Source organism: Paenibacillus hemerocallicola (genome assembly GCF_006265175.1).
GTDB lineage: Bacteria > Bacillota > Bacilli > Paenibacillales > NBRC-103111 > Paenibacillus_AB > Paenibacillus_AB hemerocallicola.
Genome location: NZ_VDCQ01000075.1, coordinates 1 through 47359, shown reverse-complemented (window position 1 = coordinate 47359; position 47359 = coordinate 1). Strand labels below are relative to the sequence as shown.

35 protein-coding genes are annotated in these 47359 nt (G+C 50.0%); 26 read left to right on the top strand and 9 right to left on the bottom strand.

Annotated features, from left to right (window positions below; translation table 11 throughout):
- Nucleotides 1–54: 54 nt before the first annotated feature.
- Together ilvB and FE784_RS34540 are read left to right on the top strand one after the other, a co-directional pair.
- A complete protein-coding gene (gene ilvB / locus FE784_RS34545; protein WP_139606807.1) occupies nt 55–1785 on the top strand; it encodes a biosynthetic-type acetolactate synthase large subunit in 1731 nt (576 codons plus the stop codon).
- 162 nt (nt 1786–1947) lie between these two features.
- Nucleotides 1948–2337: a VOC family protein gene (locus FE784_RS34540; protein ID WP_139606806.1), complete on the top strand. Its 390-nt coding sequence runs from the start codon at nt 1948–1950 to the stop codon at nt 2335–2337.
- Here the strand turns inward: FE784_RS34540 and FE784_RS34535 are convergent.
- Nucleotides 2334–3158, bottom strand: a complete 825-nt coding sequence (locus FE784_RS34535) for a helix-turn-helix domain-containing protein (RefSeq protein WP_139606805.1) — start codon at nt 3156–3158, stop codon at nt 2334–2336. The genes FE784_RS34540 and FE784_RS34535 overlap by 4 nt on opposite strands.
- Nucleotides 3159–3236: 78 nt before the next feature.
- On the opposite strand from FE784_RS34535, the gene FE784_RS34530 reads away from it, so the two are divergent.
- The 5 genes from FE784_RS34530 to FE784_RS34510 all read left to right on the top strand — a co-directional run bounded on the left by FE784_RS34530 (nt 3237) and on the right by FE784_RS34510 (nt 7670).
- Complete coding sequence (locus tag FE784_RS34530; RefSeq protein ID WP_139606804.1) at nt 3237–3659, top strand: hypothetical protein; 423 nt, start codon at nt 3237–3239, stop codon at nt 3657–3659.
- A gap of 225 nt (nt 3660–3884) precedes the next feature.
- A complete protein-coding gene (locus tag FE784_RS34525; protein WP_139606803.1) occupies nt 3885–5195 on the top strand; it encodes an ABC transporter substrate-binding protein in 1311 nt (436 codons plus the stop codon).
- Nucleotides 5196–5553: 358 nt separating this feature from the next.
- Nucleotides 5554–6600 (top strand): ComEC/Rec2 family competence protein, encoded by a 1047-nt coding sequence (locus FE784_RS34520; RefSeq protein ID WP_139606802.1) that lies wholly within the window; start codon nt 5554–5556, stop codon nt 6598–6600.
- A gap of 22 nt (nt 6601–6622) precedes the next feature.
- Nucleotides 6623–6835, top strand: coding sequence for a DUF3006 domain-containing protein (locus FE784_RS34515; protein ID WP_139606809.1), 213 nt, complete (start codon nt 6623–6625; stop codon nt 6833–6835).
- A 223-nt stretch (nt 6836–7058) separates the two neighbouring features.
- Entirely contained in the window at nt 7059–7670 is a 612-nt protein-coding gene (locus FE784_RS34510) for a ribonuclease FAU-1 family protein (protein ID WP_139606801.1), read from the top strand.
- Between the two features lie 240 nt (nt 7671–7910).
- On the opposite strand, the gene FE784_RS42520 is transcribed toward FE784_RS34510, so the two are convergent.
- The 3 genes from FE784_RS42520 to FE784_RS34495 form a co-directional block, all read right to left on the bottom strand.
- Nucleotides 7911–8045 (bottom strand): SRPBCC family protein, encoded by a 135-nt coding sequence (locus tag FE784_RS42520; RefSeq protein WP_281287204.1) that lies wholly within the window; start codon nt 8043–8045, stop codon nt 7911–7913.
- 48 nt (nt 8046–8093) lie between these two features.
- Nucleotides 8094–9539, bottom strand: a complete 1446-nt coding sequence (locus FE784_RS34500; RefSeq protein WP_139606800.1) for a hypothetical protein — start codon at nt 9537–9539, stop codon at nt 8094–8096.
- Between the two features lie 161 nt (nt 9540–9700).
- Nucleotides 9701–10153: a helix-turn-helix domain-containing protein gene (locus FE784_RS34495; RefSeq protein WP_139606799.1), complete on the bottom strand. Its 453-nt coding sequence runs from the start codon at nt 10151–10153 to the stop codon at nt 9701–9703.
- 376 nt (nt 10154–10529) lie between these two features.
- Here FE784_RS34495 and FE784_RS34490 point away from each other — a divergent pair, with 376 nt between their 5' ends.
- Nucleotides 10530–11747, top strand: a complete 1218-nt coding sequence (locus FE784_RS34490) for a Ger(x)C family spore germination protein (protein ID WP_281287205.1) — start codon at nt 10530–10532, stop codon at nt 11745–11747.
- A gap of 142 nt (nt 11748–11889) precedes the next feature.
- Here FE784_RS34490 and FE784_RS34485 read toward each other — a convergent pair whose 3' ends face one another.
- Nucleotides 11890–12672: an SDR family NAD(P)-dependent oxidoreductase gene (locus tag FE784_RS34485; RefSeq protein ID WP_246132319.1), complete on the bottom strand. Its 783-nt coding sequence runs from the start codon at nt 12670–12672 to the stop codon at nt 11890–11892.
- Nucleotides 12673–12896: 224 nt separating this feature from the next.
- On the opposite strand from FE784_RS34485, the gene FE784_RS34480 reads away from it, so the two are divergent.
- Nucleotides 12897–13478 (top strand): TetR family transcriptional regulator, encoded by a 582-nt coding sequence (locus FE784_RS34480; protein ID WP_139606796.1) that lies wholly within the window; start codon nt 12897–12899, stop codon nt 13476–13478.
- A 136-nt stretch (nt 13479–13614) separates the two neighbouring features.
- Here FE784_RS34480 and FE784_RS34475 read toward each other — a convergent pair whose 3' ends face one another.
- Complete coding sequence (locus FE784_RS34475; RefSeq protein WP_176706724.1) at nt 13615–14409, bottom strand: AraC family transcriptional regulator; 795 nt, start codon at nt 14407–14409, stop codon at nt 13615–13617.
- Between the two features lie 148 nt (nt 14410–14557).
- On the opposite strand from FE784_RS34475, the gene FE784_RS34470 reads away from it, so the two are divergent.
- The 7 genes from FE784_RS34470 (at nt 14558) to FE784_RS34435 (ending at nt 25771) form a co-directional block, all read left to right on the top strand.
- Nucleotides 14558–15871 (top strand): ABC transporter substrate-binding protein, encoded by a 1314-nt coding sequence (locus tag FE784_RS34470; protein WP_139606794.1) that lies wholly within the window; start codon nt 14558–14560, stop codon nt 15869–15871.
- Nucleotides 15872–16047: 176 nt separating this feature from the next.
- Nucleotides 16048–17730 (top strand): hypothetical protein, encoded by a 1683-nt coding sequence (locus FE784_RS34465; protein WP_139606793.1) that lies wholly within the window; start codon nt 16048–16050, stop codon nt 17728–17730.
- A 635-nt stretch (nt 17731–18365) separates the two neighbouring features.
- Entirely contained in the window at nt 18366–19049 is a 684-nt protein-coding gene (locus tag FE784_RS34455) for a response regulator transcription factor (RefSeq protein ID WP_139606791.1), read from the top strand.
- A 328-nt stretch (nt 19050–19377) separates the two neighbouring features.
- A complete protein-coding gene (locus tag FE784_RS34450; protein ID WP_176706722.1) occupies nt 19378–20394 on the top strand; it encodes a sensor histidine kinase in 1017 nt (338 codons plus the stop codon).
- A gap of 202 nt (nt 20395–20596) precedes the next feature.
- A complete protein-coding gene (locus FE784_RS34445) occupies nt 20597–22087 on the top strand; it encodes a carboxylesterase/lipase family protein (RefSeq protein WP_139606789.1) in 1491 nt (496 codons plus the stop codon).
- Between the two features lie 110 nt (nt 22088–22197).
- Nucleotides 22198–24030, top strand: a complete 1833-nt coding sequence (locus FE784_RS34440) for an ABC transporter ATP-binding protein (protein WP_139606788.1) — start codon at nt 22198–22200, stop codon at nt 24028–24030.
- The gene (locus tag FE784_RS34435; RefSeq protein WP_139606808.1) at nt 23999–25771 is read left to right on the top strand and encodes an ABC transporter ATP-binding protein; all 1773 of its coding nucleotides are present in this window, start codon (nt 23999–24001) and stop codon (nt 25769–25771) included. The genes FE784_RS34440 and FE784_RS34435 overlap by 32 nt, the downstream gene beginning before the upstream one ends.
- Before the next feature lie 745 nt (nt 25772–26516).
- Here the strand turns inward: FE784_RS34435 and FE784_RS34430 are convergent.
- Nucleotides 26517–27149: a CGNR zinc finger domain-containing protein gene (locus tag FE784_RS34430; RefSeq protein WP_176706721.1), complete on the bottom strand. Its 633-nt coding sequence runs from the start codon at nt 27147–27149 to the stop codon at nt 26517–26519.
- Nucleotides 27150–27243: 94 nt separating this feature from the next.
- On the opposite strand from FE784_RS34430, the gene FE784_RS34425 reads away from it, so the two are divergent.
- The 4 genes from FE784_RS34425 (at nt 27244) to FE784_RS43015 (ending at nt 31660) form a co-directional block, all read left to right on the top strand.
- Nucleotides 27244–28833 carry an MFS transporter gene (locus tag FE784_RS34425; RefSeq protein ID WP_139606786.1) on the top strand — a complete coding sequence of 530 codons (1590 nt, stop codon included), beginning with the start codon at nt 27244–27246 and terminating at the stop codon, nt 28831–28833.
- Nucleotides 28834–28995: 162 nt separating this feature from the next.
- A complete protein-coding gene (locus FE784_RS34420; RefSeq protein ID WP_139606785.1) occupies nt 28996–30543 on the top strand; it encodes a serine hydrolase domain-containing protein in 1548 nt (515 codons plus the stop codon).
- Between the two features lie 29 nt (nt 30544–30572).
- Nucleotides 30573–31160 (top strand): VOC family protein, encoded by a 588-nt coding sequence (locus FE784_RS34415; protein WP_139606784.1) that lies wholly within the window; start codon nt 30573–30575, stop codon nt 31158–31160.
- A 128-nt stretch (nt 31161–31288) separates the two neighbouring features.
- The gene (locus FE784_RS43015; protein ID WP_139606783.1) at nt 31289–31660 is read left to right on the top strand and encodes a phosphatase domain-containing protein; all 372 of its coding nucleotides are present in this window, start codon (nt 31289–31291) and stop codon (nt 31658–31660) included.
- 204 nt (nt 31661–31864) lie between these two features.
- On the opposite strand, the gene FE784_RS34405 is transcribed toward FE784_RS43015, so the two are convergent.
- A complete protein-coding gene (locus FE784_RS34405; protein WP_139606782.1) occupies nt 31865–32830 on the bottom strand; it encodes a GNAT family N-acetyltransferase in 966 nt (321 codons plus the stop codon).
- 393 nt (nt 32831–33223) lie between these two features.
- On the opposite strand from FE784_RS34405, the gene serC reads away from it, so the two are divergent.
- The 5 genes from serC (at nt 33224) to FE784_RS34380 (ending at nt 43897) form a co-directional block, all read left to right on the top strand.
- On the top strand, nt 33224–34306 hold the full coding sequence (serC, locus tag FE784_RS34400; protein WP_139606781.1) for a 3-phosphoserine/phosphohydroxythreonine transaminase: 1083 nt from the start codon (nt 33224–33226) through the stop codon (nt 34304–34306).
- Between the two features lie 191 nt (nt 34307–34497).
- Nucleotides 34498–35304: a methyltransferase domain-containing protein gene (locus FE784_RS34395; RefSeq protein ID WP_139606780.1), complete on the top strand. Its 807-nt coding sequence runs from the start codon at nt 34498–34500 to the stop codon at nt 35302–35304.
- Between the two features lie 154 nt (nt 35305–35458).
- Nucleotides 35459–36844 (top strand): MATE family efflux transporter, encoded by a 1386-nt coding sequence (locus FE784_RS34390; RefSeq protein WP_139606779.1) that lies wholly within the window; start codon nt 35459–35461, stop codon nt 36842–36844.
- A gap of 725 nt (nt 36845–37569) precedes the next feature.
- Entirely contained in the window at nt 37570–38355 is a 786-nt protein-coding gene (locus FE784_RS34385; RefSeq protein WP_139606778.1) for an alpha/beta hydrolase, read from the top strand.
- A gap of 835 nt (nt 38356–39190) precedes the next feature.
- Entirely contained in the window at nt 39191–43897 is a 4707-nt protein-coding gene (locus tag FE784_RS34380) for a carbohydrate-binding protein (protein ID WP_139606777.1), read from the top strand.
- Between the two features lie 182 nt (nt 43898–44079).
- Here the strand turns inward: FE784_RS34380 and FE784_RS34375 are convergent, their stop codons facing one another.
- Entirely contained in the window at nt 44080–45405 is a 1326-nt protein-coding gene (locus FE784_RS34375; protein WP_139606776.1) for an ABC transporter substrate-binding protein, read from the bottom strand.
- Between the two features lie 372 nt (nt 45406–45777).
- Here FE784_RS34375 and FE784_RS34370 point away from each other — a divergent pair, with 372 nt between their 5' ends.
- A complete protein-coding gene (locus tag FE784_RS34370; protein WP_139606775.1) occupies nt 45778–46833 on the top strand; it encodes a LacI family DNA-binding transcriptional regulator in 1056 nt (351 codons plus the stop codon).
- Nucleotides 46834–47359 lie beyond the last annotated feature (526 nt).

The following is a 47359-nucleotide window of genomic DNA, read 5'->3' as shown; positions in this document are numbered from 1 at the left end:
GTTTTCTGCCGCCTGAGGATGAGAGGGGTTATTTATATTTAAGGAGGCAGACAAATGGAAAAAGGATCGATGTCCACGGGCCGCTCGCATCAACATTCTCAGGATTGGATAACGGGTTCGGAGGCTCTTTTGCGAGGCTTGCTATTGGAAGGGGTCGAATGTGTGTTCGGGTATCCGGGAGGCAATGTCCTTTACATCTATGATGCAATGGTCGGTAATCCGGATTTTAAACACATTCTGACCCGACATGAGCAAGGGGCTATCCATGCGGCGGACGGTTATGCTCGATCGACAGGAAAAGTTGGAGTGTGTATCGCCACCTCCGGTCCGGGAGCGACCAATTTAGTGACCGGAATAGCGACGGCCTATGCCGATTCCGTACCGCTTGTGATTATTACCGGGAATGTTCCGACAACAGTCATGGGCACGGATGCATTTCAGGAAGCGGATATCATTAGTATTACAATGTCGATAACGAAACACAGCTACTTGGTTCGTGACGTACGCGACCTTCCGCGTATCATCCATGAAGCATTTCATATTGCCGGAACCGGAAGAAAAGGTCCGGTGTTGATCGATATCCCCAAGGACGTGTCCAATCAAAACATGCTGTTTCATCCATCCGACAATATCAATTTACGCGGTTACCAGGCGGATCCGAGCCCTAACCGAACAGAGATAGATAGGTTGATTCAGGCAATTGCGGAATCCGAAAGACCGGTCATTATAGCTGGAGGCGGGGTGGTTTATTCCAATGCATCAAATGAGCTGCTCGAGTTTGTGGATAAAACAAACATACCGGTGACTACGACATTGCTCGGTTTGGGCGGCTTCCCGAGTGCCCATAGCCTCTGGCTGGGAATGCCGGGCCACCATGGTACGTATGCGGCGAATACGGCTATCCAAAACGCCGATCTGATTATTTCCATCGGTTCGCGGTTCGATGACCGGGTCACGATGAAATCGGATGGTTTTGCTCCACATGCCAAAAGGATCGCCCATATCGATATCGATCCGGCTGAAATTGGCAAGAACATCGATACGGATATTGCATGTATCGGCGATATAAAGGCTGTACTGGAATATGCGAATACGAAAGCGGTGCCCTCCCGTTCCAGTAGCTGGATCCATACCGTACAGGAAAATAAAGTAAAGCATCCATTGCGGTACAAAGATTCCGATACGGAGCTGAAACCGCAATATGTTCTTGAGATGATCCATGAGACAACCCAAGGAGATGCGATTATTACCACTGACGTAGGTCAGCACCAGATGTGGGTTGCCCAATTTTATAAATTTAAACACCCCCGCTCGCTCATCACTTCCGGAGGTCTCGGAACAATGGGATTCGGGTTCCCGTCTGCCATAGGCGCTCAGACCGGAAATCCGGACCGTCTAGTGATTTCGGTAAATGGTGACGGGGGCATGCAGATGTGTGCGCAAGAGATGGCTATTTGTGCCATTCATAATATTCCTGTCAAAATTGTCGTCATTAACAATCAAGTGTTGGGCATGGTGAAACAACAGCAGGAACTCATTTACGGGAACCGCTACAGCCACATCGACCTTGCGGGAAGCCCCGATTTCGTAAAGCTGGCTGGAGCTTACGGAATTAAGGGATTAAGAGCAAGCACAAAAGCAGAGGCTGCCCTTATTTGGCAGGAGGCTATGAACACACCCGGACCTGTACTTGTCGAGTTTGTTGTGCCGAAAGAGGAGAATGTATATCCCATGGTTCTCGCTGGAACAACATTAGATCAAATGATAATGGGGGATTTCGAATGAGTTTGGATGACTTATCAAGAATTGTTCCATTAAGATGACTTGTACGCCAAGTTTATCGCGTTTTTACAATACCGTATTTCATGACTTTGATAAATTGGGCATAGGAAACCTTTGTACTAACGGGTTCGCCACAATTTGAACGGAAAGGTAGTGAGTGGGACAATGCGACTGTCGCAAATCAGATTGCTGGTGAAAGATTTTCAAAAAAGTGTAGCGTTCTACAGGGACGTGATGGAGATTCCAATGGGATTTGTTGCAGAGGAGATGCAGTTCGCATCGTTTAATACCGGTGAAACCAAAATCGAAATATTTTCTCGCAATAGTATGGCTGAAGTGATCGATGAAAACTATTTTCCGGCCGGCGCAGAAACACAATCGAAATTCTTACTCACATTTGCAGCGGATGAAGTCGATGAGGTTTGCGCCCGTTTGAAAGATAAAGGGGTGGTGCTCCTTAACGAACCTCATGATCGGCAAGCTTGGAACGCAAGGGTTGCTCATTTGCGCGATCCCGACGGCAATGTGATCGAACTGTATAAACACCCGCTTTAAAGGCCTTTGTCCGGCTTAAGCTCAAATAATAATTTGGTGTAGATATCCGGGGATTTTCCTACGATAGATTTGAAATCTTTAATGAAATGAGCTTGATCGTAATAGCCGAGATCCAAAGCAAGTCTCGACCAGTCGTGAATATCGCCGTCGGCCATTTTTTCTACCGCTTCGTGAAGTCGGTAGCGTTGAATGATCCATTTGGGGCTAATCCCCACATACTGGCGGAATAATGTTTGAAACTGCCTCTTCTGAATAGGAAAGCGGAGCACAATATCATCCACTTTAACGATACTTCTATCGGAGATAATACTTTGTACGATTGTATTAATGAAATCGACATTGGCGTCTGGCTCAGGAAGCCGTTCCCGGATAAAAGATTCTGCAAGAGGAATCATCTGTTCTGCGGTTTCCTGGGCAAAAAGCCGTTGTTCCAACGCTTGACTGCTCATTCCGAAGGCTTCGTGGAAAGGCACGATGCGGTCCGTTATGGATGAAACGGAATTTTTCAGAAAAGGATAATAGGCTCCAGGCCGGAATTTGACGCCGAAAACTGCTCCTTGTTCCTGGAGAAGCACAGAAAATCTCCCTTTGACAACTCCCACAATTCGCGAGTTGTCTCTTTCAAACACTAGATGAACGGAAGGATGAGGCAAAGTTTCTTGAAGGTGAGGCTCCTGCCCCCGAAGATCCCAACGGACAACCCAGTAATGCTCAATCAAATGGATGAGATCGGCGGAGGGCGAGTACCGGGAAACTGTAAACTTGGGATTTTCCTTATTTACATTTAACAGTCCAACAGGTTTGCCTGGTTTCGATTGCATTGAAGGTCACTCCAGTATGGAACAGTTTAGAAGTATGGTTACGGATATTATAACATAGCTGCAGTAAGGAGAACGCGCATGGAGATTCAAATCAAGCTTGCTTCTTACGAAGAAAAGTCAATACTGCGCAATTTGATGGAGCTGGAGCAATGCGATTACAGTGAATACGACGGCTATGATGTCGATGAGCATGGCCTATACGGATACAAGTTTTTGGACCATTACTGGACGGAGCCGGACCGTTATCCGTTTCTGGTTCGTGCTTCCGGCAAGCTTGCCGGCTTCGCTCTGGTCCGGGTGTACGACAAGCGACCCGACAACAGCAATGTATACTCGATCTTTCCGGACATCGGTCGCGGCGCCGTATGCGAACAGCGGCTTCAAGCCGCATGGCGAAAAAGAAAATATGTTGGAGCTGGAATTGGAAGTTACGCGATGTTCGGCAAGGCAGCAAGGCGCTCCCGGCTTAGGGGGGCGTATTACGCCTCCACAAAAATGTAAGCGTTTTAAAAAAAGTGCAAAACATTGGACCGAAATGGTAAAGCTTGCAGCAAACATGTTGGTTTATGATGAATTTATGATTTCCAAAAAAGGTTGAAATGGGGGGGCGGAAATAGTGCGGCAGAAGCTTTACTCCTAACGCATTTGGACTGGACGGGTTTTCTTTCAAACGGAAACAACACCGTTTTTAAGTTCATAAATTATGAATAAGAAGGAGTGGCTTGCATGAATGGGAGTCGAAAGGTTGCATTAGCGGCTTTGGCCCTGCAAATGGCGCTCGCGGTCGGCTGTTCAGGGGGACAAACGGCGGGAACGAGCGAGCAGCCGGACAAGTCGAATGAGCCCGCATCCAAAGCGAATTCTCCGGACCCTGTCAAACTGAAGCTGCAGCCGGTCGGAGCCGGCTATTTGTACGAAGAAGATTTTCAAATGCTGATCGCTGAACCGTTGAAGAAAAAGTATCCACACATTACGGTCGAGTACGTCGTTCCCGGCAAAGGGACGATGATCGATGATCTGGTTGCGGCGAAGACGGTGCCGGACTTGCTTCTATACGGGATCGGCAACTATACGCAATATCGCGATCTCGGCATTCTGACCGATATTACGCCGCTATTGAAGAAGCAGAAAATAGACTTGAGCCGATTCAAGCCGTGGGTGCTTGAAAACATCAAAGTGGACGGCAAGCTGTACAGTTTGCCGTACGCGATGAATACGAACGCGATTTATTATAATCTCGACCTGTTCGACAAGTTCGGCGTTCCGTATCCGAAGAGCGGCATGTCTTGGGACGATATCATCGAGGTGACGAAACGGTTAAGTCGATCCGACAATGGCGTCCAGTATAAAGGGTTCATGTACTTGAACACCTATTGGCTCGGCTATCAATTGTCGTTGCCGTTTACGGATCCGACGAAAAAGAAGGCGGCGATCACTACAGACGCTTGGAGCCGTGTCTTCCAAATGATGAAAGCGATCGACACCCTTCCCGGCAACGAGCGCGGCAGCCCGGTTGCCGACTTTTACGACAAGCGCATCTTGGCGATGGTCGGAGCCTACAACCTCGTACCGACGCTCAAGCAAGAAAAGTACCAGACGCTGCGTTGGGACGTCGCCGGGTACCCGAGCTTCAAGGAAAAGCCGAATACGGCCCCGCCGGTGGATTTGCACCAGATCACGATTTCTAACAGCACGAAACATCCGGACGAAGCGATGCTCGTCATGGATATGTTGACGTCGGAAGAAATGCAGCTGATCAGCGCTCGCCGCACCGGACGCGCGTCACCGTTGTTGAGCAAGCGGGTCGAGCAGGAGCTGGGCGCCGAAATGGAGCTCATTAAAGGGAAAAACGTAACCGCATTTTTCGAAACGCAGCCGGCGCCGAACGTGATGTTTGCTAACGAGGACATTGCGGTTCAGAAAAGCATCGACAAGTTCTATAAGGATTACAGCAGCGGTTCGATTGATGTAAACGTGCTTATGCAAAAAATTGGGGAAGATGCGAACCAGGCGATCAGCGCTTTGCAAAACAAATAATCGCGGAGGAAAAAGGCTGCGCTCCCAAACTGAGAGCAAGACCTTATAGAAAGACCAAACACTTTGCAGAATGTCCCTTCTGTAAAGTATTCAAGGATTATTATTTGCCTGGAAACGTCCGCTCGGCGATTTTCAATGAAAAATAAGAAAACCAAGTCCGTGTAAAAACGGACTTAAAACTGAACACCTATCATTGGTGTTTTATTTTTTTCTAAACGAAGAAGATGGATACAGTTAAATAGCCGGTGACCCTTAATCTGTTTATTTATAAATAGAACTAGAACTTTACTAACAAAACCTGTTGTCGACTGGTGCGAATTCCCCTATAATTTTTTTATTGACAACCAGGAGGATACATATGGAAGATTTGATGGAGTCCGAAATCGCGACCGCCCTTATTAGTGCCGTGATTGCAGGCGTGGTAGGGCTTTTGATCGGGAAATTGAAGTCGTCTAAGGAGAAAAGGGGACGTTCGCCGATTTGGTTGAGTGCAGTGTTGTTCGTGGTCGTTTTGATCGGGATGCTCTATGTTGGTGCGCAGCCGGACGAAACAGATTACATGGACGGGGGCAACAAACAGGTTGCGGCGACGACGATGAGTACCCCGTATGTACGTGCTGAAGGGGAAATGGTAGTGCACTACATCAACGTCGGGCAGGGAGCATCACAGCTTCTAGTTGGTCCGACGGGGAAAACGATGTTGGTCGACGCGGGCAACAACGATAAAGAAGACATGATGGTCGCCTACTTGCAGCGGGCAGGCATCGAAAAGATTGACATTTTGGTTGGCACCCACCCGGATGCGGATCATATCGGTGGCTTGGATGCGGTCATCAATCAATTTGACGTTGGGCAATTTTATATGCCGCAGGTGCAGTCCAATACGAAGACGTTCGAGGACGTCTTGCTTGCAGCGAAGAAAAAAGGAATCAAAGTCAACACCGCCAAGGCGGAGGTTACCTTAAAGTGGGATCAGGGCACGACCGTCCAAATGGTTGCTCCGATCGGCGACTATAAAGACACGAACGAGATGAGCGCGGTGATTCGTGTGGCGTATGGGGAAACGTCGTTTTTGTTGACAGGGGACGCTGAAACGAAGAGTGAAGCAGATCTCGTGACTAGCAGCACGATGCTAAAAGCAGATGTACTGCTCATTGGGCACCATGGCTCCAATTCTTCGACGAGCGATCCTTTCCTGGAGCGTGTCAACCCAAGGTATGCGGTCATCCAATCCGGTAAAAATAAATACGGACACCCGACGCCGGAAATTCTTGCGAAGCTGGCGAACAAGAACATTACGCTGTTTCGCAACGATATGGTAGGCAACATCGTGTTTGTATCGAACGGCAAGACGTTGGACGTCAAACTCGATCCGTGGGAATATGCGAAGGGAAGAACGAAATAGGACCGATAGAGGTGAAGCAATGATGAGAGGAATCGTAGAAGGATTCGAAGGCAACTATGTGATTATCGAAATCGATGGCGAGACGAGGGATGTGGATCGTAGTGCGGTTAAGTTCGATGTGGAAGTCGGCGACTGTGTAATTTTTCAGGAAGGGACATGGGTGGTAGATAGCAAGGCAACGGAGGAGCGAGCACGGCATATGAAGAAGCTAATGGAAGATGTTTGGAACGATTGAGGAATCCACGAACACGGTGGGAGGCTTGCCTGAACGTCATGCTTCATGTCGAGGCTTGGGACGTCCGCGCTTTTTAAGAACGACCTTCTGCGGCAGGAGCGTCACAACGAGTTGATGAAACCGGGGAAAATGACCATTCCGAAAGGCTTGGGCGGCTTGTTCGGCATCGGCTAGGCTGATTGAATTATTGTTCACTTGTTATTGAATTGGAGGGGAGTAAGATATGTACAATGATCGATTTGAGCCAGGACATGAAATTGTTCTCAGGCGAATCTGGAATGGAAAAATATACAGGGTAACTACTGCAATTGTAGTACAGGATACTGCCGATTTAGTCGCAATTTATTGGGGAACTGGATATCCGCTTAAGGTAGCAAAGACCCCGCTCCTCTTAGCGAATGAGACTAACCAAGAACTTAAAGACGCGCAATGGGGCGGCGGTTATGGTGAAGTTATTATGTTAGCGACTCCAGGGGCAGCACATGTAGTATGCGGCTTTAGGAGTGAGGAGCATAAATTGCTAGAATGGTACATCAATCTTCAAGAGCCTCTGAAAAGGACAGCAGATGGATTTGATACGACGGACTACTTATTGGATATTTCGGTGAATCCGGAACGGACAAAATGGAGATGGCAGGATGAAGAGGAATTTGATCAAGCCATTCGGTTGGGAAATATCACAAGAGAACAAGCCGATTTTTATCGAACAGAGGGAGAAAATGCGATACGAAAAATACTGACTGGATCGAATATATTTTATTCATATTGGGAGAATTGGATTCCTCCAACAGAGTGGAAGATACCTAAGTTGCCATTGAATTGGGATAAAATATGAACCTTCCTCCTTCATTTTATTCTCGAGTCCCCGTCCGGAAGCCGGTACAAATCCAGTGCTTTCGTCGATGCTCTTCTACATATGGATTTCGCCGTACGCAGGCATCCAAGCAACGAAGGGGCCAGGCCCCTTCCGCGACCGGACTTCGCCGGCTAGAAGATACGTGCTTCGCTGGTCTGGGTGAGCTGCAAATGAAAACACCGGTCTTTCGGTTGACTGAGATCCGCGGAATCGGGGTTCTCAGTCGGACATCTTCTGCAAGTGCGCTTCGAGCCGGTCAAGAATTTGCTCGTTGGCTTGAAATGCGATTTTCTTGATGGCGTTGAAATCTCTTCTGGCGGTTGTTGCAGCCAATTCCTGCAAGCGGAATAACAATCACTTTACCATCCGAGCCTGGCTGGAATGTATGTTCGACCTAATTACCTAAGGGGTTTGGGGTATACGCTTTGAGGTTACAAACAACAACGCAATGGCGATCAACGAAAAGAGCACATTGCCTAGCCAAGCTAGTGAGTCATCCGGCCATAACAAGCTTGTCATTGCAAAGCCTCCCCATGCATACGTAAGTAAAGCTCCGGCGACCAATGCGAACTGATGCCTCAAGCACCACTCCTGCTGCCGTGACCAATGGGCAACGAGCGGCGACACGATACACAAGACGAGTATGCCAATAATTACGCCAGCCCAACTTTCAGGCTTCATAAAAAATAGGCTTGCCACTACAAACGTACCCACACCAAGAGGCCATGGCTTCGGCACCGGGCGGGCTGAAGGAGCAGCAAGATCTTTTTTCTTTTTAATAGCAAAGGCGATAGCAGTCAGCGTGAGCGCCACAGCGAAAGCGCCTATTAGCTGCGCTGGCGAAGCCAAAAATTTTTCATCGGCGTATATAAAGTTAAAAACGATGGCACAGCCAACAAGGTACAAACCACCAGTTATGGACAGACCGACCTTACCTAGCCAGGGTGCCGTCATTCTGGCAGGCGTCAGCTTCTCGACAATTGCAATAGGGACACTGATACTCCAAATGACATGCCCCATCACAAAAGCCAGGGTGTTGTAGGCGCTGATACCCAACACGGGAATAGGTGCAACTTTCTGGGATTCAAGACCCATGAAGGCCGGGTTAAAGAGTGATTGGTCTATGAGCCCCGCCTCAATAACGCCATATGCCGCCGCCAAAAGGAACAGGGTAGGCCAACCGCGGCCGGTACGACGAGTTAGCTCTCGAATGAATAAGGCGCCTCCACCATACAGTGGCAGAAGTAGTGGAAACCCGAGAATGTTCCTGAGCGGACTGACTCCCAGTAGAAATTCACCCACCCATGGCGCAAGAAAAAGCAAGCCCAGCGCTGGAGCAAGGTGCCGGAGCGGTGCTGAAGATGAGGATGAACCCCTGATTGGATTCTTTGTTCCTCTCTCTCGAATCCGGCAAACAGCGCTGGCGATTATGCCAAAAACTATTCCAATTACGAAGTGAGTCGCAAGCATCCTTATAAATATCACGAAGCGAATGACTATCTCTTCCAGTACCGGGCCGAAAAAGTCATTCAATTTCACCTTGAACTTGGGTATTTCCATAGTAATCTGATGGGTTGTAGCCACGAACAGGCCAAACAGCATACCCAAAACGGTATAGTCATACAACGGCCGCTTGTTCTTCCGTAACAAAGCAACGGCAAGATATATTAGAAATGGGCTTATTGAAAGCACCTTATAAAGTGGCGACTCCAACGAAAGAAGCTGCAAGTTTTCTACGACCACACGAGGAATCGCAATTGCAGCCATTACCACCAGAAGTACCGGCGGCATATCTGTACGGATACTTAATCTCCCTCGTTTCTTTAACCTGTCTATTAGCTTTCTCATCTGAATGAATCGATCCCTCTTTCCTTGATATTTAAATATCAAGCGGTTTCGGCTAAACCCGTGAAATACAAATGTTTGTTCGGTATAATTGATTGGGTCTGAACAAGGCTATCGCGATGACTGAGGCTGACTCAAGCCGAACGGAACGCCAACTTAGTTGGTTAGTCTTTTTTATATTTCCCTTTGAGGATACTGGAACCAACTCCTGCACCAGCCATTAGAAATAGAGATCCAAAATTCCATAAAAACTTTCCTCCGAACAATGTAATGTCCAATGGAGTTAATTTGTTCAAAAGGAGGACACCCAGTTTTATCGCAAGCAGAACAATGCCGGCTAAAAACAAAACATCGAATAGTAACTTTAGTCTCGGATAGGCCAATTTCTTACTATCTCTGATCACTTTCTTGGTCAACTCCTCATCGCTTCGTAATAATTCATCAATCGTTAAACCAAAGAGATCGCTTACGTTAATGATGACTTCAATGCTCGGATAGTTCTGGCCATTCTCCCATTTCGAAACAGACTGTCGACTAACAAAAAGCTTAGCCGCTAATTCCTCTTGAGACCATCCCAACCTTTTTCTTTCCGTCTTTAACTTTTCTCCAAAAATCATATTTCACAACCTCTCAGTTATATACGTCATTATTTGCTGACCTCATGCGAAAAGTAAAGACCGCTGTAGTTGCAGAGTCCCGCAACCCCCGGTTGCCATCAATATCCCCTTGAGTAATCTAGGTGCATAGTAATGAATGCGGGGATTCAGTCGTTGGAGAAGTCGGTCTTAATCGCGTTGCTATTCCCCGTATTACTACCGCGCGTTCTCCAGCGTCATGGTGATCGAGGAACTTTCCCTCCTATTGGGCTCGGTCATTGTTCGTCCGATCGGTCAATCCAACCATCGTGAGTCACGGCGTAAATATGGGACATAATAACATATGACCAATTCCAGAAAGCAGAGGCACGATTACGGATGAGTAGGTGAGGTAACGATCAGAAATAGAACTATTCCAATAGCTGTACTTATCTGCATGATGTTACTCCTGACAGGATGCTGGGATAGGCTGGAGATCGAGGAACGAGCCATTATTCTGGGAGTAGCTATCGATAAAGCACCGGCAAGCGAGATCGAAAAACCAAGAAATGTTACGTTTGTCGGGGAGAATGTTCCAGAGACGAAGGCCCCGGCGTTGCGAATCACAATCCAATTAGCCGTTCCCGGTCGCATTCCACTCGGACCTAGTGAAGGGGGAGGGGGTTCGAAGGGGGGAGAGAAGCCCGTATGGGTCGTGAGCGGTGTCGGATATACGATCGACGATGCATTCAACATTCTCCAGCAAGAAGTTGCACACCGATTGTTCTGGGGACATTTGCGAGTAATCGTGATTTCCGATGAAGTTGCCAAACTGGGACTTACGAACATAAACGAATATTTGCGACGTAACCCGGAAGTCCGCCGTACGAACTGGATTGCTGTTTCCGAAGGGGAAGCAGCAGAATTTATGAGGGTGGTGCCTCAATTAGAACGTGTTCCGATTCTTTATCTTCTAGGCACGATGAATGATGCCGTCCAGATGGGCAAGATGCCCAATGCATTCGCGGGAACATATTGGTCAGCTTCCTCTTCTAAGGGGTCCGATCCCTACTTACCGTATGTTCGAATGGTTCGAAGTGGTAGTTTTGAAATTGCAGGACTTGCTTTTTTCAAGTCAGATCGAATGGTCGGAAAAACCGATCCGTTGGAAATCGGAGCTTATATGGGGATCAAAAATATGCAGGCGGGAGGATATGCCGTTCTTGTACAAATCCCGGGAACCGATACATCCGTCATGTACCAGGTCACGCATCGGAAGTCGCGTATCGATGTCGCAATCCGCAATGGCAAACCGGTTTTCAATGTAAAAATCCATAACGAGGGCAACTTGGTCGAAAAATCAAACGAGCTTGTCCAGCTTTCAGAAGAAGTTATCGCCAAAATCGAGAGATCCTTGACTGAGAATGGACCGGTCAGCTACCGAAATCTTATACGCAAAACCCAACAAAAGGGTTCCGACATTTTTGGCTTCGGTGAATACGTACGGGCTAAAGAGCCTGCCTATTGGAACAGGGAGATACGTACGAAGAAGAAATGGGAAGAAATGTACAAAGAAATCGACGTTAACCTACAAGTCACAAGTAGCATCAGAAGAGTCGGGAGCAAGACAAATTGAGCGAGGTGAATCAAGGGTTCTACACATTATGCATGACTAATATGTGGAACCCTTTCTGATTAACTATCGTTCTCCATTAGCTGCGCAATCCTGGATTACTGGAATCGATGGCGGCGTATCCATCATCGACTCCTGCCGGATGTTAAAGAATATGCTTGGTCAACTGATATAATTTTAGTGCGTCCTTCTTGCTAAGCGTCGGGAGATCGGGATCAACTGGCTTGGTCCGGTCCCAAGCGATGAGGAGCTGGGATGGAGGATTATCCATCAGTTTAATGATCGGTTGAATACTCCTCTCCACCGGCTGTGCGAAGAGCTTGCCCATTACCCGCAATATTCCCTTGAAAGGCTGGGCCAAATGATTCGTGCCGCTATGGGTATATCCGGGATGGTTAAGAATGAAACGTGTCTTCCCGGTCTTGTGGTTCTCGGCATACGCAACCCCCAGCAGATCATTCGCCCGTCCTCCCTGCAGAGTCGCCTTCAGCAGACCATACCCCTGTTGAAGTGTAAGGTCATCGTAGTGAACGACTCCCTTCGTCATTCCAGTGCCTCCGATACTTACAATAACCGGCCGGGTCCCCCTCTCCAACAATTCCGTCAAACCATAACTCAGAATAAATCGGCTGACATAATAGAGCGCAAACGTGCTTTCAAAACCATCCGGAGTCAATTTCCGCTTAGGAAATTGTTGCATCGCTGTGAGCACCAGTCCGTCAAGCGACGCATGGCGTTGTTGAACCTCTTGAATGACGCGGCGATTTTCAGACAATGATAATAGATCAGCTTGAATAAAGGATGCCCGGTCCGCGGCGCCGAGACGTGCAGCCTCATCAAGAAATTCCTTACCCCGGAGACGGTTGCTTCCGGTCACAGTCACCCTGCTGCCCTGGCGTAAATAGTGAACGGCCAGCCCTCTGCCCATCCCGGAAGTACCTCCTGCTATGAATAAGTCCTTCATCCTTCACACTCTCCTACATATGAATTGAACTATAAATGTTGACTAGACAACAGTTGTCAATTAGTATGTTAATAGCAATATCCAATGCTAATCAATAAGCAAAAGAGCCGATCCGTTGTGTAGACAACAATCGATCGAAATTGTATTTTTCCCGGCAGCGGGATCGCGGGACAAGGAGATGGTGTGTGATGGGTTTAGTGAACCCGAATGACCCTCGCGCGAAGCGAACGAGGAAATATATTCAGAAAGCATTTACGGATTTGCTTGCAGAAATGGACTTCGAAGATCTCTCGATTCAGGATATTATGGATCGGGCTGAACTGAACCGGGCAACCTTTTATAACCATTTTCAAGATAAATATCAATTGCTTGAGTTGACCATGAGCGATGCATTTACGGAGATTCTATCCACACGGATTCCTCTCGGTACGCGAATGCAGGGCACGGAGTTGTTGCGTCATCTAATGCTGGCGGTCTGTGAGTGGCAGATTGAAATGACGAAGCAGTTGAATGCACGACGGACCCTGTCGCAGGCGATGGAGGACAATGCCAAGCAACAACTTTGCAATGTCATCATCTCGTGCATGACGCATGTAAAAGACCACTCTGTGGAAGAGAGACGGAGAATGGAATGGGTCGCAACCATGATCAGTTGGTCGATTTATGGGGTGGTTGTGAAGTGGAGTCAGTCGCAGGAAGAACCGGTGGAACCATTCATCGAGCATGTGCTGCCCTTCCTACTATCGAACTTGCGTATGCTTGATCTGTGATGCCTTTGTGACGTTCCAGTGCTTTGATTTTGCGTTTTAACGTTTCGATGAGTATATCCTTATTCGCATCATTCATCTCACGCTTTATTTGCTTTGGTTTGCCGATGGTTTTTGCAATCCACGCATTTCGTAAAGATTATACGCGGTACATGTCGCGATATTTGGACGGACTAATTCCGTACTTTTTCGTAAATACTCGAGAAAGATAAAATCCGTTCTGATATCCGCATTCGTTGGAGATATGGTCGATCGAAAGATTGGTTTCAAGCAGCATTGACTCCGCTTTTCTTAACCGAATGTCGGAGAGGTATTGCATAGGCGAAAGTCCGACAGCCGCCTGAAAGCGGCGGCAAAATTGGGCCTGGCTTAGAGAGGCGCGATCGGCAACGCTTTTTAACGAAATCGATTCCTTAGCGTGTTCATCGAGAAAGCGTACCGCATCGATAATGGTCTGGTCTTTCGTTTTCTTTTTTTGATAATATTGCTTCTCCAGCAGGCAAGTAAAGAGCAGATCGTCAAGCAGATGTGTGTAATAAGACTTCAGCACTTGAAATGTAGTCGACCCTGGAACCATTTCTTTATAATTTTTCAATGTGGATATATATCGGGGACGATCTCTAATCGTAATATTTCCGAAAATAGGATAAATGGGATCCGAATAACCCGAATGCTCCAGATCGTATTGCCATTCAAATGAGATGGAGAGAAACTCAAGCGGTTCGGGCGAATGACGATACAGCGTAAATCCGGGCGGACAAATAATTAGATCGCCGACTTTAGAATAGCCCTCGGAATCTCCGATCTTGTACCAGAATTGTTTCGTTCCAGCAGCCAATATATACCAATGCGGACGCGTGCTATGAGAATGAGCGAAGTTCGCCGCGCTGTTCCTGTAAAAGCAGTGCATGATTTTTGTGCGGAAAACGTTCAACAAAGATCCCCCCGCCGCAAAATAGTATATCCTCATGATAATGCAGTGCATGGCAATTGTACACAGCTATCATTTAATATGATGATAACAAATTCAGCTTGCTAGCGGCTTGAGTCTGTTAAAAAAACATAATGTAGGGGACAAGTGTATGCGGATTCAAAAAGCGATTTGTACGACGACAGCATTTAGTATTTTAATTGCAAGCGGCTGCTCGAGTCAATCAACGTCGACCGAAATTCCCGTCAAAGAGGCTCCTGTGGCACTGGCTCCGGCGGAACTGAACATTTATTCGACAAGTGGATGGACAGAAGAGGCGTTTAACGATCGCTTCGGAAACGCTATCCGTAAGCAGTTTCCGCAGCATAAAATTAACTATATTCAGAGAAAAGCAGGGGCGCAGTATGATGACTTAATCGCTTCGAATACGCCGATCGATATGGTTTGGGATTCAATCGCTAATTTTTCGACAGGACCGATGAACTATAACATGCAATACGATATGACCGAATTAATCAAAAAGCATGATGTGAACACATCGGCGATTGAGCCGACCTTGCTGCAAAGCGTTCGCGAGCTGTCAGAAGGGAAGCTGTACGCACTCCCCGTAGTCAATAATACGTTGGTCATGTTTTACAATAAATCGATTTTCGATAAGTTCGGCGTACCTTACTTAAAAGACGGTATGACTTGTGACGAGATTACGGAGGTAAGCCAAAAGCTTACGAGATCAGACAGTGGGGTTCAATATGTCGGTCTCGGAATGCCATACTCGACGTTCGTACGCTTGAATCAGTTCTCAGTGCCGTATGTCGATGCCCAGACGGAAACGCCAACGATCAATACAAATGAAAAATGGAAAAATGTATTTGACATCCTCTTGAAACAAGCGGCGATTCCGGGTTACAGCGACATCGTTCGCAGTGAAAAGAAGATTCCCGATGTCAACTCATTCATTAAAGGATATGTGGGCATGCTCGCAACCCTATCGAATCAATATTTAACGCAAGGCGTCTCCGATTTGAACTGGGATACCGTATCATTGCCATCCTATAAGGAAGCACCTGGCGTAGGGCCGCAGCATTACCCGACTCTGTTCGGAGTCTCGGCGATTTCCAAGCATAAAGATCAAGCGATGGAAATCATCAAGTATTTAGTTTCTGACGAGTATCAGCTTGGTGTCTCCAAGAGCGGTGCGCTTCCCGTGGTGACGAAGAAAGAAATCGTCGATGCGTACGGGCAAGACACACCTTATAAAGATAAAAATTTGAAAGCGGCATTTTATAACAAGTACGCCGCTACTCCACCGGTAACCAAATATGACACTAATGTGCAGTCGGTCTATTTTAACACTGAAAAAGGAATGCAGCTCATTCTGGGAGAAACGGATATGAACACGATGCTGCGCACGATGGAAGAAGAGGCGATCAAAGCGATTGCCGAGGCCAAGGCTAAAGCGAAGTAACTTTTTCTATATCGACACATGTTGGATGATGGGTCTCCATGATCCAACGTGTGTGTTAGAGCTATGCGGGATTGATAGGAGATGAGAGCTTGGATTTCAAAGCGTATATGGCTAGTGTCGAATTGCAGGCCGGGTTCGTTCCATCCGGTATTACTAAAAATTTTTATTTGGATATTATGGAAAAAACGATCGATAGTTATGGCTTGGATTATTTTACACGGTTACTTGACGGCGATATTCCTTTTCAAAACTGTATCGGTCTTCGCGCATGCGGGGCGCTGGCGCTGCTGATCGCTCAGGGAAGAAAACGAGAATGGCTCGACATATGGATCCGATTGATGGATCGAAGCTGCGACGAGATGATGAACGGGCGAAATGGGGAGAATGATCTAGCGGTCAAGGATATGATGCTTGCCTTTAAGCTTATGCATAATCGAGTAGAACCAGCGATTTCCGCAAGTTGGCGCCGCAAGCTCCAGTCGATCGAACCGTATGAAACGTATGCGAGCATATACAGCAAGGAGCACCACTATACAAGAGTAAATAATATGACGGTGTACAATATGGCAGGAGAATATTTGCGGGAGACGGAAGGAATGACCGACACTACCGATTATTTCGATGTTCACTGGCCGATCATACTCGATCGTTTTGATGAACAAGGCATGTACAGAGACCCGGACCTCGCGATGCTGTATGATCTGTCCACTCGTGTCCAGGCTTCTCAGATGCTTTGGTTCGGGTATAAGGGGAAATATGCCGGATTATTGGATACCAACTTGGTTAAAGGCGGCTTGATGACATTATTTATGCAATCATCAGCTTTTTTATTGCCTTATGGGGGACGCAGCAACCATTTTTTGTTTAATGAAGCGTTAGTGGCGGCTTGCTGCGAGTATGAGGCGGCTCGCTATATGAAAATGGGCGATCCGAAAACAGCAGGCATGTTCAAACGATGCGCTCATCTGAGCGCACAAGCGGTTAATCGTTGGCTCGATCAGGACGGGTCTAACTACCATATTAAAAATCACTTTCCAAATGATAGCGGTCATGGAACCGAAGTATATGCTACGTTTCACAGATATATGATTCCACTTGCCAACTTTATCGGTCATGCTTTTATATTCGCTGACGAGTCGATTGATGAGTTTCCGTGTCCGGCCGAGCTTGGCGGGTATGTGCTGACTACGTCTGACAGTTTTCACAAAGTATTCGCCAATTGCCGAAGTCATTCCATTGAGATTGATACGATGGCAGACGGTTCCTACGATTCGACGGGTATGGGCCGATATCACCGTACGGACGTTCCGATAGAGCTGGGACTTTCGATGCCGTTCACAGCAACGCCCAGATACAAGCTTGCGGAAGGCTTGCAAAGCAAAAATTTGTCGCTCGGGGCGGGCTGGGAAGCCGCGAACGGCCATATCATGCATGTGAGCGATTTGAGCGGCGAGACTGGCGTCAGCTTCAGGATCATCGAACAAACACGGGACACAGTCAGTTTTTCGGTTGAATATTCGAAGGTGAAGGAAACATACACGTTAGACAAGGATGGTGTGAACGTGGAGCTTGAGCTGGTCGAGGCGGACAAAAATAAAATTTATTATACTGTCCCGCTGCTTGAATCGAACGGCAAGGATACCACGCTCATTACACGCGGAGACGGGCTGGTCACTGTCAACATGGGCGCGTTCTGTTATACCGTCCGCAGCGATGGCCAAATCGAAGTCGCGCAGAGCAGTTTCAGCAACAAAAATGGGATTTACAAAGTTGCGATGCTGAGCAAAGACGATACTCGTCTTTCAATCAGACTCAACTTGGCGAAAGACGGTCTGAAGACAGGTGTACCCCAGTGCTGAGAGAGCTGCGCATCGCTCCATGGTATAAAGGTGATGGAAATATAACGTAAACCGATACCTATATGCTAGTTTAACAAAGAGTATAAGCAACGTAGATAACTTCTATCATGCGCATAAAAATAGCAGCCTTATCTGGCTGCTTTTTTTGCGCGCGAATGGGGGCTCAATCAGGAGATTTCTTTCAAGGATAAGCCATTATTAAAATGTATGTTCTAGTTTGTTAGCGCAACGTGCAGAGACACTAAGCTTCAAAAAGTTGTGGTATCAGGCTCAAACCCGTTCCAGATGACCGTCCGCTCCACTGGGAAACGGGATATAGCTCGGGCGGGGAACAGCCTTCTTGAACTAGTTCAGTTTTCGATTATGATTTTAGGTATGTTGTTCAAAGAAATATTAATTAGCCGGTTTGTGCGTTCCCATTATATTTCATGTTATATTTTCCCTATATTTGTTTGAGTGAGGAAATGCATGAGCTGGACGGAGCGGAGCATCCGCAGTGCGAGCAACCGCATCGCATCATCAAAGAAGTCGTCCGGGTTCTTAAGCCCGGAGGCAAATTTGTTGCCGTTCCTCGGTCCGATGGCATTCCCGCGGTAATGCTATAATTGGGCTGAATTAGCAAGGAGGCGTAAGCAATGACAAGTGTTCTTGTAGTAGAAGATGATGCGCATATGCTGGAAATGATTTTAATTGTTTTAAGCTGCGAAGGATATCGTGTCCGGGGAGCGGTCAACGGCAAAGAGGCGCTTGTGGAAATGGAACGCTCGCCTGCGGATCTGGTCGTGCTCGATGTCATGATGCCAATCATGGACGGGTGGGATTTGTGCCACGAACTGCGGCTTTTGAACCCCGAACTGCCGATTATCATGATTACGGCCAAGCACGAGACGAGTCAGAAGGTGAAGGGATTCGGTTTAGGCGCCGATGATTACCTGGTCAAGCCTTTTGACCCGCAGGAGCTGGTGGTCCGAATGAAAGCGGTGCTGCGACGGTACCGGATTGCGGCCGATAAGATGGTTAAATTGGGCAGTTTTAAGCTGGATCGGCTTCGGGGGACCGTTTCGGACGGAAACGTGAATTGGAATTTGCCGCTTAAAGAATTCGAGCTGTTATATCAGCTTGCAAGCTATCCCGGCCAAATCTTTATGCGAGATCAGTTAATCGAAGCGGTATGGGGATTCGACCACGAAGGGGACGAGAGAACGGTCGATGTTCATATCAAGCGGCTGCGGGAGCGGTTTGCCGCCTTTACCCATCTTTTTCGCATTGTAACGGTTCGCGGTCTCGGATACCGGTTAGAGACGGAAAGCCATGATTAAGAGCTTATATTTAAAAATTGTATTGCTCTTTTTCGTTGCAGTGGCGATAGGTCTCGGAAGCGCCATTCCGATAACCGTTTATTTGTTTAAAGATCAAATCACGCAATCCATCCAATACGATTATGCGGTGCGAAACTGGTTGATATCGGATGTTTTTTCCCGATTGGCGCCAACCGAACGCGGTCTCTTTCTGAAACAGCTGTCCGAAAAACAGAAAGTATCCCTATGGGTATACGATCGGAACGGGCTGCGCTACGCTTATGGTTCGACAAGCAAGCACTATCTTACGGGCGAGGATATCCGCCGCATTCAGAACGGTGCCGAAGTCGTGAGGCGCACATCCGTTCTGCCCCTACCGACGAGCCTGCACATGGGTTTCCCTTTACAAACAGCGGACGAACAGTTGGCACTCGTAATCCATCCGGAAGGTACTAATAGTTCTCTGCTGTTTATGATTTTGGGTGTTGTAATTTTGATTGCGATTGCGATCGCCAACACCAAGTTCATCCTCTTTACAAGCGTAGTGGTGAAGCCCTTAAAAGCATTGACGGCCGCAACCAGAAAAATTGCCAAAGGAGACTATAACATCGATCTTCAGCCGAAGAGCAAAGATGAATTGGGCGTCTTGTCGGAGCAATTTCAACATATGGCCCACGAGATGAGCCAAGTCGAAAAGATGCGCCAGGAGTTCGTTTCCAACGTGTCCCACGAACTTCAAACACCGCTGGCGTCCATTTCGGGTTTTGTCTCCATCTTGCAAACAAACGGTCTCGACGAAGCCGAGCAACGGCGCTGTCTGAACATAATCCGGCACGAAAGCATGCGGCTGTCCCGGCTCAGCGAGAACATGCTCCGACTGGCCACGATTGATTCGAATCATCATCCTTTCCATCTGTCGCTTGTTCGGCTTGACAGGCAGCTGCGCAGTATGGTCGTAGCCGCGGAGCCGCAATGGGCGGCCAAATGCTTAAATATTCACCTGGAGCTTCCAAAAACGGCGATTCATGCGGACGAAGACCTGCTGAGTCAGGTATGGCTAAATATTTTCAGCAACAGCATCAAATTTACGCCTGAGGACGGCGACATCTCTATCGAGCTTCAGTCCGGAAATGGCGAAATCGGAGTCGTCTTTCGGGATACGGGAATTGGCATTGCCGAAGAAGACCGCAAGCGCATTTTCGAACGCTTCTTTAAGGCTGATAAATCACACAATCGCGAAGCGGGGGGGAGCGGGCTTGGACTCGCGATCGTAAAGCGCGTTGTCGAATTGCACGGCGGCCGGGTCGAGATAGACAGCGCTGCAGGAAAAGGAACAGCCGTTACCGTTTTTCTGCCAGCCATGTAACCCGAATCAGAATACAATCGAAAACCCGAACGAACAAAAAGGTGAACGATCCGTTCATCTTTTTTAACATTTTATCCCATTTAATTCATGTTACGTTCATATAGGGTGCGTAGTATCTGTTGCGAAAGGAGACTTCAATCCACGAGAACTTACTGGAATCGCCGGAACGTCTATATCATTTTAAGTAAAGGAGTTACCTTTTATGAGAAACGATTCATGTATCGTACAAACTTCTCTTGGCTCACTTCAAGGGATTCGAAGAAATGATGTCATTCAGTTTCGTGGTGTTCCATATGCCGACGCACCCGAGGGGGAGTTTCGCTTTTCTCCGACACGCCCTGTTTCTGCTTGGACCGGAATTCGAGATGCAAGTATTCATGGCTGTATTGCACCACAACCGCCTTCTCCATTGCGTCAAGCCATCGGAGAATCTTCTGAACCGCCTCAAGGGGAAGATTGTTTATCGCTCACCATCTCAACCCCTGCCATAGATCGGGAAAAACGCCCTGTTGTCGTTTGGTTGCATGGTGGACATTATATGACCGGAGCCGGGTCGCTGGACTGGTACGATGGAGCGGAGCTTTCCATGGACGGAAATCTAGTTACCGTAGGCGTCAATTACCGGCTTGGCGCTTTTGGATTCTTGCATTATCCGGGGGTTAGCGATGGTAAAATGGGGATTTTCGATATCCTCGCAGCACTAAAATGGGTTCAAGATCATATAGCGCATTTTGGCGGCGATCCTGATCAGGTCACAGTCATGGGGCAATCCGCCGGAGCCCATGCCGCTATGTGCCTATTGACCATGAGAGAGTCGCGAGGTCTTTTCCAGAGAGCTATTCTACAGAGTGTGCCCGCAAGTCTTGCTCCATTATCAGAAGCAAAAGCATTGGAGCATGGAAACAGGCTGCTGGATATCTTGAATGTGAATAAGAGGGATCCACAAGAAATTACCGCTCAATTGAATACCATGTCACCTGTCCGGATCATCCAAGCAACGGAAAAATTGGCTCAGGAAATTGCACGTTTTGGTCAAATTACTCTCCCTTTTATGCCTGTTTTTGATTCTCTTTCTACGACGGATCGTTTTATTGAGATGGCTGCAAAAGGTGCTGGTGAAGCAGGTATTGATCTCATTACGGGTACCAATCGAGAGGAAGCAAATGTTCTTTTGGGGAACATAAAAGCCCTCGATCCAGCTTTGGTTAACGAGCGTTTTGTTGCTTTGACCGGAAAAGAAGAAGCAATCGAGCGATACCGCTGGCGGCGACCCGGTAGTACGACTATCGCTCTAGTATCCGACTTGATTACTGACTATACGTTCCTGCTCCCCTCTCTGAGGTTAGCAGAAGCAGTTCATAAAGCCGGTTCACATACTTGGGTATACCAGTTGGATTGGGCACCGCTCGGATCTCCTTTTAAAGCCTGCCATGGCTTAGAACTGCCGTTTATATTCGGAAATTTCGAAGCATACAAGGATGTACCGATATTGCAAGGGGCTAATCCAGAGGATGTTGCTGATTTAACAACTGCTATTCGAAGTGCATGGATTGGATTTATTCGAACTGGCAATCCCGGCGTTTCCATCCCATGGCCATCTTATGAGCCGGATCGGAGACAAACCATGCGATATGATTCTATTATTGGTGCTGTAGGTGACTTGGCTGAAATAAATCGCTTCCTTACACGTTAGAGATCTGTCAAACATGTCGCTCGATTACATGAATCGAGTGACATGTTAATTTTCACCACACGATTTCATCAAAGTTGTTCAAAAGAACAGTCTAAAAGGGAGGGAGAGCAATGACAAATAATACAGGGGTGGCCCGACTATTGGAAATCGCCGGAGAGAAGCGCGGACTGATGATGCTCTCCGGCCTGTTATCTTCCCTTAGCGCCGTTTGCATGCTGGTGCCTTACGTTTCCGTCTATTTCATTTTGAAAGAGTTGTTGGAGCATGCAGCGTCCCCGGCTTTGGCAGACGGAGCGAAAATGATCCGCTTTGGCGTTATCGCTTTAATCGGCTTAGCAGCCGGCTTGGTCACGATGTACGCGGGAGGAATGGTTTCTCATATCGCCGCTTTTCGTATTCTTTACGGTCTCAGGGTCAAGCTTTCCGGCCATATCGGCAAGCTTCCGCTTGGCTGGCTTAACGGTAAGTCGACGGGAGCCGTCAAGAAAACGCTGGAACAAAACGTGGAGAAAGTGGAAACGTTTATTGCTCATCATTTGCCCGATCTCGTCCATGCTGCTGTGACCACGGTCCTGATGATCGCCGTGATGTTTACGTTGAATGTTTGGTTGGCGCTTGCGTGCTTCGTGCCGATTGTCCTTGCTTTTGCGGTTCAGATCGCGCTGATCGGCGGACCGAAGACGAAAGAAAACCTCAAGCTTTGCCACGATTCGCTGGAACAGATGAATGCTTCTGCCGTCCAGTATGTGCGGGGGATGCCGGCCGTCAAGGTGTTCGGGCAAACCGTGCATTCGTTTCGCCAGTTTTATCGGGACATGCTTCGCTACCGTGAATATGGTGTGAAATTAACGGATCAGTTTCAACACGGATCTTTGATTTTCAAGGTGATTCTCGGCTCGCTTGCCGCATTTGTTCTGCCTGTCGGTGTGTTTTTATTGAGCCGCGATCCGGGCAACGTCGCCTTCGCCTCCGTTCTGCTGTTTTTCCTGGTCATGGCGCCGGGTATATCCACCCCGATGTTCAAAATCATGTTCCTGGCCGAAACGCTCAGAGATATTCATGAGGGCGTCCAGCGCATCGACCGTATATTGGCGGAAGGAGATGTGCCGGAGCCTGAACATCCGAGACGGCCGACTTCATTTGATGTTTCATTCGATCGTGTCTTTTTTTCTTATGGAACGGAGCCTGCGGATACCGATGTGCTAGCGGACATTTCCTTTACCGCCGGCCAAGGGGAAGTGACGGCGCTCGTCGGTCCGTCGGGAGCGGGCAAGTCGACCGTGGCTAATCTGGTGCCTCGTTTCTGGAATGTGAACACGGGAGCGATCCGAATCGGCGGTGTGGATATCCGCGAAATCGCGACCCCCGATCTGATGGACACCGTCGCATTCGTGTTTCAGGAATCGTTTTTGTTTTACGATACCGTGTACAACAATATTGCGGTCGGACGGCCGGACGCGTCGCCGGAAGAAGTGTACGCCGCGGCGAAGGCGGCGCAGTGTCATGCGTTCATCAAGCTACTTCCGCTTGGGTATGACACGTTGATTGGAGAGGAAGGCGTCTATTTGTCCGGCGGGGAAGAACAGCGGATCTCCGTGGCCAGAGCGATCCTGAAAAACGCTCCCATCCTAGTGCTCGATGAAGCGACGGCGTTTGCCGATCCGGAGAACGAGTATGAAATGCAGCTGGCGTTGAAAGCGTTGATGAAAAATAAGACGGTCATCGTCATCGCTCATCGCCTGTCCACCATTCAGGATGCGGAGCAAATTCTCGTGATGGAAAGCGGGAAAATCGTCGAGCGGGGTAGGCATGAAGCCCTTCTCTCGGCTAACGGCTTGTACGGACGCATGTGGCGTTCCTATCGCCATGCGACACAATGGCATATGGGTAAAGGGGAGGCGGACGATGAACATGAGCATGCTGCGCAACATCACGGCGAATAATCCGCGCTCGTTGATCAAACCTGTTTTTTTCACGACCGTTGCCAATCTGGCTGGCGTAATCCCTTTTGTGCTGTTGGTGGAAGCGGCGAGATTGATCTTTAATCCGTTTGTCTATCCCGATATGCCGCTCGATACGGAACGGCTCTGGTGGGTGTGCGGCGCTTTGGCGGTTTCGCTCGTTCTCATGTTCGCATGCGAAATTCCCGCTTATCGCGCCCAATACCGCGACGCATACAGCGCAGCGGCGGACGGTCGGTCGAAGCTGGCCGAGCATTTGCGCAAGTTGTCGCTGGGGTACCTGAACAAGCGAGATCCGGGTGATCTGGCAAATATGATGGTGGGCGATTTTGCGATGCTGGAACATGGCATCTCCCATTTGGTTCCGCAGATGATCGGGGCCGCCGTCATGCCGGTTCTGGCCTTGATCGGCCTGTCTTTCCTCGACTGGCGTCTGACGCTTTCCCTGTTCGCGGCGCTGCCGGCGGGCATCCTGCTGGTGCTCTTGACGTCGGGCATCCAGCGCAAACTCGGCTCGCAGCATATGCGAGCCAAGATGGACGCCTCCAACCGGCTGCAAGAATATTTGAACGGAATCCGTGTGATCAAAGCTTATAACTTGACCGGAGAACGTTTTATCCGGCTTGAAGGGTCATTCAGGGAATTGATGCGGCAGAGCATCCGCCTCGAAGGAATGTTGGGGCCGATTGTACTGAGCGCGGTTGCCTGTATTCGTGCCGGTCTTACCCTGATGATCATGGATGGCGTCCAGCTGCTGCTCGGCGGAAGCCTGGATGTCATCACATTCGTGGCTTTCCTGATCATCGGAACCCGAATATTCGATCCGCTGACGACAGCTCTCGCCGGTTATGCGGAGTTTCGCTATCTCGAGCAAGCGGGCGAACGCATCGTGCAGCTTTTGCGGGAGCCGGTCATGCAAGGAGAGCGGCAGCCCCCTGCAGTTCATGATGTCGAATTGAAACAGGTTACGTTTGGCTATCTGGATCAACCGGTCCTGAGAGACGTGAGCGTAAGCATGCCGGCAGGTTCCTTCACCGCATTGGTCGGCCCTTCGGGCAGCGGCAAAAGTACCGTTCTTCGGCTCATTGCCCGGTTTTACGACCCGGAAAAGGGGAGGGTGACGATGGGCGGGGAGGATATTCATGACATGGATCCGGAAGCGTTGCTGTGCAAAGTATCTATGGTGTTTCAGGATGTGTACCTCTTTCAGGATACGATCGAAGGCAATATCCGGTTCGGACGAAGCGACGCAACGCGCGAGGAAATCGAGGAAGCGGCGCGCCTTGCTTGTTGTCACGATTTTATCCTGAAGTTGCCAAACGGTTACGACACGATGGTAGGCGAAGGCGGAAGCACACTGTCGGGCGGTGAAAAACAGCGAATTTCCATTGCCAGGGCGATACTGAAAAACGCGCCGATCATTCTACTCGATGAAGCAACGGCTTCTCTCGATCCCGAGAACGAAGCGGAGATTCAGAAAGCTATCGATCGGCTTGTTCGAGGCCGGACCCTCATCGTTGTCGCTCACCGGCTCAAGACCGTGCAGCATGCCGACCGGGTTGTTGTACTGGATCATGGGCGGATCGTAGAGCAAGGCCGCCATCACGAATTACTCTCGTCTAATGGCCTGTATGCCCGGCTATGGAGACGGCAGCATGATGCAGGCGAGCGGCCGGATGATTCTGTGAATACTATGGCGGCAACGACCAAAAAACTCCTGTGACTTTCGACTGGATTTTTGGGGAAACCTAACGGGCAGTTTTTAGTTGAATACATCGTTTGGAATAGAAAATAGAGGAAGGAAATGCTTTCTAATAGAATTTAGATATCGAGAATCTTTCTGTTTTTTTCTTTAAGGGGCGATTATTACTTTGATTTGTTCAGAGACTAAAGAAATCATTGATTCCTATGTTGAGGCCAATAATTCGTTTGATGTCCTGGGGATGATTAAACTCTTACATAAGGACATACTGTTCAGAAATTTTTCGAATGGTGAAGTTAACATGGAGACCAATGGTACCCAAACAAGGTGTGTTGCGTTATTAAACCAACGGGAAAATGTGAAATAGACTGGGGAAAAGCAGTCTTGTTCTAACGATGAAGGAATCCAGCGGCAGAGCAGAGCTGCCGCTGCAGGACGACTATTCATCCTTCCGGGTGCTGCCTTACTTTGCTCACCTTTTCTTGGCTTTCCTTTCACTTCACCCGATTACCTTGCCTTGGAGCTGACCCCACTGTTGCACGAGCCCCGTCGGTAACGGTCTTCTTGCTCCCTAATTCCTCCCCCACGTAGCCAAGGGGAACGTTGCACATAGGTGTCGGCATATCTTCCGAAACATCCCCGCCGCGCTGCTCCGATCCCCCACCTTTTGGCTTGGAACCCTCCGAACATAGGGGTTAGTGGGGATAAGAAGCTGAAGATTGGATTTCGTACACGGAGCCAGCCTTAGAGAGGCAATCGGGTCGTATTAGCTCTTGGAACGTTGGCGTTTGCGGAAAGCCGCCACGCTTTCACGATGAGCGCATGCCTCGGAACAGTAACGCTTGGATTTATTCTTGGATGTATCGATAAAGGCTTTCTGACAGGAAGCAGAGGCACAAATTCCGAACCTCTCCGTTCCATACTCGATCAATACAAAAGCGAGCCCCATTGCAGTCGTCGTAGCCAGCCAATGAGCGCACCCATCCTCCTCCGATTCAAAATGTAGATGGTAGGGCCCATGGTGCCAGCTTATTCTTGGCGTCGCCCCGCTGATGCGCAGTTGCTCGTTCAAGAGCGCCGCTGTATCCTGTGCCTTCTGTTCTCTTGCCAGCTCGAACACCGTGCGCAAAGATTTTCTGAGAGATCGGACGATCTCAACATCCTCTGAACGAACAGGCCACGATTGAACGGTTTTCCGATGAACAGCGATAACGGCATCCCCATCAAAGCCTCTATTCTTCTCCGATACCAAATCCTGGACATACTTCTCGCTCTCGACAAGAAATTGCCTCAATTCTTCAGGCGTCGACAATCTATCCGTATTCGTGACGGGGCAGAGCGTATTAATGAGTTCAACCGCGAGATGTACGGATAACGACTCGTAATAGGTAAAATTCATTTGACATGTCACCACCATCTATTTATAATCGATACATGCAATCACATTTTAGCATGTTACAATTCTGTTTAAAAGCGGGGACGGGAGGAATGGTATGTCGGCGATCGATAAGGCGGAGAAGGCCGCGGAGAAAAAATGGTGGGCGCTCGTCGCCGTATGTCTCGGATTATTCATGGCTTTGCTGGATGTAACGATTGTGAATGTCGCTTTGCCAGATATACAAAGCGATCTTCAAACGGATTTCTCAGGGTTGGAATGGGTACTCAACGCTTATACTTTAGTATTTGCCGTGGCGCTGGTTACAACGAGCCGGTTGGGCGATATATTCGGGCGGAAGACGTTATTTATGTTGGGAATTGCTGTATTTACAATCGGATCGCTGTTATGCGGATTGTCAGGCGATATTACGATGCTGAATTTGTCGAGAGGCATTCAAGGTCTAGGGGCTTCGGCAATGACGCCGTTATCGCTGGCGATAATCTCGGCCACGTTCGGTGGGAAGCAGCGCGGGATCGCAATCGGAATATGGGGCGGCGTAAGCGGATTGGCTACGGGGATCGGCCCGGTAATTGGCGGTATTCTGGTTAAGCATATTGGGTGGGAATCCATCTTCTATGTGAATATTCCCGTCGGCATCGTGGCGATTCTACTATCGTTTTGGGCGATCAAGCAGTCCAAGGACGAGTCAGCGGCTCCCCGAATCGATCTGTTCGGGTTCATCGCATTCACCGTCTTCATGTTCTGTCTCATCTACGGATTGATTCAGGTCAATCAGGAAGGCAACGGCTGGATCTCTCCGGAGGTGTGGTGGCTGCTTGGAATTTCCATTCTTGCTCTCGTCGTATTCATCGTAGGCGAACTGCGAATAAAGCACCCCATGGTCGATCCTCGCTTATTCAAGATTCCCAGCTTTACGGGTTCCGCGATTGCCGCCTTTTGTCTGAGCGCTGGGATGTATGCGTTGCTATTCAATCTCAGCATTTACCTGCAAAGCTTTCTCGGTTTGGATGCGCTGGAGACAGGCGTCAAACTCATCGCGTTTACCGCAATGGCTCTGCTGTTCGGTCCGCTGTCCGGCGCATTGATGGGAAAAATAAGCCCCAAACGACTCGTCGTTGTATCAATGGTGTTGCTGGCGGTTGGGGTCTATTCCATGTCCTTCCTATCGCATCATAACGATCCTGCCAAATGGATTGTTCTATTACCAGGATTTATTATTGCCGGAATTGGCAGCGGATTGATCAACCCACCTATCTCTAACCTGGCAATCGGAACGGTACCGGTGCAACGAGCGGGTATGGCATCCGGCATGAGCAATGTGGCTCGACAGATGGGCGGTGCATTCGGAATTGCCCTCTATGGGGCCATACTGTCCAGCCGCTTCGCATCTCTTGTTACGGACAGAATCAAGTCATTGCAGGACGACCAGCTTGCCGAATCGGCGAAGGAGCAAGTGATTCAAGCGATCAAGTCGGCAGGCCCGATTGCAGGCAGCAACGGTTTGGCGGGCATGGAGCATGTCGCGATATTCCAGAACGATCCGCTGTTTGACACCTACCGTGAGATTGCTCGCGCATCCTTCGTGGACGGAACGATTGACATTATCAAGATCGCCTCTCTGATTTTGGCAATCGGCGCCGTGCTTTGTCTTGTTCTGATTCGCAAAAAGGATTTGCGGCATTAGCCTTCAAATGTACAACAAACATTGTTTGCAGTATGTCTTTTTATACTTTAAATGAATGAATTTAACATTGTACATAGATGGGAATATGCATTACCGTTCAGATAAAGCGAATCTGATCAATCTTTGGATAGTTTACAGAAAAATAACTAGGGATGGGGTGGAATGAAAATGAGAATGAGAATTATAGCAATAATCTTGTGTGGTCTGTTCATCTTCCCCCTATCCAGTTCGGCGCGAAGTGATGGAAGCATGCAAGTAGAGCGATCTGGAACTTCAGTTTTCTCCGAAGTGGATGCGTATATTGCTCGTGAAATGAAACGGCAACGTCTTACGGGGCTGGCTCTCGGGATTGTACAAGGGGATCGCATTCTTTACCTTAAGGGATATGGTCAAGCCGATTCATCGGGTCGTCCTGTAACACCTGAAACACCTTTCGGATTAGGTTCGATCGGCAAGTCGATTACTGCTATGGCCGTTCTGCAACTTGCCGAAACAGGAAAAATTGACTTAGACGCGCCTATACAGCGCTATATCCCCACCAAGTATAACGGTGCAGAGTCCATTACTGTACGTCAGTTACTTAACCAAACAAGCGGGTTCTCCCAAATCTCAACTTTTAGCAACACGTTGTCAAGTATGCACGATCAAGATCAAGATGCTCTGGAGAAAAACGCCATGTCATATGCGGAAAAGTTTTTAAAGCACACCAATCAAACCGAACAACCCTTCAGGTATTCGAACGCAAATTATGTATTGCTCGGCTATATTGTTCAACAAGTATCCGGCCAGTCCTATGGCGACTATGTGAAGGAACATATTCTCAGCCCTCTGTCTATGCATAACAGCTTCGTTACACTCGATGAAGCAGCCGTACACGGACTGGCTACGCCCCACCGTCGGATATTTGGATACAACGTTGCCTACGAAGGCCCCTATATTTATATTCCGGGGGATGCGCCCGCGGGCTACCTCTATACCAGTGCGAAGGACATGGGACATTACTTGATTGCCCAAATGAACGACGGCCGATTTGAAGATGATTCCGTGCTCTCTTCGGAAGGCATTCGACTTATGCAGACCGAGCCTGTTCCGGGAACGTACGCCATGGGTTGGATGACAGATCACATTAACGGATTACCGGTTATCGGTCAGCCGGGTGGCTCGATAGGCTTCCAAGCCCAAACTTATATTGTTCCGGAACAACAACTGGGAGTTATCGTGTTCGCGAACGTACTTGACGCGATCGATGCCGCTTTTCCCAAAACACACGTCATTACGACTACCCACATCGCCTCCGGGATCATAAACTTACTGAATGAACAACCGATTGGAGGAGCTGGTCTAAGCATTTCGCAGAAATACTTGCTTGTAAATGGATTAATATTCATGCTCAGCGCATGGTTATTATACACGACCGCTCGAACTGCGAAGCGCTGCCTTGGGCCGCGGAGTCCTGGCAATTCTGGCCATACTGAAATATCTATCAAAGTTATATCAAGAATCGTTCTGGATTTTGCGGGTCTGTTTATTGTCCTGATATTGAGTATGACTCAAGTAGTGCCGGTATGGCATATTGCAACAATTTATCAGCCGGACGTAATCCTGTGGCTGAAGATAATGACTGTACTTATGGCACTGAAGGGAAGCATGGAAATTATTCGGTTAGTTCGGTCGATTTGGCATGAAAAAACATCAAAGCTGAAATATTGAGAATAAGTGAAAAAAGGAGAATGTAGAATATGTTGAACAAAAAAACGAATGGTGCAGATGTGATCGGTTACTGCTGCATGAGATTTCCAGTCACAATCTTGAAAAAATCGGTGGATTTTTATTGCGATGTGTTGGGCTATGAATTGATTTCAGCAGATTATTCGTTTGGAGAGGCACATGTTGCATTGAAAAATGGAAACGGTCCGGGTATTTTTTTGATGGAAACCAAACCGGAAGATGTCACACCATTGAAGTTTGTATTTCCTCGTTCATTCTTTATCACAAGCAGCACGGGGCACGTGACGATGATTGAGATATTAACGAATGATTTGCTTGCTTTGCATGAACGGATTAAACAAGCCGGAGCCCATATTGATAAAGCACCTGAATTTACTAATGATTTCGGTTATTTCACCTTTTATGATCCGGACGGGCATTATTTTCGGGCGGTCGAAGAAAGAGGCGTGTACTTCGACTTGAAACAAAGAATGAGTTCAACACTCAAACGGGATCTGACTGAGCATGAGAATCAATTGCTATGGGGGCTATGTGAAAAAGCTAGTTTTGAACAGCAAAAGTTTCTCAGCTCCATCATCTCGGAAATTCGAGGTTCTTGAGCAGGAGTCGCAAAAGTATCAGGCATACAATCGGAACCGGGCGGAAGCCAAGAGGAAGGAACTTACGGGAATACCGGTGCGAACCTTCCACCTAGAACGGACAGCCGCAGACCACTTGAACCCGAAGATTGTTTTTCGTAACCGATCACCATCGACCGCATGATGAGGTTGTAGATCAATTTGTTCGATATGTGGAAGCTCTTCCCGAGAGAACCTGGCAGCATTTCCACTGCCGGGGCGGTGTAGGACGCACGACTACTTTTATACTGATGTACGAAATGATGAAAAATAGCGGGTCGGTCGATTATGAAGATTTTCTTATACGGCATCAACTCATCGGCGGCAGGAATATGAGGGAGATGGATCCTCATGAAAGCTATAAGTACAACGCTGCTGTGGAGAGGCTGGAGTTTATACGTCAATTTTATGCGTATTGCTTATTCAGGAACAATCACCCTCGGCACATCTCTTGGACAGGGCGGTTGGAATTACACGCATGAATGCCTTCCGATCGCCTCATCCGGCCGGAGGTGCCGATGAACGGCGCTTGGCTCGTTGAAGGCACGGCAGGCTCTTGAGCCGAACGATGGAATTGTTTTGTGCAGAACCTTCATCCTGCGGATGAAGGCTCTTTGACATCTGGGGAAAGAAGCGCGGTAAAATAAATTGCCTGTCCTCAGCAGGACTGAGATTATTACGGTTCTTTACAATTCACGCTGCAGCCGCCAGTAGGATTTCCAGGCGCGATAGCCCAGCTTGCCGTAGAAATCCAGATAAGGCGTCGTGTCGATGACGATTCGCCCAATACCACGCTCCCGCAATACCGCCACGGCTGCCTGGACGATGGAGAGTCCATAACGTTGACCGCGAAAACGCTCGTCGATACCGAGCGGCCCGATCCCGCCAAGCTCCTCCGCGAAGAGCGGCGCCCAGTAAATATTCTGGGCAAGCAGCGGGGACTGGGCGTCATTGAGCCGGCAGAAGCCGATGATCTCGCCTCCGTGCCGTTCCAGCACGACGAATTCCCGGCCTGTTCCGCCAAGCTCCCAATATTGCCGGGTTTGATACTCCCACCGGCCGGGGAAGCAGCGCTTCATGAAGACGAGCAGCTCCTCCCGGTCATCGGGGCGGGCCAAGCGGAACGTCACGCCGTCCGCCCGAGGCATCTCTACGACATCGGCTTCCCCGTATTCGTTCAGGAGGTCATACGTCAATTCGGACCCGGCATATCCTCTCTTCTCGAGCCATCGCCTAGAATCCGGGTTCTCGGCAGGGATGCCGGGGAACAATCTCCGATGGAAGTCATTGCCCAGTACGACACTGCGGACCCCCGACTCCCGAAGCGCCGACTCCGCCCTCGCCAGAAGCTGTCCGCCGATCCCTTGACCACGCGCTTCGCGATCCACGATGAGCATCTGTATCCACCCGGTATCTTGCGGGAACGACATGCCGGATTCGCCATCCTGCCAGGCCTTGGCTGCGATGAAGCCGAGCAAACGGTCCGTCGTCGGATCGACTGCCATCCACGAGCCGGCTTTAAGCAGATTTCGGTCTCCGAACACATTTTGCCGCAGGAGCCTTTCCCGTATCGGATACGCCTCAGCCCACTCCCGATTCCAGAGGGCGCCCATTTCCGCGATCCGCGCCTCGTCCAATTGTTTGAATTCCATCTCTCCCACGCCTCTTTTCTCTCGATGATACGATCCACTGTCTATTACTGTACTCTATTGAGGCTAAATCTCCAATGATCGAACTTCTAAGCATTTCGTATGCAAAATAACTTAAAAGATTTGATTGACAAAATAGATGTGGTAGGCTTTACTAAATATAAATGAATAATTTGAATTATGCCAATGATGAGCATCCAACTCGGAGGCGTTTCCGTCAAGAGCATCATGCAACTGATGTTCCTAAGTTAGCCGGCCCCGCCCGTTATAGCGGAACCAAGAGGATCGAACTCGTAGTGTTCGATCAAGTTGGGTGGCACCGCGAGCAGACGCTCCTCGTCCCAATAAGACGAGGGGCGTTTTTGTGTTTTCCAAAATATAAGGAGGTTCGAGAACATGTATCGGATTAACAACTTCAATGCGGGTCCGGCAGCTCTTCCTATTGAAGTCTTGTGTCAAGCACAGGATAAATTTATTGAGTACGGGAATGGGATGTCCATTATGGAGATGTCTCATCGCAGTAAGGCTGTGGAGCAACTTTTCGAGGAGACCCGGCAGATTATGCTTGAAATGTTAGGCCTGAATTCGAATTATTCTGTATTGTTTATGAGTGGTGGCGCAAGCATGCAATTTGCTATGGTACCGTTGAATTTGATGTCGACTAAAAGAATCGGATGTTATGTGCTCTCGGGGAGTTTTTCGGAAAAGGCTTATCAAGAAGCTCAAACCCTGGGCAATGCGAAAATTGTAGCGAGTAGCAAACAACAAAATTGGAGCAGCCTGCCTGCTTTGAACGCTATCCGATTGGAGGCAGACACTGCTTATATGCACATCACGACCAATAATACGATCGAGGGTTCGCAATTCCAGACCTTTCCTTCCACTGGATCCGTACCTCTTATTGGAGACATGACCAGCGATCTTCTTAGTCGAAAGCTTGAGTTTAACGAGTTTTCCATGTTTTATGCTTCAGCTCAAAAAAATCTTGGACCCGCCGGCGCAACCGTTGTGGTCATTCGCGATGATTTGTTGAAAGAATGTGTTAACCCTATTCCGACGATTCTAAATTACAAAACATACGCTCAAAATCATTCTCTTTACAATACACCCCCGGTTCATTCCATTTTTATGATGAAGCTTGTACTGGAATGGTTAAAACGGCAGGGGGGCATCGCAGAAATGGAAAAAATCAATGTCCAAAAAGCGAACCTTCTTTATGATGTGATTGATAGTAGCGGTGGCTTTTATAAAGGATGTATTGAAAAACCGTTTCGTTCCATGATGAATATCACATGGCGCATGGTTGATGAAGAAGTGGAGAAGCGTTTTGTTCGGGAATCCGAATGTAATGGTTTCGATGGATTGGCCGGCCATCGAAGTGTCGGAGGATTGCGTGCGTCCGCTTATAACGCAGTTCCTTATCAGGCTTGCAAAGCTCTTGCCGAGTTCATGATCGATTTTCAAAACCGTAATGGGTGAAGAACATCGTTAATGAAGAATGATCGATTAAAACCTCTCATGAATAGTGATCTGCGGTAAGATCTACTTCAATTCTGCGTACGGGGGATGTGATATAATGCCAATGAAATGAACCAGAAGTAGGCAGGGTGGTCGGCATGAGTACGGTGTACAGATACGACTATAATTTGGTTACAGCGGGAGGAATCCATATGGAATCGGATAAGGCGCGCGGCAGAGCCGAGCTTTCCGGAAAAGCGACAAAGGTGCTGGATGCCCGGACGCTGGCGGATTCCCATAAAAGATTGGCGCAGCTTCTTGCCAAAGGCATGGCAGTGCTTGACATCGGGTGCGGCACGGGAGCCATTACCCGCGGAATAGCGACTGTTACCGGCCCCACAGGCCGGGCAGTCGGCACGGACAACAATCCGGCGCTGATCGAGAAAGCGAAGCAGGCGTGCGGCGATACGCCGGGACTTCATTTTGACATTTGCGATATATACGCCCTTCCATATGAGGACGAATTCGACATCGTCACGTCATCCCGCGTCCTGCAATGGTTGTCGGACCCGCTTGAGGCCCTTCGCGCGATGAAAGCTTCCGCCAAGCCGGGAGGCAGGGCGCTTATCCTCGATTACAATCACGAGAAGATCGTTTGGGAGCCGGAGCCTCCCGCCAGCATGAAGTTGTTTTACTCCGCCTTTCTCCGATGGCGTTCGGACGCGGGGATGAATAACGCGATTGCCGACCGGCTGGCCGACTTGTTCCGAGAGGTCGGCTTCCAACATATCGTCGCAACTCCCCAGCATGAATTGTCGCGGCGCGGCGACCCGGATTTTGTGCGACGGATCGGCATCTGGGCGGAGGTGGCGGCCAGCCGGGGATTGCAGATGGTTAAGGATGGCTACTTGACGGAAAACGAGCGCGCGCAGGCGGAAACGGAATACCGGACATGGATCGAGGCTACCGCCGTCTCGCACACGATGTATTTGCTTGCGGTCGAAGGCGTGAAGGCTTAGAGGCGCACAGGATAATGGCGGGGGAGGCGTGCCGGCCTCAGCCGGAGGATGCACGCCCGTCATTGACAGAATCGGGTTCTAGTAGTATCCTCCAACAAGACAGAGACCGTAAGACCTGTACGTCAAATTACAACGAAATGAATGTGATCTCCAGATGCTGGTTCGGTTAGGAACGTGGATGAAGTCGATTTTGCATCGTTACTTTTCCGGGGAATCGATGGACTATCGGCAAATGCTTGCCTTGTTTTTGCCCATTTTGATCGATCAAGCGTTTATATTCGGCTTGAGTCTGATCAATACGGCGATGATCAGTTCGTCGGGGGTCGCGGCCGTCAGCGCGGTCAATATGGTCGACTCCCTGAACATTTTTATGGTCAATGTGTTCACCGCCGTCGCCACCGGGGGGACGGTCGTCGTGGCGCAGTACAAGGGAAGCGGCAACGGCGGAATGGTAGCCGGTGCAACCGCCGGGAGCATCGCTTCCGTCACGCTGCTGTCATTCGGAATCGGCTTGCTGATGATCGGCCTTCACGGCCCGATTCTCCGGATTCTGTTCGGATCGGCTTCGCCGGACGTAATGGAGCTGGCCCGAATCTATTTGATCGGAAGCAGCTTCTCCTTTATCGGGCTTGGCGTCGTTCAGTCGGTGTGCGGGGCGCTGAGAGGGATGGGCAAAACCCGGGCGTCGATGACGCTGTCGTTAATTATGAACTTGCTGTACGTAGCGCTAAATGTTTGCTTCGTTACTTTCCTGCACATGGGAGTCATGGGGATGACCGTGGCGTTAAATATCGCCCGCTTTGCCGGCGCGGCCTGCGCGTTGTACTATTTGTTCAAGGTCGACGAAGTGCTCCAGCTGCGCTTTCGAGATCTGCTGCGCGTCCCTGTGACCATGCTCCGTAAAATCATGTTCATCGGATTGCCATTTGCCGCCGAACAAATGTTTTTCAACGGGGGCAAATTACTCACGCAAATTTTTATCGTCAGTATGGGCACCTACGCCATAGCGACCAATGCGATCGCTTCATCGCTTGCCAGCGTGATTCAAATTCCCGCTTCCGCGCTGTCCTTAACGATCGTGACGGTTGTCGGTCAGTGCATCGGCGGAGGGAATCTGGAAGACGCCCGGAAATTTATCAAATCTTTCCTTTGGCTCGGTTCCGTGTTTCTGACATTCACTTCTTTGCTCGTGATGCCGCTATATATTCCTTTGGTGAGTATATTTGCCCCTCCAGTCGAAATTGTGGACGATATTTTTTGGGTCATTCTCCTTACCGCGATCGCGCAAATTCCGCTGTGGCCGATCAGCTTTATTTTGCCTTCCGCCCTGCGGGCAGCGGGCGATTCCCGGTTCACCTCGATTTCTTCGATGCTGAGCATGTGGCTGTTCCGAGTCATATTCGGATATTTGCTCGGCATAACGCTGGGATTCGGTATTTTTGGCGTTTGGCTGGCAATGTGCTGCGAATGGGGTGTGCGCGGCGCGATTTTCATGTGGCGTTTCCGAGGCAAAAACTGGTACAGGCATCGAATTATTTAAAGAAACGTGGCTTAACGGTGAGTAGAGTTGTGGGACGATCCGTGCATCGAGCAAGAGGTGCAATCATTTATTGTTTCTCTTGCAGTTTACCGAACTAACGGGAATCGAGAGCTCCATAAGCAACAATGAAGGCGACCGGAGAAGATTCGGTCGCCTTCGCCATGTTAATGTAAACCCATTGAACCGATAAAAAGTGCGCCTTCGCCTCGTGATACCATACCCGACCCAATCGCAGGGAAGAAAGAGGGATTTGTTTTGCATCCCATTCTGCGGCTTCGCGGCTGTTTTTCGTCGTGTATCCGTCTTCCGCACAAAACTGAGCACAGGAGCAATAAAGGTTGAAGGAAAGAGGAAGCTTCAAAAAAAGTTTTTATAGAATAAATCAATGAATAGTGAAACTAAAATGTAGCTATACAAAAGGCTGTGGGTAATTTTATGATATAGAATATCGCCCCCGCCGTTTGACCTTGCGGATGGTTGATGGTTGTTTGATTCAGTGATCCGTATCTCCAGGAAACGGAAGCTTCCGAAGCGCGTATGCAACCGCAAACGTTTGCAATTATGCGCGTCATGAGCCAGCGCATTGTCGGCGCGAGGTGGCTGCTGCGGATAGCCCGCATGGCCCGGATCAGCAGCGCTTGTTCGATCGGGCAATTTGATCATGACGATCAGGCCGACGCATATCGATTTTTTGAAAATACTTCACATGGCATGGAGGATTAATAATGAGAGTGCTTACAGATATCGCTTATTGCGGTCAATTTATCACCGAGCGAAAGATGGACCTCTTCCTCCCGGAAAAGAATGAAACCGGCGGGTGTATACTCTTCATTCATGGTGGCGGCTGGGTTGGGGGGAGGAAGGAATCCTGGCACGCCGTGGCGCAGCATTATGCGGAGCAAGGATATACCTGTGCAGCCATTAGCTACAGACTGGCTCCTCGGCATCGTTTTCCGGCGCAAATCGAGGATGTCAGGCGCGCTATGTCATATTTGAAGGAGAACGCTGCCCAATACTCGTTCTCAGCAGATTCCATCGTTACCTTCGGTTCGTCGGCTGGCGGGTACTTGGCCATCATGCTTGCGCTTATGCTGCCGGAAGACGAACTGGGGGATACTGAGGGGTTGACGATTCGCGATACTAGACCTAGCGCGGTTGTCGCGTACTGTCCTGTCACGGATCTGAGGATGAAGCGGCAATTTATCCTCGATTTCATGGGAGGACCGAGGGAAGAGATGCCGGAGCGGTACCGTATGGCAGATCCTTTCGAGAGGGTGTGCGAGGTAAAGACGCCATTCCTCATTGTCCAGGGGGATGCGGATGAGACGACTACATTGGCACAATCTCAAGCATTCTGCGATGAAGTCCTTCGACACGGAGGCATAGCCGAGCTTGTCGTACTTCCGAAGGTTAAACACGGATTCGGATATGGTACGCAGACGGAAGCCCAACAAGTCGCTATGAGGCATGTAACAGCTTTCTTGCAGAATAGGGTCACTTCGCATGCATAATGCACGTAAATTAAGCCATTCGCAGGGCTATCACCGAACTTTGGGAATAGCGTGTGGGGCTTATAGCAGCTTTGGAATTCAACCAATCTTGGTCGAAATCAGCGAGCATACAAATGGGCGAGCGGACTACTGAGGGAAGCTGAAAAAGCGCATTACGAGCGCATGGACGAAAAGCCGGTAATAGACTGCCTACTCCGGAAGGCGCTTCCCGCAATTCCTCTGCCTAAACACCCTCTATCCATTCATTGAGGAAGGAGGATGTTTTGTAACCAATTCGGCGGCCGCGCGGCCGTTTTTCGTCGTTCATCCGTTTTCCGCCCAAAATTGTGCGCAAGAACATAAAAGGTTGAAGGGAAAGATGAAGCATCAAATAACGTATTTCCTTGAAAAAAGTCAAATAATAGTGTAGCTAAAATGTAACTATACATAAGGTTGCGGGGAGTTTTAAGATAAAGAAAACCTTCCTTCCGTTTGACCTCGTGCGGATGTTTGATGGTTGCTTGATTCAAGGATCCCTACATGAAGGAACCGGATATTTCCGAATCGCGCATGCATTCGCAAGCGTTTACAATCGCGCCGCAGCATTGGGCAAGTGGAAGCTGCGGACAGTCCGGAATGGCCGGGATCAGCCGCACATTTTCGATCAGACGAGGGAGGACAGAAGGAGGTATGTGTTGATGGTCGGATCTGCGGCTTCAAGTGCGGTTCCAAGACCATCGCATTAGAAAGTTGCGTTTAAGCGCTGCGTCTTATGAGACTGCCCAGTATGTGGTTCGGCCGGCTTGGCGGCATGCGATTGAGTACGGACATCCTAACGGATAACGGGAGGCTCGCGATGAGAAGATGGATAGTGATGTTGTTGGCCGTATTGTTGATGACACCATCCTTTACCGGTGCATCGGTTCATGCAGTGGAACAAGGGACAGGGGGAGAGATTGTGACGACGGGAGAGGAAGCGCTTTACTATTACCTGATTCCCAATAATTTCAAGACATTCGGTACATGGAGGATTGAGGGACAAAATCTGCTCGGCCGTACGACCGGCTCCACCGCCGGCGCCCTGCCGGCGATTGCGGAAGTGGATATTGTCCAGACGGGCGATTACAAGCTGTGGGTACGAGACCGCGATTTTGCGATCAACGCGCCGGGAACCCGGACGTTTCAAGTCGCTGTCGATGGGACGACAGTCAACAAGACGTTCGGAACGCACGGTCAGGACGGATTCCGCTGGACGGAGGTCGGCACCTTTACGCTCAGTGCGGGAACGCATGATTTGGCGCTGGAGGATACGTCGGCCACCTATGCCCGGAGCGAAGGCTTTTTCTTGACGGACGATCTAAACCTGGTTCCTCCCGAGGACAAGAACGATCTGCTCGCGATCGTACAGCCGGACGATCCGCTAGCCTCGATTCCGCCGGCCGCATTCCCGGCTTGGGCGGAAGCGAACGTAACGCCGGTTAAAACCGATTCCATCGAAAATGACTCGGTAAAGGTTGTTTTCCATCAAGGCGTGGGCACTGAAGGCAGCCTCGTGCAAAACGAAATATTTGTGAAAGCGGGCGGGCAGTGGGTTCCGGTCAAAAATAAGACCGAGCAATTCGGATTTCTGATGATGGCGGCCCTCCGCACGGAGCTGATTGGCACGAAGGATCAATATTCCCAATTGCTTCAGCGGGTGACCGTCGACGGCAAGGCAGGCAGCTACATCACCGATGACTTTTTCCGATCCGGAATCCCCGTGTGGTTCATTCCGACTGACTATACGAAAGTATCCGCCGGCAAGGTGCAACTGAGCTTCGCCAATACCGAGGCCGATCTGACCGTCACCTTCGAATTGGATGCGCTTGCCGATGATCCCAAGGTGACACTGAACGCCGAATTTCCCCAGGCCGGGGCGTACTCGTTTTTGCTGTTCAGCGGGAATGGAGTGGACTACGAAGACTATGAGACGGTAACCGCGCCTCTATTGTATGTGAAAAAAGCGGTTCCGGAACGGGCGGTCATGTATCCGGAAAGCTTCCTGTTTACACCGATGGCTACTCTGCATTTTCCTCAGGGCGGGATCAAAGCCCAAGGACGGGAACTGACCGCCGGTGTGGCGCTGGACCCGACAAGCGTGCCGCAAGGTTATTTTTACCCGGAAACGTCCGCGTACGGTCTCGTACTGCGCGACCAGGGCGGACAAGTCAGGCCTCAGCTGATCGCACCGATGTACGGTTCCCCCGCCAGCCTGTTTGCAAGCGGGTCCGATTACGAAGTTTCGTACCGAATCGTCAACCGGCTCGGCTCCTGGTATGACACTTTTAAGCATGTGACGGAAAACATGTACAATTTGCGGGACTTGCGCACCAATGCGTTTCATTCGATCAATGAGGCGCTGTACAATGCCACGGATCTGATGATGGACGACGATTATGGCGGCTGGGACTCTGTGAACATGGCGCATTACAATATGGAAGAAAAAGAAATGACGACGATGGCCAATGCCATGTCGGCGGTACAGCGATATTTGCTGACCGAGGATGAGTCGATTTTGGATGAGCGTGCGATTCCGACGCTCGCATTCATGCTCAGCAGGCAAAACTATCATTTCAAAATTACGACCAACAAGGGAGGATCAAGCTACCCTGCGGTGCTGCCTTCGCCGCTCGGCGGACCGGTGAAAAACTATTCCGCTAGCGTCTTCGGCGGCTTGTACGAAATGACGCAGGGGCGGATGCCGTTTCTGATGGACACAGCCATTGATCAGGCTTCGCAAAATGCCAATCTGGGCGGGGTGACCGACCAAGCGGCACTGTACAAATATACCGGCGACGAGGATTACCTGGCGATGGTGCGGGATTTGGCCGATCAATATTTGACCAACCATCCGAATGCCGGGGCCAACCGGGAATCGCAGTATGTAAGCGGATTCGTATTCGGCGACTATATCCCGATGGTGATGACGTTCCTGGCCGCGTATGAAGCAACCGGCGACCCAAAATATTTGGACGCCGCCCGGGAGAACGCGAGCTTGCTCGTGACTGGCTTGTGGACAACCGGATATCACGACGGCTACGCGACATCGAATTACACGATCGATCCGGTAGAGACGGCCGAGCGGATGCAGGTGGTCGAGCAGTTCATCCGCTGGTGGCATGGCGAGCGGCAGTGGCGGCTCGGCAATGTGGACGGCGAGGCCAAGCCGCCGCAGCTGAGCGGTCCGCCGCTGGTGGAGGAGACGGTTCCGGGATGGCTGCTGGCCAAGGCGGGCATGGGAACGGAGCATTGGCGCACCCCCGGACACGGCAATATCATTACGATGAACAATTGGGCGGGCATGTTGGTCAAGCTGTCCGAATATACCGGCGATCCGTTCTTCGAGAAGATGTCGAGAAACGCGACCGTCGGCCGATACGGCAATTACGCCGGATACTACCAGGACCGGATGATCGTCCATCAGATGCGGGACGACTATCCTTACGTCGGGCCGGACTATACTCAAATATACTGGCATCATATCCCGTCGTTCATTTCCATGCTGGAAGATTTCCTGATTAACAGCGTCTGGACCAAGTCCGAGCGGAACATCGCGTTTCCGTCGATTTACCAGTCGGGTTATGCATTTTTGGCTTCCAATCAGTTCGGTCATGCGCCCGGCACGTTTTACGGCGAGGAGGACATGTGGCTGTGGCTGGATCGGGGGATCATCGAACCGGACACGACAAACGTGGACTACATCGCCGCACGCAAGGACGGCAAGCTCGGATTGGCGCTTATGAACGAGGACAATGCGGCAATCACGACGGTGATTGCGCTCGGGGACAAAGTTTCCGGAGGCGCGACGTATTCCGGTTCGGCAACCGTGTATGAGGCCGACGGCACAATGTCGACGCTTGCCGTCGTCGACGGCCGGTTTACGATCGCGATTCCGCCCAAGGGCATCCGCTCGCTCGTGTTGGACATTCCGGACGTTGCGGCACCCGGATACGCCAAGACGGACTACAGCTATTCCAATCATCCGCGCAGCACCGTGACCGGCCATACGCGGGGCAAAGGACATGTTATCCAGATTTCGCCGGACAGCTATCATGCCTTCGTCTATATCAACGATTTGAATGCGACGACGAGCAAGCTGACGATGCAGTATCAAATCGGAGGACAGTCGTTTACGGCGGAGAAGGCGGGCTACCCGTACGAGTTCCTGATCAAAGTCGATGATCCTATGAAAAAATTCACCTACCAATTGACGGCAACGAAAGTAGGCGGCGCGACGGAAAACCTGGGCGGTGGCACGCTGGAGCCGTACCAGTTCCAGGATTCCGCTATTGCGATTCCGGAGCAAGGGCGGTTCGAGCCCATCGGGCTGACGGTTCTCAGTACGGGAACGGCTACCGGCGAAGTGCGCCTGGTCGTGTCCGGCAACGATTTTCCGTTCCCGCTGAGCGAAAACCTGCTGAACGGCCTGAAAATTACCGGCATTCTGACGCATAAAACGAACGGCGCTACGCTTGCTCTGGACAGCTTGATCATCCGCAATGAAATGCGCTCGAACGGAAATACGGTGCTGGCAGTCTCGCCGACAGCGGCCGTGCCCGTCGCGGATTACAAGGATTACAACATTCAGTTAACGATTCATCCGAGGCCGAAGCTAGGCTATTTCGAGCCGCTAGCGATGAATGTCAACAGTCCGGGCACCGGGCAGGGGAACATACGGCTCGTCGTGTCAAATTCGAATTTTCCGTTTCCGCTGACGGGAAATGTGCTGACCGGCCTGAGGATTACGGGAACTTTGACCCACAAAACAACCGCAGCCACCCTGAATCTGGACAGCCGGATCGCCGGGAATGAAGTGCGGACGAACGGAACGACGGTTCTGGTCGTACATCCGACGACGGCCGTTTCGCTTGCGGACTACAAGGACTACAACATCTCTATTACGATCCATCCGCTGGCATCGCCTCCGGTCACATCGGCGCACGTTGCTCCCGTCGGAGAAGCGGGGGAGAATGGCTGGCATACGGGACCGGTCAACGTATCATTCGCCGTGTATGGCTCCAGCGTTACCGAAACGGTCTACCGGTTGAACGGAGGGGCATGGAACGCATATAACCAGCCGTTCCAGCTTGCGGACGATGGCGTACATACGCTCGACTATTACAGCGTTACGTATGCAACCTATGCGGAGCCAATACGCTCGTCGGTGATCCGGATCGATGCGACAGCGCCCACGCTGTCGCTGACCGCCTCTCCGTCGACGATTTGGCCGCCGGACGGGCGGATGGTGCCGATCACAACGACACCGGAGGCTGCTGACGGCGGTTCCGGCGTAGCAACGTTGACGCTCGTGTCGATTACGAGCAACGAACCGGATGAGGGAACAGGTCCGGCATCGATCCAGGGAGCCTCATACGGAACGGACGACCGCGAATATTCCTTGCTGGCCGAACGGGCGGATACGGGAAGCGGGCGCACCTACACGATTGTGTATACGGTCAAAGATTTGGCCGGCAATGCAACGACCGCTTCCGTCGATGTGCACGTGCCGCTGCATTCATCCTGACGCCTACCCAAGTCGGTATATTATCCAAGCAGCCTCCAGAACCGCGGTGACGCGGGCTGGAGGCTGCTTGTTTTAATGAAATGAAAGAAGGGAATTGCCAAGCAGCTAGAAAAAAGCCGTCCCGGACAGCCAAGCGTCCGAACCGGCTTGATTAATCGCTTTCCCGACTGACAGGATACAGCTTAACGGCTCAATTCCTCTTTGATCACTTTCGCCGCTTCTTCATTCATCAGACGAAGCGCCGTGTTGAGATCGGCTTCGCCGGCCATGAGGGTGTTTAGATGGGTCGTATAGACAGTGCGGACCTTGTTGTCGAACTTGGTCAGCGGCGCGAGAGGCGTAAACGGATAGCGTGTAATCGCTCCCCAGTTTTTGTCGGCGAATACCGATTCGGAACCGAGCACACCGGTGACATCTTTGGATTTGGAAGCCATCAGTTTGCCTTTCTTCGACATCTCCACCTGATATTCGTTCGACGTCCAGAACTTGATTGCTTCCATCGCCGCATCCGGATGCTTCGAGAGCGGGGTGACGCCGAAGTAGATCGGATTAGCGCGTGAGCCTGCATTCGGTGCGTTTTTAAATACAGGCAACGCGGTCATATCCCAGTCGAGCGTCTTCAGCTCTTCCTCAAGGGCGTTTGGAACCGATGCCGTATACAAAATCATCGCCAAGTTACGATCCTTGCTGAACGACGCCCAGTTTGGAATTTTTTTGGCGGACGCGAACGTTTCCGTCATGACGGGGTTCATAAATACGGTTTGGAACAGCGTCTTCCATCGCTCGTCCGTCATGATCGTGGGTAGATTCGTCTTGCCGTCAACAAAAGGAATCGACAGCGAGTTCATGCCTGCAAATTGCGCGGTGCCGTTCATTCCGAACCCGTAATACTGGCGCTGTCCGTCCGATCGCGTCATCCGTTTGGCCAGCTCGAACGTATCTTCCCAAGTCAAGCCGTCCTTTGGATAGGGCACGCCGAATTGATCGAAGATCGTTTTATTGTAAAAGACAAGCAGGCTGTTCAAGGTGACGGGAATGCCGTACAGCTTGCCGTCAAACGCCTCCTTTATGGAATTGACCGCAGTCGGCTCCAACTGGCTGAGATCGATATTATGCTTGCGGGCAAGCTCCGTCATATCGAACATCAGATTGAATTCCTGCAGCTTTTCCTCGTACGGGCCTCTGCCGTGGTAAAAAATATCGAACTTGGTGCTGCTCGCCAGCATGTCCGTCATCGTCGTTCCGCTGTTGGCAGCGGCCCGGACGTATTTCATTTTAATATGCGGATATTTTTTTTGCAGCGGCTCGATGTAGACGCGGTTCACTTCGTCTTCGGGATCTCCTACGTCCGAATACAACGTAAGCTCCACTTCTTTTGGCGGCTCGAGCTGCTTGACGCCTTCGCCTTGTCCTTCCGGAGCCGCTTTCTCGCTGTTACAGGCTACCAAAGATACCGCAGTCGCTGCGGAAATGAACATAAGACCAATCCGTTTGCTGGAACTCGGCATGTCTTAACCTCCCCATGAATGTGTGCATTCTTGTTCTTATCAGCAGTATCCCCATAGCAAGTAAGCGTTCACAAAAACGCATGCCGCAATAGAGAGCTTGCCTTACACCCCTTTGTAAATCGTTCTTGGCGGGCCGGTGCCCGGATGGACGCAACAGTGACTTGCCGCAACCGGCATTCCATCGTACGTTTGTCAAGCTTGCGAGCTTTTTATGACTCGGTGCGCCTCCTTTCGTTTCCCTCCCAACTTCTGCGTCGAAATCCGTACTCATTTATTTTAAATGAAAAGAAAGCTTTTGTTCCAGTTGCACTTATGTTTCACTTTTTATAAAATGAAGCTAGAGGGAAACTGAGAGTCTTGGAGGCCTGCACGATGCGGAAGAAAAAAAACGTTACATTAAGGGAATTGGCGAAACAATTGGATTTGTCCGTGCACACGGTATCCAAAGCATTGCGCGGAATGCCCGGCATGTCCGAGGAGACCCGGAGTGAGGTTATCCGGCGGGCGCAAGAAGCCGGGTACCGAACGAAAGATCAGGAACGGGTGCATGCGGTGGAGCGCATCCCGCTATACTCGGCGGGCAAGCCGTACCGGTTCGCGCTGGTCATCTCCGACTATAGTGCGGCGATGGAATTGAATCAGCTTATTATGGGAGGCTTGCAGAGCAAACTGTCGGAGTATGGTCATACGATCGAGGTCGCCATCGTCCCTTATGTATTCGAGCAAGGGAAGACGTTTGACAATTGGGCGGCAATGCATCCTCTGGAATATATGGACGGTATTTTCATCGCTCCGATGGTGGGCGTCGAGCAGGAGGCGCGACTGCTACAGTACCGAATTCCCCGCATTTTGGTCAATTTTCCCGGACCGGCGGCGGAAGTGGACAGTATCGCCTGGGATGTCGGCACAGCCGTACACCAGTCGATGCGCTACTTGTTGGCCAAAGGGCATCGCAGCATCATTTACGTGGGGAGGAGGGATAAGCATCGGGGCTTCGTCATTCGCTGGCAGGCGTTCGAACAGGCGAGTGCAGCGGCGGGACTGGCTTGTCGGCCGGAGGATCACATGCTGGACTACGAAAGCCAGCAGCACTGGAACGAACTGTTTATAGAGAAGCTGCAACGTATACAGCCGACGGCGGTTCTGTGCGGGGTGAAGACGGATCTCGCCTGGATCTATAACGCGTGCAGCGTGCTAGGTAAGCGTATTCCCGAGGACATTTCGCTGATTAGCATGATGCATATGGAGGATCCGCACGTTCCCGAGCTGTCCCGGCCGGTCATCCGCATTCGTGAAAGCGGGGTGAGGGCGGCGGAACGCATGCTGTGGCGGTTGGCCAATACCCATCATCCATACGAGCATATTTTGCTGCAGGGAACGTTTTATGAGGGGACGACGGTACGAGCGGTACCGATTCGCACGCCTTGATGCCGAGGATCGGCATCCGGTGGCCCATGAATCCGTTCGACCGATATCACCGAAAAATGTCATGAAGGCGTTTCTACGCGAGGGGCTCCGGCCGCTGTAGAGCCCCGTTCTCGTAATCTAGTAAATTTGGAAGCGATTTTCTCGAATTTGTGAGTATAAAATTGATCGGACTTCCATCTTTGAGAGATAGATCGATGCATTCGATTTGCGTTAAGCCGTTTCCAGGTGTGGCGGCTGACGGACTACGGTGACACCCCATCCGGACGTTTCGCAATCGCTTTCAATTATTCCCCGGCAACCTGGCCCGTCCCAACAACGGCAAAACGCAACATTCCTCCTGAAAGTGACTCATAGCTGTGAAGTTTAGCTCCGAGCGTTTTCCGGGGAACGGTAATGTATCGCAAAGCCTCAGCGCAGTTGACTGCTGCTTTCATGCTCCCAAGGCCCTTCAACGTTCGTCGGTACCGGTTGTCACCGACTCCAGCGGAGAACTTGCCCGTCCGCCAGCAGCCGGTCTCTCAGCTTG

What these genes read in the sequence shown, in the direction of transcription:
- ilvB (WP_139606807.1), top strand. Translation starts at nt 55, where the DNA reads ATGGAAAAAGGATCGATGTCCACGGGCCGCTCGCATCAACATTCTCAG.
- FE784_RS34540 (WP_139606806.1), top strand. Translation starts at nt 1,948, where the DNA reads ATGCGACTGTCGCAAATCAGATTGCTGGTGAAAGATTTTCAAAAAAGT.
- FE784_RS34535 (WP_139606805.1), bottom strand. Translation starts at nt 3,158, where the DNA reads ATGCAATCGAAACCAGGCAAACCTGTTGGACTGTTAAATGTAAATAAG.
- FE784_RS34530 (WP_139606804.1), top strand. Translation starts at nt 3,237, where the DNA reads ATGGAGATTCAAATCAAGCTTGCTTCTTACGAAGAAAAGTCAATACTG.
- FE784_RS34525 (WP_139606803.1), top strand. Translation starts at nt 3,885, where the DNA reads ATGAATGGGAGTCGAAAGGTTGCATTAGCGGCTTTGGCCCTGCAAATG.
- FE784_RS34520 (WP_139606802.1), top strand. Translation starts at nt 5,554, where the DNA reads ATGGAAGATTTGATGGAGTCCGAAATCGCGACCGCCCTTATTAGTGCC.
- FE784_RS34515 (WP_139606809.1), top strand. Translation starts at nt 6,623, where the DNA reads ATGAGAGGAATCGTAGAAGGATTCGAAGGCAACTATGTGATTATCGAA.
- FE784_RS34510 (WP_139606801.1), top strand. Translation starts at nt 7,059, where the DNA reads ATGTACAATGATCGATTTGAGCCAGGACATGAAATTGTTCTCAGGCGA.
- FE784_RS34500 (WP_139606800.1), bottom strand. Translation starts at nt 9,539, where the DNA reads ATGAGAAAGCTAATAGACAGGTTAAAGAAACGAGGGAGATTAAGTATC.
- FE784_RS34495 (WP_139606799.1), bottom strand. Translation starts at nt 10,153, where the DNA reads ATGATTTTTGGAGAAAAGTTAAAGACGGAAAGAAAAAGGTTGGGATGG.
- FE784_RS34485 (WP_246132319.1), bottom strand. Translation starts at nt 12,672, where the DNA reads ATGGGCAGAGGGCTGGCCGTTCACTATTTACGCCAGGGCAGCAGGGTG.
- FE784_RS34480 (WP_139606796.1), top strand. Translation starts at nt 12,897, where the DNA reads ATGGGTTTAGTGAACCCGAATGACCCTCGCGCGAAGCGAACGAGGAAA.
- FE784_RS34470 (WP_139606794.1), top strand. Translation starts at nt 14,558, where the DNA reads ATGCGGATTCAAAAAGCGATTTGTACGACGACAGCATTTAGTATTTTA.
- FE784_RS34465 (WP_139606793.1), top strand. Translation starts at nt 16,048, where the DNA reads ATGGAAAAAACGATCGATAGTTATGGCTTGGATTATTTTACACGGTTA.
- FE784_RS34455 (WP_139606791.1), top strand. Translation starts at nt 18,366, where the DNA reads ATGACAAGTGTTCTTGTAGTAGAAGATGATGCGCATATGCTGGAAATG.
- FE784_RS34445 (WP_139606789.1), top strand. Translation starts at nt 20,597, where the DNA reads ATGAGAAACGATTCATGTATCGTACAAACTTCTCTTGGCTCACTTCAA.
- FE784_RS34440 (WP_139606788.1), top strand. Translation starts at nt 22,198, where the DNA reads ATGACAAATAATACAGGGGTGGCCCGACTATTGGAAATCGCCGGAGAG.
- FE784_RS34435 (WP_139606808.1), top strand. Translation starts at nt 23,999, where the DNA reads ATGAGCATGCTGCGCAACATCACGGCGAATAATCCGCGCTCGTTGATC.
- FE784_RS34430 (WP_176706721.1), bottom strand. Translation starts at nt 27,149, where the DNA reads ATGAATTTTACCTATTACGAGTCGTTATCCGTACATCTCGCGGTTGAA.
- FE784_RS34425 (WP_139606786.1), top strand. Translation starts at nt 27,244, where the DNA reads ATGTCGGCGATCGATAAGGCGGAGAAGGCCGCGGAGAAAAAATGGTGG.
- FE784_RS34420 (WP_139606785.1), top strand. Translation starts at nt 28,996, where the DNA reads ATGAAAATGAGAATGAGAATTATAGCAATAATCTTGTGTGGTCTGTTC.
- FE784_RS34415 (WP_139606784.1), top strand. Translation starts at nt 30,573, where the DNA reads ATGTTGAACAAAAAAACGAATGGTGCAGATGTGATCGGTTACTGCTGC.
- FE784_RS34405 (WP_139606782.1), bottom strand. Translation starts at nt 32,830, where the DNA reads ATGGAATTCAAACAATTGGACGAGGCGCGGATCGCGGAAATGGGCGCC.
- serC (WP_139606781.1), top strand. Translation starts at nt 33,224, where the DNA reads ATGTATCGGATTAACAACTTCAATGCGGGTCCGGCAGCTCTTCCTATT.
- FE784_RS34395 (WP_139606780.1), top strand. Translation starts at nt 34,498, where the DNA reads ATGGAATCGGATAAGGCGCGCGGCAGAGCCGAGCTTTCCGGAAAAGCG.
- FE784_RS34390 (WP_139606779.1), top strand. Translation starts at nt 35,459, where the DNA reads ATGCTGGTTCGGTTAGGAACGTGGATGAAGTCGATTTTGCATCGTTAC.
- FE784_RS34385 (WP_139606778.1), top strand. Translation starts at nt 37,570, where the DNA reads ATGAGAGTGCTTACAGATATCGCTTATTGCGGTCAATTTATCACCGAG.
- FE784_RS34380 (WP_139606777.1), top strand. Translation starts at nt 39,191, where the DNA reads ATGAGAAGATGGATAGTGATGTTGTTGGCCGTATTGTTGATGACACCA.
- FE784_RS34375 (WP_139606776.1), bottom strand. Translation starts at nt 45,405, where the DNA reads ATGCCGAGTTCCAGCAAACGGATTGGTCTTATGTTCATTTCCGCAGCG.
- FE784_RS34370 (WP_139606775.1), top strand. Translation starts at nt 45,778, where the DNA reads ATGCGGAAGAAAAAAAACGTTACATTAAGGGAATTGGCGAAACAATTG.